Origin of the sequence: Vibrio sinensis, from assembly GCF_003605645.1 — a bacterium.
GTDB classification, from domain to species: domain Bacteria; phylum Pseudomonadota; class Gammaproteobacteria; order Enterobacterales; family Vibrionaceae; genus Vibrio; species Vibrio sinensis.
Window position 1 is genome coordinate 1 of sequence record NZ_QVMU01000016.1, and the last position, 57,671, is coordinate 57,671.

Annotated in this window: 49 protein-coding genes (1 of these 49 running past the window's edge); 27 read left to right on the forward strand and 22 right to left on the reverse strand. The window is 42.2% G+C overall.

What is annotated here, in order from left to right; genetic code table 11:
• Positions 1-138: 138 nt before the first annotated feature.
• Complete coding sequence (locus DZ860_RS24305; protein ID WP_133305446.1) at positions 139-336, forward strand: hypothetical protein; 198 nt, start codon at positions 139-141, stop codon at positions 334-336.
• A gap of 127 nt (positions 337-463) precedes the next feature.
• Here DZ860_RS24305 and DZ860_RS15325 read toward each other — a convergent pair whose 3' ends face one another.
• From DZ860_RS15325 to ebgR, 4 genes are all read right to left on the reverse strand, one after another.
• Positions 464-1,897, reverse strand: coding sequence for an amino acid permease (locus tag DZ860_RS15325; protein WP_120032885.1), 1,434 nt, complete (start codon positions 1,895-1,897; stop codon positions 464-466).
• 82 nt (positions 1,898-1,979) lie between these two features.
• Positions 1,980-2,432 (reverse strand): beta-galactosidase subunit beta, encoded by a 453-nt coding sequence (locus DZ860_RS15330; protein ID WP_120032888.1) that lies wholly within the window; start codon positions 2,430-2,432, stop codon positions 1,980-1,982.
• Between the two features lie 3 nt (positions 2,433-2,435).
• On the reverse strand, positions 2,436-5,534 hold the full coding sequence (gene ebgA / locus DZ860_RS15335; protein ID WP_120032891.1) for a beta-galactosidase subunit alpha: 3,099 nt from the start codon (positions 5,532-5,534) through the stop codon (positions 2,436-2,438).
• Between the two features lie 313 nt (positions 5,535-5,847).
• Complete coding sequence (gene ebgR, locus DZ860_RS15340) at positions 5,848-6,843, reverse strand: transcriptional regulator EbgR (protein WP_120032894.1); 996 nt, start codon at positions 6,841-6,843, stop codon at positions 5,848-5,850.
• A gap of 251 nt (positions 6,844-7,094) precedes the next feature.
• Here ebgR and DZ860_RS15345 point away from each other — a divergent pair, with 251 nt between their 5' ends.
• From DZ860_RS15345 to DZ860_RS15360, 4 genes are all read left to right on the forward strand, one after another.
• The gene (locus DZ860_RS15345; RefSeq protein ID WP_120033108.1) at positions 7,095-7,427 is read left to right on the forward strand and encodes a tRNA-binding protein; all 333 of its coding nucleotides are present in this window, start codon (positions 7,095-7,097) and stop codon (positions 7,425-7,427) included.
• A 190-nt stretch (positions 7,428-7,617) separates the two neighbouring features.
• Positions 7,618-7,971 (forward strand): HNH endonuclease, encoded by a 354-nt coding sequence (locus DZ860_RS24890; RefSeq protein WP_279386836.1) that lies wholly within the window; start codon positions 7,618-7,620, stop codon positions 7,969-7,971.
• A gap of 289 nt (positions 7,972-8,260) precedes the next feature.
• A complete protein-coding gene (locus DZ860_RS15355) occupies positions 8,261-9,811 on the forward strand; it encodes a bifunctional metallophosphatase/5'-nucleotidase (RefSeq protein WP_120032900.1) in 1,551 nt (516 codons plus the stop codon).
• A 17-nt stretch (positions 9,812-9,828) separates the two neighbouring features.
• A complete protein-coding gene (locus DZ860_RS15360; protein ID WP_120032903.1) occupies positions 9,829-11,358 on the forward strand; it encodes a hypothetical protein in 1,530 nt (509 codons plus the stop codon).
• Positions 11,359-11,475: 117 nt separating this feature from the next.
• Here the strand turns inward: DZ860_RS15360 and fdhF are convergent, their stop codons facing one another.
• Positions 11,476-15,798 (reverse strand): formate dehydrogenase subunit alpha, encoded by a 4,323-nt coding sequence (fdhF, locus tag DZ860_RS15365; RefSeq protein ID WP_120032906.1) that lies wholly within the window; start codon positions 15,796-15,798, stop codon positions 11,476-11,478.
• Positions 15,799-16,229: 431 nt separating this feature from the next.
• On the opposite strand from fdhF, the gene DZ860_RS15370 reads away from it, so the two are divergent.
• Positions 16,230-17,765 carry a bifunctional GNAT family N-acetyltransferase/carbon-nitrogen hydrolase family protein gene (locus DZ860_RS15370; RefSeq protein ID WP_120032909.1) on the forward strand — a complete coding sequence of 512 codons (1,536 nt, stop codon included), beginning with the start codon at positions 16,230-16,232 and terminating at the stop codon, positions 17,763-17,765.
• A gap of 159 nt (positions 17,766-17,924) precedes the next feature.
• Here DZ860_RS15370 and DZ860_RS15375 read toward each other — a convergent pair whose 3' ends face one another.
• The 7 genes from DZ860_RS15375 to DZ860_RS15405 form a co-directional block, all read right to left on the reverse strand.
• Complete coding sequence (locus tag DZ860_RS15375) at positions 17,925-18,566, reverse strand: 2-dehydro-3-deoxy-6-phosphogalactonate aldolase (protein ID WP_120032912.1); 642 nt, start codon at positions 18,564-18,566, stop codon at positions 17,925-17,927.
• Positions 18,556-19,455 (reverse strand): 2-dehydro-3-deoxygalactonokinase, encoded by a 900-nt coding sequence (locus DZ860_RS15380; RefSeq protein ID WP_120032914.1) that lies wholly within the window; start codon positions 19,453-19,455, stop codon positions 18,556-18,558. Before DZ860_RS15380 ends, DZ860_RS15375 begins: the two co-directional genes overlap by 11 nt.
• A 387-nt stretch (positions 19,456-19,842) precedes the next feature.
• The gene (locus DZ860_RS15385) at positions 19,843-20,565 is read right to left on the reverse strand and encodes an IclR family transcriptional regulator (protein WP_120032916.1); all 723 of its coding nucleotides are present in this window, start codon (positions 20,563-20,565) and stop codon (positions 19,843-19,845) included.
• 120 nt (positions 20,566-20,685) lie between these two features.
• Positions 20,686-23,910 (reverse strand): mechanosensitive ion channel domain-containing protein, encoded by a 3,225-nt coding sequence (locus tag DZ860_RS15390; RefSeq protein ID WP_120032919.1) that lies wholly within the window; start codon positions 23,908-23,910, stop codon positions 20,686-20,688.
• A gap of 494 nt (positions 23,911-24,404) precedes the next feature.
• On the reverse strand, positions 24,405-25,262 hold the full coding sequence (gene yghU / locus DZ860_RS15395) for a glutathione-dependent disulfide-bond oxidoreductase (RefSeq protein WP_120032922.1): 858 nt from the start codon (positions 25,260-25,262) through the stop codon (positions 24,405-24,407).
• Between the two features lie 273 nt (positions 25,263-25,535).
• Positions 25,536-26,093: a hypothetical protein gene (locus DZ860_RS15400; RefSeq protein ID WP_120032925.1), complete on the reverse strand. Its 558-nt coding sequence runs from the start codon at positions 26,091-26,093 to the stop codon at positions 25,536-25,538.
• Positions 26,086-26,709 carry an iron-containing redox enzyme family protein gene (locus DZ860_RS15405; RefSeq protein ID WP_120032928.1) on the reverse strand — a complete coding sequence of 208 codons (624 nt, stop codon included), beginning with the start codon at positions 26,707-26,709 and terminating at the stop codon, positions 26,086-26,088. Before DZ860_RS15405 ends, DZ860_RS15400 begins: the two co-directional genes overlap by 8 nt.
• A gap of 638 nt (positions 26,710-27,347) precedes the next feature.
• On the opposite strand from DZ860_RS15405, the gene DZ860_RS15410 reads away from it, so the two are divergent.
• The 11 genes from DZ860_RS15410 (at position 27,348) to DZ860_RS15460 (ending at position 36,144) form a co-directional block, all read left to right on the forward strand.
• On the forward strand, positions 27,348-27,719 hold the full coding sequence (locus DZ860_RS15410; RefSeq protein WP_120032931.1) for a rhodanese-like domain-containing protein: 372 nt from the start codon (positions 27,348-27,350) through the stop codon (positions 27,717-27,719).
• 292 nt (positions 27,720-28,011) lie between these two features.
• Positions 28,012-28,575: a copper resistance protein NlpE gene (locus DZ860_RS15415; protein ID WP_120032934.1), complete on the forward strand. Its 564-nt coding sequence runs from the start codon at positions 28,012-28,014 to the stop codon at positions 28,573-28,575.
• Positions 28,576-28,836: 261 nt separating this feature from the next.
• On the forward strand, positions 28,837-30,027 hold the full coding sequence (locus DZ860_RS15420) for an MFS transporter (RefSeq protein ID WP_120032937.1): 1,191 nt from the start codon (positions 28,837-28,839) through the stop codon (positions 30,025-30,027).
• A gap of 431 nt (positions 30,028-30,458) precedes the next feature.
• Entirely contained in the window at positions 30,459-31,805 is a 1,347-nt protein-coding gene (locus DZ860_RS15425; protein ID WP_120032940.1) for a PTS galactitol transporter subunit IIC, read from the forward strand.
• Positions 31,802-32,086, forward strand: coding sequence for a PTS sugar transporter subunit IIB (locus DZ860_RS15430; RefSeq protein ID WP_120032942.1), 285 nt, complete (start codon positions 31,802-31,804; stop codon positions 32,084-32,086). The genes DZ860_RS15425 and DZ860_RS15430 overlap by 4 nt, the downstream gene beginning before the upstream one ends.
• 4 nt (positions 32,087-32,090) lie before the next feature.
• Positions 32,091-32,927 (forward strand): class II fructose-bisphosphate aldolase, encoded by an 837-nt coding sequence (locus DZ860_RS15435; RefSeq protein WP_120032945.1) that lies wholly within the window; start codon positions 32,091-32,093, stop codon positions 32,925-32,927.
• Positions 32,920-33,609, forward strand: coding sequence for a triose-phosphate isomerase (locus DZ860_RS15440; protein ID WP_120032949.1), 690 nt, complete (start codon positions 32,920-32,922; stop codon positions 33,607-33,609). Before DZ860_RS15435 ends, DZ860_RS15440 begins: the two co-directional genes overlap by 8 nt.
• Positions 33,606-34,121, forward strand: a complete 516-nt coding sequence (locus tag DZ860_RS15445; protein WP_120032952.1) for a YjbQ family protein — start codon at positions 33,606-33,608, stop codon at positions 34,119-34,121. Before DZ860_RS15440 ends, DZ860_RS15445 begins: the two co-directional genes overlap by 4 nt.
• 24 nt (positions 34,122-34,145) lie before the next feature.
• Entirely contained in the window at positions 34,146-34,607 is a 462-nt protein-coding gene (locus DZ860_RS15450; RefSeq protein WP_120032954.1) for a PTS sugar transporter subunit IIA, read from the forward strand.
• Entirely contained in the window at positions 34,598-34,858 is a 261-nt protein-coding gene (locus DZ860_RS15455) for an HPr family phosphocarrier protein (RefSeq protein ID WP_120032957.1), read from the forward strand. Before DZ860_RS15450 ends, DZ860_RS15455 begins: the two co-directional genes overlap by 10 nt.
• A 131-nt stretch (positions 34,859-34,989) precedes the next feature.
• Positions 34,990-36,144 (forward strand): hypothetical protein, encoded by a 1,155-nt coding sequence (locus DZ860_RS15460; RefSeq protein ID WP_120032960.1) that lies wholly within the window; start codon positions 34,990-34,992, stop codon positions 36,142-36,144.
• 77 nt (positions 36,145-36,221) lie between these two features.
• On the opposite strand, the gene DZ860_RS15465 is transcribed toward DZ860_RS15460, so the two are convergent.
• Positions 36,222-36,848, reverse strand: coding sequence for a GntR family transcriptional regulator (locus DZ860_RS15465; protein WP_120032963.1), 627 nt, complete (start codon positions 36,846-36,848; stop codon positions 36,222-36,224).
• 301 nt (positions 36,849-37,149) lie between these two features.
• On the opposite strand from DZ860_RS15465, the gene DZ860_RS15470 reads away from it, so the two are divergent.
• From DZ860_RS15470 to tyrS, 3 genes are all read left to right on the forward strand, one after another.
• Entirely contained in the window at positions 37,150-37,929 is a 780-nt protein-coding gene (locus DZ860_RS15470) for a lipid-binding SYLF domain-containing protein (RefSeq protein WP_120032966.1), read from the forward strand.
• A gap of 143 nt (positions 37,930-38,072) precedes the next feature.
• Entirely contained in the window at positions 38,073-38,948 is an 876-nt protein-coding gene (locus DZ860_RS15475) for a LuxR family transcriptional regulator (protein ID WP_120032969.1), read from the forward strand.
• Positions 38,949-39,057: 109 nt separating this feature from the next.
• Positions 39,058-40,314 (forward strand): tyrosine--tRNA ligase, encoded by a 1,257-nt coding sequence (gene tyrS, locus DZ860_RS15480; RefSeq protein ID WP_120032972.1) that lies wholly within the window; start codon positions 39,058-39,060, stop codon positions 40,312-40,314.
• Between the two features lie 72 nt (positions 40,315-40,386).
• Here tyrS and DZ860_RS15485 read toward each other — a convergent pair whose 3' ends face one another.
• The 6 genes from DZ860_RS15485 to DZ860_RS15510 form a co-directional block, all read right to left on the reverse strand.
• Entirely contained in the window at positions 40,387-41,649 is a 1,263-nt protein-coding gene (locus DZ860_RS15485; RefSeq protein WP_120032975.1) for a hypothetical protein, read from the reverse strand.
• Positions 41,650-41,727: 78 nt separating this feature from the next.
• Positions 41,728-42,663: an alpha/beta hydrolase gene (locus tag DZ860_RS15490; RefSeq protein WP_120032978.1), complete on the reverse strand. Its 936-nt coding sequence runs from the start codon at positions 42,661-42,663 to the stop codon at positions 41,728-41,730.
• 10 nt (positions 42,664-42,673) lie between these two features.
• A complete protein-coding gene (locus tag DZ860_RS15495) occupies positions 42,674-43,873 on the reverse strand; it encodes an MFS transporter (RefSeq protein WP_120032981.1) in 1,200 nt (399 codons plus the stop codon).
• Positions 43,874-44,070: 197 nt separating this feature from the next.
• The gene (gene fabV, locus DZ860_RS15500) at positions 44,071-45,279 is read right to left on the reverse strand and encodes an enoyl-ACP reductase FabV (RefSeq protein ID WP_120032984.1); all 1,209 of its coding nucleotides are present in this window, start codon (positions 45,277-45,279) and stop codon (positions 44,071-44,073) included.
• An 18-nt stretch (positions 45,280-45,297) separates the two neighbouring features.
• Entirely contained in the window at positions 45,298-45,717 is a 420-nt protein-coding gene (locus DZ860_RS15505) for a MaoC family dehydratase (RefSeq protein WP_120032987.1), read from the reverse strand.
• 165 nt (positions 45,718-45,882) lie between these two features.
• Positions 45,883-47,475, reverse strand: coding sequence for an acyl CoA:acetate/3-ketoacid CoA transferase (locus tag DZ860_RS15510; protein WP_120032990.1), 1,593 nt, complete (start codon positions 47,473-47,475; stop codon positions 45,883-45,885).
• 362 nt (positions 47,476-47,837) lie between these two features.
• On the opposite strand from DZ860_RS15510, the gene DZ860_RS15515 reads away from it, so the two are divergent.
• Positions 47,838-48,098, forward strand: coding sequence for a DNA polymerase III subunit epsilon (locus DZ860_RS15515; protein WP_120032993.1), 261 nt, complete (start codon positions 47,838-47,840; stop codon positions 48,096-48,098).
• Between the two features lie 192 nt (positions 48,099-48,290).
• On the opposite strand, the gene DZ860_RS15520 is transcribed toward DZ860_RS15515, so the two are convergent.
• From DZ860_RS15520 to DZ860_RS15530, 3 genes are read right to left on the reverse strand one after another with little or no spacing between them, the layout of a single operon-like run.
• On the reverse strand, positions 48,291-48,986 hold the full coding sequence (locus DZ860_RS15520) for an RraA family protein (RefSeq protein ID WP_120032996.1): 696 nt from the start codon (positions 48,984-48,986) through the stop codon (positions 48,291-48,293).
• Positions 48,979-49,365, reverse strand: a complete 387-nt coding sequence (locus tag DZ860_RS15525; protein ID WP_120032999.1) for a RidA family protein — start codon at positions 49,363-49,365, stop codon at positions 48,979-48,981. The genes DZ860_RS15520 and DZ860_RS15525 overlap by 8 nt, the downstream gene beginning before the upstream one ends.
• Positions 49,362-50,504, reverse strand: coding sequence for a hypothetical protein (locus DZ860_RS15530; RefSeq protein WP_165862912.1), 1,143 nt, complete (start codon positions 50,502-50,504; stop codon positions 49,362-49,364). The genes DZ860_RS15525 and DZ860_RS15530 overlap by 4 nt, the downstream gene beginning before the upstream one ends.
• A gap of 112 nt (positions 50,505-50,616) precedes the next feature.
• On the opposite strand from DZ860_RS15530, the gene DZ860_RS15535 reads away from it, so the two are divergent.
• From DZ860_RS15535 to DZ860_RS15560, 6 genes are all read left to right on the forward strand, one after another.
• Positions 50,617-51,372: an IclR family transcriptional regulator gene (locus DZ860_RS15535; protein ID WP_165862913.1), complete on the forward strand. Its 756-nt coding sequence runs from the start codon at positions 50,617-50,619 to the stop codon at positions 51,370-51,372.
• A gap of 174 nt (positions 51,373-51,546) precedes the next feature.
• The gene (locus tag DZ860_RS15540; protein ID WP_165862914.1) at positions 51,547-53,019 is read left to right on the forward strand and encodes a sodium:solute symporter family protein; all 1,473 of its coding nucleotides are present in this window, start codon (positions 51,547-51,549) and stop codon (positions 53,017-53,019) included.
• Positions 53,020-53,485: 466 nt separating this feature from the next.
• A complete protein-coding gene (locus DZ860_RS15545) occupies positions 53,486-54,226 on the forward strand; it encodes a sulfite exporter TauE/SafE family protein (RefSeq protein WP_120033010.1) in 741 nt (246 codons plus the stop codon).
• A gap of 40 nt (positions 54,227-54,266) precedes the next feature.
• Positions 54,267-55,286: a D-cysteine desulfhydrase family protein gene (locus DZ860_RS15550; RefSeq protein ID WP_120033013.1), complete on the forward strand. Its 1,020-nt coding sequence runs from the start codon at positions 54,267-54,269 to the stop codon at positions 55,284-55,286.
• Positions 55,287-55,348: 62 nt separating this feature from the next.
• Entirely contained in the window at positions 55,349-56,791 is a 1,443-nt protein-coding gene (locus DZ860_RS15555; protein ID WP_120033016.1) for a Na+/H+ antiporter NhaC family protein, read from the forward strand.
• Positions 56,792-57,145: 354 nt separating this feature from the next.
• On the forward strand, positions 57,146-57,671 hold the 5' portion of the coding sequence (locus tag DZ860_RS15560) for a LysR substrate-binding domain-containing protein (protein ID WP_120033019.1). The gene runs 356 nt beyond the window's last position; the window shows 526 of its 882 coding nt (coding positions 1-526); the start codon lies at positions 57,146-57,148; the stop codon falls past the right edge of the window.

Here is a 57,671-nt window from a genome sequence, read left to right on the forward strand (position 1 = left end):
TTCACCCTTGGGAAACGAGTATTAAAAAACAAATATCTAGTTATAACAATGTCATCTTGGCGAAGAACTATAAATACCTTCTGCCAAAAAATACAGTTGGCTCAAGAGCTTAGGATTTAAGTTTGTGGGGATCCCTCAGTGCCTGTCCCTTTAAGTGAATCCAGCACAAATAGATTGAGCGGTCAGTTTGTTGCGGTAAAAAATGTGGGCAAAAGTATGGGTAACGAACTACTGACTATTCGGCAACTATTAAGTGTTGGTTTGTCAACGTCTAGTGTAACCGAGCCTTACACATCACCATTGATGTTGGGCAACCTAGCGAACAAGCATAAGTAAAAATTGACACATATAATCAATCAGTTACTAGCATTTACAATAAAAATAAAATGGGGTTTTGGGGGAGATTTGTACTTTCCGTAACATAACTCTATGGTGGTACGGGCTCAGCCCGTACCACTATGAACTAGTTGGATATTGCAGTCGGTGTTGCTTCTTTTACTCGATCTTCTTCGTTTAGTGATTTCTCATACTGGCTATACTTCCACCAAGCAAAACCAAGAAAGATTACAATACCACCAACATTGTAGAAAAGGATTGTCATAATATCAGCTCCCGTTGGGAAAGTTGATGCAAGGAAGCCAACACTAAAGATTGCGATTAACACAGATACCGCTGCGATTCCGACCTTACGTGAGCCCATTTTGAAGTCTCGTTCAAGATGGTCCAATTTTAGACGTAGATTTAGGTAAGCCAGCATGATGAATAGAGGCGGAAGCATTGAAGCTGCTGCTGTCATGTTAATTACTGTATTCATTAGATCTTGTGCTGTATTTGATCCTAACGTTGGGATGACCATCAGTGGGATAACAATCAGGAATTGATACCACGCAGCACGGGCAGGTACTCCATTTTCGTTCAATTCAACAGTCTTCTTACCAAAGATACCTTCTGGAATTTCAGAGAAAAATATTTTTACTGGTGTTGCTGTCCACATTAATAGTGAGCCAAACATCGCAGTGAATGAAACTAAGCCGACAAAGCGGTTCATTATAATTTCAGATAGGCCGAAGTGTGTAGCCAGACCTTCAAATACTTGAACTGAACCGCCTGTATATTTCAGTGTACCACTCGGAACAAAAACGTTAATGAGCACAGAAGCCACACAGTAAAGCACACCGATGAAAATACCCGCTATGATGATTACTTTAACAAAAGATTTTGAGCCACCTTTGACGTCGTTCACGTACACTGCGACCGATTCTGCACCACCAGCAGCCATGAAGATCCAAGTAGTAATACCGAGGAATGCCCAACTAAACTCCGGAATCATTGCCTCTACTGTGATAGGGTCAGCAGGTTGTACACCACCGATTAATGCTGCACCTGCAAGCAGGATGTAAGACATAGTTAAAAGTAGCATAAGAGAAGATGTGACTGACGTAATTGGCCCCAACATCTTAGCACCATTAGTCGATACGTAAGTCGCGAATGCGAACAAGATCATACTTAGCACAGTTGTAGTTAATGGGGTAAAAACATACTCATATCCAAGGAATGCGTACGATGCATACGCAATAACACGAGGCAGCAAAGAGGTGAAAAAGAATAGATTAACGAACCAATAGGTGTAGGCAGAAATAAACGCCCAACGACCACCTAGTGAACTTTTTACCCAAGCGTACACTCCCGCTTCGGAGTCTTTATTCAGAGATACGAACTCTGCGATGATCAAACAAAAAGGAATGAAGTAAAAAATGGTTGCTAAGAAAAACATTGGTGCAGAAGCAAGACCAATCTCAATGTTATTATTAATTACGTTATTAAAGCTAAATACTGCGGCAAATGTTAAGGACAATAACCCGAATTTACCTATGGTATTACGTTTGGATTCAGACATATTCTATCTCCGATGAATCACTTTTGATGTGTAGGGAGGAAAGACTTACAATGATGTGATCGCAGTCTTTCTCTTGATTTTTTTATTTATTTAAGAAGTAGCCATCTTCGATAGTCACTTTGAGCACCACTTTTCTTACCCTGTGATCTCCATGGAAGCGGTACGCTTTATCATTTTCAAAAATTGCAATCTGACCTTCGAAAAGCTCGCGTGTTTCTCCTTGACCAATAAAGTATTCGCGGTCAGTTTCATCACTGTAAGCTTGTTTAGTCTGGAGGTTTTTTTTGTTGGCAAATTCAACTGTTTCACGGCCTTCGAGATAGTAGTGCACATCGAAGTAGCGCCGATTACCGACAAGCGTTTCTGTCTGTTCGGCGATGCCGTCCTCAATCATGTAAGCCAGCGAATCCCCAATGGAATACATCACACCGTCTCTGAGCTTTTCAGTATTACCGATGGCTTCCACGCATCGGTTCCATTTGCGACCATTGCGGTACACCACTTTGAATTGTTCTAAGTTGTCTAACACGATCATGGATTACGCCTCATTTTCTGGTTGAGTGTTGTCTTGGTTAAAAAACGCGTTATTGAAGTTATGACGTGCCATGGCTTGTGCGCTGCAATCACCTCTTTGAAGTGGTATCACCGTTAATCCATAACTGAATTCATCCATGTACACCCGATAAGAGTCGAGCACTTCGCTACCCCATGAGTTTGAACCTAGTCCCATCACCTGATGGTCGAGATTGAGTGTGATATAACCACTCTTTTCAAGTTCAATAGTGTGCTGTGCTTGATGCAGGTTTTGATTGGTGTAGTACCATGCACTGAAATTGATTTCTTGTTGTGGTTTCACTAATAAGCCAGCACCATGTCGGTTAGTCAGTGATACCCAACGTACATTTTGGCGGTTGCCATTGTTTTGTGGGAATGGGTAGTTTTCGAACATGTCGTCAACATTGGTGTGGTAAACATCGATCATGTTGGCCTGACAGCTGTCTTGGTAATTTTCTTCAGGGCCACGACCGTAGTAGCTAACTTGGTTAAAAGCACTGTTGATACCTAAATCCAAACCAATCACAGGAATTACATGAGGGTAGTCACCGTAGCGAACACCGCTGAGTTCGATATTCAAATGGCCTTGCGCATTAATTTGATAGCGGTATGTACAGCGCATACCAAAATCGAACACAGGCGGTGCAACAATACTAGTCGTTGTTATTGAAACCGCATTACTCGTCGCTTGCACATGTAATGTACGAAAATGCTCTTGCATAATTTGCAGGTGCGCTGGATGCCATAAGCCTTCGTACTCTTGCTTGTGGTTATCAATCATCGGCTTGAAGAAGTTCAGCTTCGGTTCTGATTGAATCAACTCTTCACCATTGATTCGCCAAGATGTTAGTTTTCCGTTCACTTTCGAGAATGTGAGTGTGAAGTTGTGGCCTTCAATCACATATTCCATGCGACTTTCATTCACTATCAAAGGTATGGCATTGTGGTTGCTAAATGCAGGCTGAGATGCTGTATTTTGTTTAAGCTGGAACTGATAAACCGCGATATCGTGGTTTGCCTCACTGTAAAGGGTTCGGCTGTCTTTGCGCACAGTGAAGTTAATAAAAGTTTCACGCTCATCAAGCTCAGGAAGATTAATTACTACTTCACGATCGCTGTTTGCATCAAGGGCTTCAACTTTGAATTGTACCGTACGTAAGGTTTCACCCTCTGCGCGGACATCAGCTGTAATAGTGTAATCATCCATCTTGGTGAACCACAGTTTGTTCTTAATAATGAACTTATTTTGCTCACCTTCTACTTTGTCAATTTTTACCGGTGCAATCACTTGTTTGTATTCTTTAAGGCCCGGCCCCGGTGTTTGATCAGAATAGATTAATCCATCCATACAGAAGTTATAGTTGTTCGGGTAATCGCCATAATCGCCACCATATTTGTAAAACTCTTGACCATCCTCGTCTCGAGCCAGAATACCGTGGTCACACCATTCCCACACATAGTGGCCCTGAATGTGATCGTGTTGGTAGAACACGTTTTGATACTCGGTAAGACCACCAGGTCCATTACCCATCGCGTGTGCGTATTCACAAATAATGCGTGGCTTCTCGTGTGGATGTTCACCAAAATAATTCATTAACTGAACACGTGAATACATAGTTGAAATCACATCAACGACTTCTGCATCACGATCTTCTTCATAGTGAACAAGACGCGTGTCATCAATCGCCTTAGTCGCCGCGTACATAGCACGAATGTTGCAGCCATAACCGGATTCATTGCCCAGAGACCACATAATGATTGAAGGGTGGTTCTTTTGCGCATGAACATGTCGTTCGGCACGTTCAACAAAAACACTTTCCCATGCTGGATCATTCGTGATTCGGCTTAAATCGCCAACGTTAGCAAAGCCGTGAGTTTCAACATCTGTTTCTGCCATCACAAACAAACCGTAAATATCACACAGCTCGTAAAAACGGGGATCGTTAGGGTAGTGAGCGGTACGCACGGAGTTGATGTTATGTTGTTTCATCAAAACCAAGTCTCTTTCTACTCGATCCATGCCTACTGCTCGACCTTTGAGGTGGTCATTGTCATGACGATTGACACCATGCAGCATCACGTATTGATTGTTGATGTAGAACAGACCATCACGTATTTTAATGTCGCGGAAACCAACACGCTGCGGGATAACTTCAAGCACATTGCCTTGGCTATCTTTTAGAGTAATGAATAGATAGTAGAGATAAGGATTTTCAGCAGTCCAATGAACTGGATTGACCATATCAATGACTAGATTTGTAGTGTTAGAACTTTGAATAGATAGGGCGTCGCTTTGACCGCTAGCTAGCACATTACCTTTATCTTGTAGCGTGTACTCTAAGGTGTAACCAGCTGCAATCACCGAGCTAAGGTTCTCGATTTCAACTTGGCAGTTTACTGTTGCACTTTTGTAATCGTCAGCAAAATTGGTACGAACAGTGAGATCCTGGATGTGAACTTGTTCTTTTCCGACTAAGTAAACATCACGAAAAATCCCTGCTGTCCACCACATGTCTTGGTCTTCGATGTAAGTGGAGTCAGCCCACTGCATTACACGAACCGATAGTAAGTTTTCACCTTGTTTTACGTAGGTGGAAATGTCGAACTCTGCCGTTAAACGACTACCTTTGCTAAAACCAACGTATTTGCCATTTACGTACACTTCAAAGTAGGTCTCAACGCCATCAAACTTGATAATAGTTTGCTTGCCATCCCATTGCTCACTAAGAGTGAAAATGCGCTGGTATGCCCCAGTAGGATTATCACTTGGCACAAATGGCACATCAATTGGGAATGGGAAGCCTTCGTCGGTATATTGAAGGTCACCATGACCTTCCATTTGCCACATATTTGGAACGGTAATTTGCCCCCACTCAGACATTTTCTGTGAATAAAATTCATCAGGCACCAACATTGGGTTAGTGAAAAAGTTGAAATTCCATTGACCACTAAGCAGCATAAAGCGATCGCTAAGCTCACGTTGGAATGTCTGTGCGGTTTTAACTGAGTCATATGAGAAGAAATAAGCACGTGGTGCCATACGGTTCTCATGTAGATGTAGGAATTTTTCCCAGTTGTTCACGATTACTCTCCCTCGGCTTAAATGTCTTGGTGACTGCCGACGTTCTGTTGAAAAAGACTCGATGAGTTTACCGAGTGGATTTTAGTAAAAGTTTTACTAAAATAAACACCTAAAGCCGGTTAACTTTAACCTAATCACGCTTTGACTTAGTTTTGAGTTAAATGATGTGACCTGGTTAAAAAACTTACGTTCTGATGTAAAAAGAAGCGACTAAGGGTAAGTAAAACTAGTAAAAGTGATAAAAAAATGAGGAATATAGACATAAAAAAAGCACTGACGTGTCAGTGCTTTTTGACAAAATAAAATGTAAGGATCAGTCGAGCGCTTTTGTCGTACCACGTAACTTAAGCTTACTTGGTACATAAACTTGCAGCGGCAATGCGCGACCGTCTCGATATTTCTCTACCAGCAAGTTTACCCCTTGAATCCCCATCATCTCAGAGTGAATACGCACTGTTGAGAGCGGTGGGAAAGTAAAACGTGCTGTTGGAATATCATTTACGCTAATCAAAGCGATATCTTGCGGTATGTTCAAGCCAAATTCGTGAATAGCGCGCAATACGCCGATAGCAATAGAGTCTGACGCGATAAATAAGGCATTAGGAAAGTTTTCTTTTGTCAGCATTGTTTTTGCTAGGTTATAACCGGACAAACTTGAAAAATCACCACGGTAGATATCAATTTTTGATACAACACCTTTCAGACTCCCATATTCCACAAAAGCTTTTTCACGAATGTCTGCGGTATTCGGTTCATCTTGCCCACCGATGAAGCCAATACGTTCGTATCCTTGATCAATAAAGAAGTCAATCACCTGCTTGCTAATACGCACCAGATCGATATCAACACAATCATAAGAGCGTTCTTGATCTGAAAAATCGATGTGACAGATACTGTCAGCTAAGTGCTTGGGTAACTGATTAATAGTTCGCTGATCGATTTTTCCAACTAGCAGCACACCTGTAATCTTTTGTATTTCAATGCAAATTTCACTGTTATAACAATTGGTTAGGGCGATACCCAACTTATCACACTGCGTTTCAATGCCGTGACGAATCGATAAGTAATACGGATCATTCACTTCCGCTTCTTGCTTATAATTATAGAGCGCCAAAAAGTGGTGTCGTCGTTTGGTCTCTTTTGTGGCTTTCTTTGAACTGCTAGTGCGGTATTCCAGCTTTTCAGCAATCTCTAAGATACGGTGTTTCGTGTCATCTTTTACGCTTAGTGTCGGGTCATCATTCAACACGCGTGATACGGTTGCAAGTGAAACGCCCGCTTCGGTAGCGATATCTTTTAATGTTGCCATGTTTATTTCTCGTCGGCATAGCCGACTGTTCCAGCGATAATTCATTCATTGTAAAGAGGTAGTTACGGAAGCACAAACTTTTAGTAAACCTGTTTTCTTCAATAATTTATGCCTACCATTTGTCACCTCACAAGTCAGATTCAAACTCATTATCGACATTTTAACCAAAATTCGATATTTATCCTTGTATTTATTATATTGACTGATATCGTGAAAATTATTTTTAGTAAAAATTTACCGGAGCTTTAATGATGGAAACTATTGCTTACCCAGACTTCGCAAAACTAGAAATGCGCACAGGAAAAATAATTGAGGTTGTTCGTCACGAAAACGCAGATAAGCTGTATATCGTACAGATTGATATCGGCAAGACCACGCTGCAAACAGTCACGAGCCTAGTTCCGTACTACACAGAAGAAGAATTAGTGGGTAAACAAGTCGTGGTTCTATGCAATCTTGCAAAAGCAAAGATGCGAGGTGAAACGTCGGAATGCATGCTGCTTTGTGCGGAAACGGATGACGAATCAGAATGTGTATTGTTGGCACCTGAACGCGTAATGCCGACTGGGATAAGAATTGTTTAGTCTTAAAATACAGTAAACCACTTTCGCAGTAGTAAACTGAAAATTAAATCAATTCATATTTTACCTCCTAACACCTCCTTTCCAATTCGGGTTTAACGCATGGTTAAACCCGAAATACGCCCTCTACTTAGTATAAAAAGCTGTTCATTGTGATGGCTTATTGACATAACCTATTTTTTCGCCAGAGGTTTTGTCTTATCAAAAAAAGAACCGGTCACTCAAGCCCACTGGTACAAGTGAACCTAAGGCGAGCTATCGTTCAACCATTATTTATGAACGTTCGCCACAAGTAAAAGCTTGGGTATTAAACCGAGCAGGTGGGATATGTGAATTTTGCCAACAACAAGCTCCCTTTATGACTTTATCCGGTTCTCCTTACTTAGAAGTTCATCATGTAAGGCGGCTCTCTTTAGGTGGTTCTGATACTGCTTCCAATTGTGTTGCATTGTGCCCAAACTGTCATCGGTCCTTTCATTACAGTATTGAACATGAACTATTGGTTGATAAATTATATCAATTAAACACTGAGCTTATCCGTGAGTGAAATGTATAAAGAACCAAGTTTGAGATAAAGCGATTAACGAAAAAGGACTCTATGAGTCCTTTTTTTATGCGTCAATTCCCTAACCTCACCGATAAAGCGAAAGACGCACAAAAGTTAAAAAGCATTGAATTAGCGAGCAAAACCAACTGATTTGGTAACTTCTTTCAAAGTGACGTAAACGATTGCTTTTGGTGTGATCAGCATCGCATATATTTATGCAACGCTTGATTATAGTCGGCGCCAATTCGGTTCACCTCACTTTACGACCAATTTTTCGGATAGGTTAATAATGAAAAAACATACTCTTGCTCTTTCTCTCAGCATGCTACTTCTGGGGAGCTCATTTTCAGCTTTGGCAGAAATTAAGAACGTAACACTGCTGCACACCAATGATATTGAAAGTGTCTATGAACCTGTTGATGCATTTTGGAACCCGGATATTTCACGAATCGGTGGTATCCCTTATCTAGCTACTTTGATCCATGAAACTCGCGCACAAGAAGAGGTCAGTTTTCTGTTTGATGCTGGCGATATTTTTACCGGTTCACTATCAAAGAAAACACAAGGCAAACTGGCATTCGACCTTTACAGTGCTATGGGTTACGACGTGATAACCCTAGGTAACCATGAATTTGAATATGGCTGGAAAACACTAAAAGAGACCATGCCTCGCGCAGCTTACCCAGTACTGAATGCCAATATCAAGTTCGAACAAAACAATGCACCATTCGCACAACCATACACTATTGTTGAACGTGATGGTGTTCGTATTGGCGTCGTTGGCGTAATGGGGATTGATGCGTTTTATAACACCATGTGGAAAGGTAATCGCAAAGGCTTAACGATTGACGATCCAATCGAAGTCGCACAATTCTGGGTTGATAAAATTCGAGATGAAGTGGACATGGTGGTGGTGTTGACCCATCAAAATAAAACCGCTCCGATGCAAACAGACAAAGAAGCCGATCCTGAAGTTCAACGCGGATTCGATGAAGATTACGCAATGGCTGGAAAACTAAAAGGTGTGGACGTCATCTTTGGTGGTCACTCTGATCATGGTTTATGGGAACCTGTTGTTCATCCAGATACAGGAACCGTCGTTGGCCTGACATTTGGTCAAGGTAAATATTTGGGCTACACCAAATTTGCTGTAGATACTGAAAAACACAGCGTTAAACTGCTAGATGGCAAACTCATTCCAGTAGAGTCCGACAAATTAGAACGTGATACAAAAACCGGTGAATTAATTGATCAGGCACGAGCAAGCTTCCCTGAACTGAGTGAGCAAATCGCAACCATTAACGACACCGCATTTCGTCGTTACTACCGTGAATCGAATATCGGCAACCTTGTCGCAGATATGATGCGTGACACAGGAAAAGCTGACATTGGTATGATCAGCTCAGGTAGCATTCGTGTGGATTTAAATAGCGGCCCTGTGACACTTGAAAATGTCATGAATGTGTTCCCATTCACCGATAAACTAGCAGTTGTATCTATCAGCGGAAAACAAGTAAAAGAGCTGCTTGAATACAGTTACACTCTGCCGTATGGTTTGGCGCAATTCTCTGGCATCGAAGCGAAATACGATAGCCGTAAACCAGAGGGTGAACGCTTATTATCTCTGAACATTAATGGCAAGCCAGCGGAAGATAACAAGCAATACAGTGTTGCGACTTATTCATACGCAGCAAGTGGTGGTGATGGTTACCATGTTTTTGCTAAAGGAACGCCTGTTTCTCAAGGCGATCTTGTGATGCAAGTTTTGATTGACCAATTTAAAGCACAAAAACAGATAACTGTGCCTCCTCTAGGTCGCCAAATTGATATCAGTCGCTAACGAGGAACGTTTAACACGTGTCTTTTCGACAAGAATATAACGGATGCAAAACCTACGGTTGCTCAAACAGCGGCGAGCCTGATTTCGCCCATTATTCTCTATCAAATCGACTCGGTTATCCGGCATGGCACTGCGAATTATGCGGTGCCTATCCTCCAGAACTACTCAATCCCCCCATCCTCTCTTTGGCTGAGCAAATCCAACAACGCCAATTTGAGCCCTACTTCCATTGTGATAACCAAAGATGTGATTGCCAAAGATGTGATTACCAAAGCCATGCTACTTGGCTTCGTTATGGCAAAACAGCAACTGGTAGTCAGCGAGTTCAATGCCGTGAATGTCATAAGGTCAAGGCACTGCCGAATCCTGCTGCTATCACAACGACACTGCAACCTTTACTGGATGCACTTTTAAGTGGAGTTAAACCGAACCATCTACAACGACAACTTGGGCTAAGCAGTAAAATATTCAATCAACGGTTGAAGCAACTTGCGACGCTATTAACCCAGTTCACTCGTCTGCATGAACAGCAGCATTGGCAGGCACCATCCCCAATCACGTTACAGACGCGGAGCCATATCCAATATTGTCGTTCGGGATTACAACGCCAGCAGCGATCTCAAAAACAAAGCCATGCACATGTGTGGACATTAGCGACGGTTGATGCGAGTACAGGGTACGTTTACTTGATTAGTGATAACGCACTCTATCCTATCGATATTGCTGATAAAGAACATCACAGCTCAGCTTCGCACCCGGGTATTCAGGGAACACATTGGCTTGAAAATAGTCGTTATGCTCAAGTTCATCAAGAACCCGATTTCAGTGACGAGCCTGATGTATTGGCTCGTGCTGAGAAAACTTACACTAAGATTCTGGCACGAAGCCAATTTGATCAGCTTGGTTATTGCCTCAGTATTCATGCATCTCTTGGTGAGGGGACATTATTGCGCCCAGTTTATGCTGCCCACGCTCACATGCAAAACCTGCATCAATGGTTACCAAGTCATACTGATATCAATTTGCTACTAGAACATGAAAGCTTTCTACGTGGCGCTGCGATGACGGCGTTTTCTCATTCCATTAATCACGGTACAACATCGCTTTATTACTGGCACCTTTCCTGCGCAAATAGTCAATCAAATGCTCAGAGTGATTTGGGCAGAAGTATGAGTTGGTGGAACGAACGATGGCATCAAATTGAGTTATTGCGCCACAATAAACAATGGCAGGTGGGGATTGGTTTATTGACGCCTCATAAGCCTAAATCAATCAAAGCGATCTACGCCCTATTTCCTAATACTCTCGATGGATGCCATACATTCTGGCAAGGGTTTAACGGCTGGTTAAGCCCTGATGTAGCCACACGAATGAGCATAGGAAAAGTCCACCTTTGGCAGCAGGTTTATCGATACTTGTATAATGCAAAGCTAATGAAAAACAAACGCAATACATTGGTTTACTCACCTATTGATACTTCATCCATCAATAATTTGGTGCAGTGTTTAAATGACTCGATGATTGAATCTAAATCGTCTGCTTTTTAAAACAAACCGTCCCCCATGCACCTAGTTTGTCTAGGTTCAGGGGAACGTCGTTATCTCTCAACTACCTGTCACTGAGTCATCCGCACCGAGTTAACCACTAAAGATCGATAGAAAAAACTAAACATCCATCGTTTCACACACTTCCACGCGCACGGCTGCTACTTTGAACTCTGGAATTTTCGCATGTGGATCGGTTGCCGTTGATGTAAGTCGGTTAACTGGCGATTCAACAAAGTGGAAAGGAATAAATACCAAGCCCTTTTGAATTCGCTTCGTGACAAAAGCATCAATCTCAATGCTACCGCGACGAGTAGAGACTTTTAAACGCTGGCCGTTACTAATACCTAGTGCTTCGGCATCTTCCACGCTGATCATCGCTCTTGGCCCAGCAAGGTTATCTAAGCCTTTCGTTTTGCGCGTCATGGTACCAGTGTGGAACTGCTCCAATACACGACCAGTGGTCAGCACCAACGGATACTCTTCATCCGGTAACTCTGCTGCATAACGGAACGGGATACCCACCATTTGCCCTTTACCACGGGTAAACTGCGTTTGGTGCATAATACGAGTACCCTGTGGATTATTCTTATTGCTTGGCCACTGAACGCCGTTTGGTGGAATATTTTCCCACAGTAAACCAACATATTGTGGAGTCACGCGGGCGATTTCACTGGTGATGTTCGCCACGCTTTGATAGTGCCAGTCACTGCCCATTGCGTTGGCGATTTGTTGAATAATCCACCAATCTTCTTTCGCTTCACCAGGCGCATTAACGACCTTATTCACACGCTGAACACGACGCTCAGTATTAGTGAAGTGACCTGATTTTTCAGCAAACGAACAAGACGGCAATACCACATCGGCGTATTGAGCGGTTTCGGTTAAGAAGATATCTTGCACCACTAAGAAATCCAATGTTTCCAAACCCTCGATCACGTGTGCTTGGTTAGGATCGCTCAGCACTGGGTTTTCACCCATAATGTACAAACCGCGTACGTCACGATGACAAGCCGCATCGATGATTTCAGTCAGAGTTAACCCGTGCTCTTCAGGTAAGTTTGGAGCATTCCACTCAATCGCAAACTTCTGGCGCACCATTGGGTTATACACTTTTTGATAGCCAGGATAACAGTTTGGCAATGCGCCCATATCACACGCACCTTGCACGTTGGATTGGCCACGCAGTGGGTTAATACCACCACCTTCAATCCCAATATTGCCACACAGCAATTGCAGGTTAGCTATCGAACGCACGTTATCATGCCCAGTAGTATGCTGTGTGATACCCATTGAATAGTAAACTGCGGTACGTTTAGCAGTACCAATCATGCGTGCCATCGCAAAGATATCTTGCGCTTTTACCCCTGTGACCAGTTCCACTTTATCCAAGTTATATGCTGGCGACATGACTTCTTGTAGCAAGGTATCAAAACCATCGACACGTTCTTCAATGTACTCTTGATCGTACCAACCATTTTTGATGATTTGTTGCATCACACCATTCAATAGCATCACATCCGTACCAGGGCGATGTGCTAAATAGAGTTCGGCATGATCAACCATATCAACACGTTTAGGGTCGGCAACCACCAAACGCGCACCGTGGTGACGGATTGCTTGTTTGATGTGTGAAGCAATGATTGGGTGGGCTGATGTGGTATCAGAACCGATAATAAAAATCACATCCGAGTGTTGGATACTTGGAATGTCATTCGTCATCGCTCCACTACCAAGCGAAGCCTCTAGCCCAGTCACACTTGATGCGTGACATAAACGCGCACAGTGATCGACGTTGTTTGTGCCTAACTCACGACGAATAAACTTTTGGAACGCATAATTATCTTCATTAGTGGTTTTTGCGGATGAGAAACCAGCCAGCGCATTACTGCCAAAATCTTGTTTAATACCGCTAAACTTAGACGCCACCAGCTGAATCGCTTCTTCCCAACTTGCTGGTTGCAACCAACCGTCTTTACGAATTAATGGTGTGGTTAAGCGTTCTTCGTTGCCAATAAAGTCAAAACCAAAACGACCTTTTACACATAACATGCCTTGGTTAACGGGCGAATCACCACCCTTGACGTAACGAATCGTATTTTTGGTTTCATCGACCATCATGGTCAATTTACAACCCACGCCACAGTATGTGCAGATGGTATCCACCGCTTTCAGATGTTCATCACGACCTTGTGAGCGATCGCGGCTATCGACCATTGCACCCGTAGGGCAAGCTTGTACACACGCGCCACACTGAACGCAGTTTGAGTCTCCCATCAAGGTGAAACTGGCACAGCTTGTGTTGGTGTTTTGAGCTGAACGGGCGCTTTGTGTATCTTTGTTGTTCATGGCAAAACGTGGACGATCATCAGGTCGTAGGGCTGGGCGACCATTTTTGTCACACATAAAACTTAATACGCCATGCACCGCAGTTTCACGACAGGCTTGAATACATTGGCCACAGCTAATACAACGGTTAGCATCAAATTCAATAAATTCAGAGCTGCGATCAACGCTGTATTTATGGCGTGGATCTTTGGCACGCAAATCAAGCCAATCATGATGCCCGATTACTCCAGAATTTGAGACAGTAAGCGATGGTTCAAAATGCTGCTCAGCTTGATACTCAGTAGAGTAATCTCGCAGTGCACAATCGGTATTGGCTTGACAGCCACACTCTAAACAACGCGCCGCTTCACGCATCGCTTCTTCATTATCAAAGCCCAGTTCAACTTCAGCAAAACTCTGTTCGCGCTGTGCTGGTGTTAGCTCTGGCATGATAGAGCGCGATACTTTTAGAATATTCTCAAAATGAAGTGGATCGACTTGAGCCAGTTTTTTCTCTTTGCGCGAATTAAACGCTGGCGTTGGCATGTCTGCCATATCACCATTTAAGAATAGATCGATCGCTTTAGCGGCCACACGGCCATCCCCCACCGCTTCAACCGCAGTAGCAGGGCCACGGCGAAAATCACCAATACTGAATATATTGCCCGTGCCCGTATGCATCGTCAGATCATCGGCGTCAGCAGTATTCCAACGCGTCAGTGGAATCTTTAGGGAGTCATTATCTAAGAAGCTTAAATCGGGCTTTTGTGAAACCGCAGCAATGACAGTATCAAAGGCTTCGGTAAAGAACTCCCCCGTCGCTTTCGGACTACGACGGCCTGAAGCATCGGCTTCGCCCAATGCCATGCGTTCAAGGCGAATCGCGCAGACTCGACCGGCATCATCAGCGATATTTTCCGCTGGATTGGTCAGAAAATGAAATTTGACGCCCTCGTGTTCAGCTTCGACAATCTCGTAATCTTCTGCTGGCATTTCATCTCGGGTACGACGATAAATCAAAGTAGTATCAGCGCCAGCACGACGAGCGGTTCGTGCACAGTCAATCGCGGTATTACCTCCCCCAATGACAGCCACTTTTTGGCCTGTCACATAGTGCTGATCAGTCACATAATCTTTAAGATAATCGACACCCAAGTAGCAACCATCTAAGTCGCTACCTGTGTAGTTCATTTCTACCGCTTGCGAAGCACCAACGGCCAAACAGACCGCATCATAATCAGCGCTTAATTGCGAAAGCGTAAAGTCTTGGCCCAACTTTTTATTGGTTTCAATTTGCATACCGTTGCGACACATCAACTCGATCTCTTTATCGAGGATATCTTTCGGTAAGCGATATTCTGGGATGCCGTAACGAAGCCAACCGCCGGATTTTGGCATCGATTCAAATACCGTAACGTTATAGCCTTCATTCGATAAGTAATAACCTGCGGTTAATCCCCCAGGCCCACCGCCAACAATCGCTATATGACGCTCTTTGTCCGCTTTCTTTACTGGTGTATAGGCTTCGTACGCAGCTAAATCCGCATCAGCAGCGTGACGTTTAAGTTGACGAATCGCAATCGGTTCATCCACCAAAGAGCGACGACATTCACTTTCACAAAACGCAGGACAAACGCGGCCAATCGACAATGGCATAGGCAAAGTGCGCTTAATTACTTCAATCGCTTTTTGATGATCGTTTTGTGCAATATGATAAAGATATGACTGTATATCAACCCCAGCAGGGCAAGCCGTTTTGCATGGCGCTTCGCAATCGGCATAGTGATCTGTCATGATGCGGTTAAGCGCTTGTTTACGGTGAGCACTGAGTTGCTTGGATTGAGTAACCACATTTAAGCCGTGGTACACTTCTAGCTCACACGCGCGTTTTAGTTCGCACGTACGCTTTAGCTCATTTGTTGCCTTTCGTTCAGATGTCTGTTTGGTGGCATCGCTTTCTACTTCAACCACACACAAATCGCACGGTATTTTTTCACCACTTTTGTTCATGCCACATAGTGATGGGATCTCGACCCCACACACTTTAGCCACTTCCAGAAGAGTGCGCCCTTTTTCTACGATTCGATATTTTCCATCAATAACGATTTCTATCATGCAACCCTCGGTGTACCGTAAACAAAGCCAAATTAGCTATAGTATTCCATACATTCTATAAGGATATTTAAGGGAAAAACAAATCCGACCAAGCGGAAAACTATATTAAAAGGTCAATATCGCTGAAAAATAAAGCGAAATGCGCCAAATTCAACCACAACATAATTTGGGTACTTTGTTCATTGCACCTAAGCCATTATGCAAATCATCACATTAAACGGTTAATAACTATCAATTTCCAAGATAAGTAAATTCGCTGATTATTTCAGTTAAATCTCTTTCCCTCTCTTCCTAAATCTCACTCAAATTCGAGATACTCAATAACACTCGATAACTCTCTATTACTGCGCACATAACTGAAAGCAATTCATAGCACGGTACTATAATTCAGCGTATCTTTATGCGTAATACCGTTACATGGATTAGTTTATATGGATACAAATACGCCCAAACTCTCACTACGAACTATCGAACCAAATGACTACACAGAATTAGCTGAACTTATGGATCTCGTTTTCCATGATGTTGGCGGTTCTTGGCCTCGGTTAACCATCATGGATTTGATTCACCAATTTCCTGATGGACAAATTTGTATTGAGGACAATGGCAAAATAGTGGGGGCGGCTCTGACGATAAAAGTGGATTACAACCGCTTTTCTCTTCCCCACCTTTACACAGATATTATTAATGAAAACAATGTCATTCAAAACCAAGTCACTGGTGATGCCATGTATGGTTTGGATGTATTTGTTCACCCAGATTATCGCGGTCTTCGCTTAGGTCGACGCCTATATGATGCAAGAAAAGAGCTGTGTCGTAGCCAAAACTACAAAGCGATTTTAGCTGGCGGTCGTATCCCCAACTATCACCAGCATGCGGATAAACTGACTGTGCCGGAGTACATTGATAAAGTGAAGCGTCGTGAACTGCACGACCCGATTCTCTCTTTTCAGCTGGCAAATGATTTTGATGTAAAACGTATCATGCGCGGCTACCTACCCGAAGATGACGCCTCGCGCGGTAACGCCACCCTATTAGAATGGGATAATTTCTTCTACGAAGAGGATGTTCAATCGGTTCACGATGTCGAAAAAACCTTAGTGCGCATCGGTGTGGTTCAATGGCAAATGCGAGCGATGAATGACCTTGAAGACTGCCTCGAACAGGCGGAGTTCTTTATTTCCTCTTTGGCTAACTACAAAGCGGATTTCGCTCTGTTCCCAGAGTTTTTTAATGCGCCTTTGATGGGGTTACAAAAAGATCAAAACTCGGTGGAAGCGATTCGTTTCCTCGCTAGTTTCAGCGAAGAGATCAAGCAACGCTTCGCGCAGATGGCTGTGACATATAACATCAATATCATCGCGGGCAGTATGCCGGTTCTCGAAGATGACAAGTTATATAACGTCTCTTACTTACTGCAACGTGATGGGCAGATTAATACTCAATACAAGATTCATGTAACACCACATGAAGAGAAAGATTGGGTGATTGATGGTGGCAACAAGGTTGAAGTTTTTGAAACCGATGCGGGTAAAATCGGCATTTTAATCTGCTACGACAGTGAGTTCCCTGAACTTGGCCGCATGATGGCGGAACAAGGGGTACAGATCATTTTTGTTCCTTTCTGGACTGATACCAAAAACGGCTATCAACGCGTTCGTCTTTGTTCACAAGCTCGCGCGATTGAGAACGAATGTTATGTGGCCATTGGTGGTAGTGTTGGTAACTTGCCAAAAATCGATAACGTCGATATTCAATATGCTCAATCAGCCGTGTTCTCGCCATCTGATATCTATTTCCCTCATGACGCAACGCTAAATGAAGCGAATGCGAATACGGAAATGATCATTTTTGCAGATGTCGACCTCACCAAGTTGAAGCAACTCAATACTGAGGGTTCTGTAACGAACTTGCGTCATCGTCGTCTTGATTTATATGGTGGTTTTACCCTCCCTAAAAATCCATAACGATACGAATCGAACTAAAATGGTTGTTATCTAAATCATTACCCAAATAGTAAAGGCAGTTCCAAGAACTGCCTTTTTCATATCATCGAGTCTTCTGTAACCTTGTTTTTTATTCGGTCGTTGATGTTCGGTTCTTGATATTCGGCTCTTTATGTAACGTTACGCCGGATGACACTCATTCCACGCGCTAACAAACGCTTTTGCATTGGTACGGATCTGTTCATCAGACATGCCCGCAGTGTAAAGTGATGCACCAAGGCCAAAACCATTCGCGCCTAAATCTAAATATGGCTTCATACTCTCCGACGTTGGGTTAATACCTCCAACAGGGAAACAGATGGCTTCTGGTGGCAACACAGACTTCAACGCTTTAAAACCATCTAATCCCAACACTGAAACTGGGAATAATTTTAGACCAGTGGCGCCAGCTGCGAGTGCTGCAAACGCCTCTGTTGGAGTGACGACGCCAGGGAAAGAAATACAACCCGCTTCACAAGCCATCTTAACCACTTGCTCATTGAAGTTTGGCGTCACGATCAGATTAGCACCGGTATCAATGACTGCTTGCGCCAATTGTGGCGTAGTGACGGTACCAGCTCCAATGACATAATCACGACCAAACTCTTCAACTAACACACGAATACTTTCTAGAGCATTTGGGCTATTTAGTGGTACTTCAATCATGGTGAACCCTTGTTCAATTAAGATCTGGGTGACACGAATAACATCTTGAGTTTCAACACCACGAATAATGGCAACGAGTGGAAGATGCTTATCTAAGTTGAACGTATTATTTGTCATGGCTCATTACCTTTTTAATTTCTAACATGCCAATGAGGAAAACCTCATCACCATTAACTTGTTCGCTGGTTAGCGACAAAGACTCACACGCTTGTTGGTAGCGTTGGCATAAACCCGTTCCGCCCACGAGATATAAGTGAGGATGAGTAACATGCTTCAACTCTTGACCAATCAATAAGCCAGATAGGTAATCATGGATATGCTCAGGGGCAAGATGACCAAACAAGCGATGTGTACGAGCTGCAAATAACGCACTGGTCAAATCGCTACCACCACTTTCGTTAATGCCTTTTTGATACGCTTCTAATGATTCTGTTTGTTCTGGTAATGCACGGCCTAGAATCGTGTGAGTAGAAATAACTGAGAACAACTCACCTGTCATAAAGGTTTGAAAACTCTTCAACATGCCATCACTCATGACCGCATGTTTACTGTGTGTTCCCGGAAGCGCCGCCGAAAAATCAGCTTGCTTAATTTGAGTTTGCAGACCAAATAGCTGGACTTCTTCACCACGCATCACATCATAACGGCCCGGCTGAACTTGATAACAAACGCCCGGAATAATCACCGCTGGTGCGCCCCAAGGTAATGTGAACTGATGTGCACCATGAGCTAGCATCGGTAAGCTCACCGGAGCTTCCACATACGGGACATCAATCCAACCTTGAGCAGAGCCGACCATGCCAGCCATGTAGATAGGCAGATGTTGGTATTCACCCAGCCAATCTTGCAAAATGGATTCAAGAACGGAGGCGAATTCGCCCCCCTCCACTTGGAGTAAACCGAGATTTCTCTCGGTTTTACCGACTAGAGTGCCATCTTCTTGCATCGCAAATGCTCGAAAATTGCTGGTGCCCCAATCGATAACTAGCCAATCAACATTATTCATCGTTATAAATTTCTCCTGAGACTCCGTTCACTTTGTATTGATTGATATCACGATCGCAGAGTGGGTTTTATTACTAACATCAATAATATTAATTACAATACTGGCAAGTAGAACCCGTCAGAATATAAAAACACTCTTATGAAATTAATATATATTGGTATTCGGCGTATTTTAACAATACGCACATATTCAATTTACACTTAAACTGTCAGCAGCACTGACAATAATACCATCAAAAACATATAGTTATTCAATAGTGGAATGAACTTCCACTTTCCACCAACCTGCACTTGCAAGTTTCTTTGGCATCGGGTCTATAGCAACATGCGGCCGTCTTTATCTATAACTAGATTATTAACCTTGCATTAACCATATATAATCAAGCAATTAATTCAGTTGTTCAGATATTTTCTTACAGTAATCCGTAATTGTTTCTATTAATTCCTGCATCCTTGAATCCGGCATATATTCTTTTATGCTCGTGACGGATATAGCAGCAATAATATTATTATATTTATTTCGAATTGGTACAGCGACGCATCGAACTAAATCATCGTTGTCTTCCAAATCAAAACTAAAGTCGTTTTTCGCATATTCCTGCATACGCGCCATCATGACATCAACATCTAAATCGGTTTGCGAAGTAATTAAACGTCGCCATTCCATCTTCGGCATATCCAGCATCAAGGCTTTGCCAACACCAGTTGCTGCGAGAGGTAAACGGTCGCCGACTTGCGAACGCATCTGAACCTGTCGCTGACCCGGAATTTTATCAAGATAGAAGATCGCATCTTCATCTTTGATTCCTAAGTGCACGGTATCTAAAGTTAAATCGGCAAGCTCTCGTAAGTAAGGTTTAGCGATTTCTTTAAGCGGCATATCTTGCTGAGCTCGAATACCGAGTTGAATCATTTTAGTACCCAGTACTAAACCGATACCTTTCACTTCACGTACGTAACGAGCTTCAATCAAACCTTGCAAAATTCGATGGACCGTTGACTTAGGTAACGCTAAGTAATCGCAAATATCTTTTAACTGACGATGACCCGCTGCAATTGCATCAATCACTGCAAATGCTTTCGCTAGGGCTTGGTTACCTTGTGTGCTCATAGTCCACCTCTTGTTGACGATGGGAAATATACCTGCGCTTTACAATTGATAATGTGATAACTATCAACATTCCACATTGTGAAATACGAATCCCACAATGTGGGATTTATCAATTATTCACTAAGCACCACTTGGGCGTGGCGGCCAATCTCGGACATGCACATCCATTTGTGGAAACGCAATTTCAATTCCATGCTCTCGAAACAGGCGGTCGATGTTTTTATTGATGATATGAACTGTCGATAAACGCAACTCTATCGCGGTAATGTGGACTCTCAATTCAAAATCTAAACTACTCGCGCCAAATGAGAGAAACACGACAGAGGGAACAGGATCGCTCAATACTAACGGGTGATCTTCAGCAATTTGATACAGCAAAGCCTCCACCCTCTCAACATCTGATCCATACGCAACTCCAATCGGAATCACGATGCGAGTAATGGGGTCGGTCAACGACCAATTGATCAATTTTTCAGTAATGAACGTTTTATTGGGTACTACGATTTCTTTGTTGTCCCAATCAATAATAGTGGTCGCTCGTGTTTGAATCTTACTTACTGTGCCGGAAAGCTCATTGATGGTGACAATGTCGCCAATCCTAATCGGGCGTTCAAACAACAGAATCAGCCCCGATATAAAGTTGGCGAAAATCTCTTGTAAACCAAACCCCAATCCGACACCAAATGCCGCCACTAACCACTGTAATTTCGACCATTGAAAACCAAGTATCGAAAATGCCCCCATTAACCCCCCCATCAAAATCAGATAGCGCAATAAGGTTGTCACGGCATATCCTGTTCCCGGTGCCAATTCTAAACGGCGTAAGATCAACAGCTCTAAAATTCCGGGTAAATTTCGCACTCCGACAAACGTCACCAGCAACGTCGTCAACGCATACACCAAAGATTGCAAAGTAATGTCGACCAAATGTACTCCGCTTGCGAGTGTTTCACTCACTTGCCAAACCACAATTTTATCTAACCAACTAGTCATCTCTAGTGCACTTGACCATAAGGTTAAGACGGCAACAACCAAGCCAATCAGCGACAGCCCCCTGAGCAAAGTTAGTGATTGCTCGCTAACCTGTTCACTACCGAGGCTCTTTTCCTCAACATCAGGGATCGTTTCTCTAAGCTCTGTTATTTCCGGCATTTCTTCTGCTTGATCTTGCTGCGCAATTAACTCTTCCCGCTTTGCAACGAGACGTTGATAGTTCAGTTGACGATGTTCCAACTTTAACCAACGCTCACCCATTTGATAAGTAAGCAGCACAGCCAATACCACATAGATGGTCAGTTGTTGATAGATTAGTAAAATCCAAGACGCTATGTACAAGCCCATGACAGCCATCCCAATGATGGTGATAAACGAGCCAATTATTACCAAACGAAATAGATTGAGCGACAGGCCTTGATTCAGTGGCCGAGGTAAGGTTGAGGGCAAGCGATCTTTTTTCAAAAGCGAAACATAAACCATCAACATTGCACTCATGAGCAATAAAAACAGTACTCTCGATATTTCTGCTTCGCTGGTACCGGAAATCAATTCTGCGGCAAAAATCGCCGACAAAATAATGAGAAATGGCCAACGAATACGTCGGCTCTCACGATGCAAATACTCACAAATATGATCGGGCCAATTAAGATGCAAAGCTAAAACACCATGACGAAAACTCAAAGCATAAATCAACTCGACGACGAACAAACCAGAAGAACTCGTCAGTATCAGAGAGGTCACTTCGTTAGAGGTTGGAACGGGCCAAAACCAATACACAACCCAAGCCGTTACGCCATACCAAACCGGTAAAATTATCGCTCGTAGTATCGCTAAAATGAACAATAAAACCGTATAGTGAAAACGATCTTTAAGTGGATGGCCAAATACCTTTTGAAATTCATCTTTGCGTCGTGAAGCTCGCTGATTAAGCTTCACACTGACATAGCTCAGTAGACTGGTATAGGTAAAAACCACAACCAAAAAATAGATCAGTTGAGTTTGTGAAATATGCGCAAGCATCCCTTTTTGTGGCGCATCTGAGCCGAACCAAACTTCACTATTGAAGTGAGTTAAGTGCTGCCATAATGGCACGTTACTTCGGGTCCAGAGCTGCTGCTCTTTTAGAAATATTCGCGCTTTCTCCACTTCTTGAGCATATTGGTTTTGCGCTAATTTTAACTGGCTCAACGCAGAAATAAGCTTTTCATAATCTTGCGCGAGCTGCGTTAAGATTTTATCGATCAATGTAGTGAGTTTATCCGGTTTTTGAACCGATGACTGAGCTTTCAGCAACGCACTTGCCAATTCTGAGTCATTCACCTTCTGACCAATTTCATATTTTCTGATGTGCGCCTTTGCGATGTCATCAGGTATATTTTGACTAGTGACTTTTGAGGGTAACCGTTGCAGTTGCGCTCGAATAGAGGCACCAAAAGCGGTGCTATCCCGTAACCAAGCTAGGTTATCTTTGATCAACCGCTGCTCATCAACCAAGCTACGCTGTTCAGATTCAATTTGTTGATATGAAATCCGCGCTTGATCAATTTCAACCAGTACTTGTTCTAGTTCCAATGCATAAGTTTTGAGCTGTTCGATTTGTTGCTGTTTAGCGCTATCAGTCTCTTCCGTATTTGCGCTAATTAATCTGGCTTCTTCTATCAAGCTCCTGACAGATGCTTGCTCAACTTGTGTGAGCTTTTCTTGCAGCTCAATGATTTTAGGTCCAGCGATTTGGATTTTGCGTTCTAGTAGCTGCTGTTCTAATCGAAGCAATTCCGTACGTTCATCTAAGCTTTGAAACTGGGCAGAAATCACTTGGCGCTGTAATTTCAACGTCGACAAATTGGTGGCTTCGAGCCACTGTTCAACCTGAGAACCTTGTTCACTTTTACTGATAGACGCTTGCTCAATTTCACCATCCGTTTTCGCTAATAGTTTTGGCAACGAGCTTTTATCTGATAGTAATTGCTTACTTTTTTCACCATTGGTTTGGTATGTTGAACGCCATTCTGTGACGCCAGCTTGCAGCGCAGCAATAGATTGAGACAAGTCATTGTACTTGCTCTGCTGCTTGATATTGAAAATATCTAACTGTTCGACGTCATCTATTTTCTTTAGTAATCGCGCTCTTTGAACAGGAAACTGCGTGATAATACTTCGATATTCATCTCTCTGCGAAACCTGTTTTTCATCACCAAGGATGCGCGACAATATAGTCTCATACTGACTAATTAAGGTTTCATTTTTTGGAGATTCATTGTTGAGGCGAGAAATTTCACTATCTAAAAACTTGGCACTCGGCAGTGATTCTCCTTGAACGGGAAAGGCAAACAGCATCACTAAAGCCATAAAGATAAGCCCGTGTAGGCAGCGATTATAAGTTTGACTTATGGCTTTATCGACGATTCTCCTTGTCTCTCTAACGGAGCCTGTCCCTCTAATTTCTCTAATTTCAATCCTAATTGTTCTAATAGCGATCTTAGTTTCATTCGTTGACGTTATGATGTTAGTTGTCGCTTTAGCTGTGGCGATTTGATGCACGTCCCTGCCCCGCTTTCACTCATCTATCCCTAGGTTAAGTGTATACGTCAAATTACCAGTCAACATTCTGTAACTAATATCGGTGTCCGTCTGTGCGCAATGGTGATTAATAATGAGCGAGATAATTCAGCAATGATTGTGGCTGGAAGAGGCAAGAAAAAGGGGAAAATAAAAGAAGAAAAGCACAGAAAACTGCATGAATGAAACAGATAGATTAGGAGATAGAGATAGAGATAGAGGAAATGCCCTTATGATGTTGGTGGCATATAAAGGGCACCGGCATAATAGAAATACAGCCTAAATTAAGGCTTGAGGCTCAATACTTGGTCAATATCTTCTGCGCTATGGCGCTCTAGAACTTGCTCCCACTCTTCGCCAAATGGACGGTTAACGATACGGCCTCGTTGAACAGCTGAACGAGCGGCGACTGATTTTGCCCAACGCATGAGATTTGGATAACTTTCTACATCTAAAAACTCAGCGGCATCGTACAACTTTCCTAACATCAAATTGCCATACCATGGCCAGATAGCGATATCTGCAATGCTATATTCTTCACCAGCAATATAGGTGTTATTGGCCAATTGCTTATCAAGTACATCGAGTTGACGCTTTGCTTCCATCGAAAAACGATTGATTGGGTATTCAAATTTTTCCGGTGCGTAAGCATAAAAATGGCCGAAACCACCGCCGAGATAAGGAGCCGAACCCTGCAACCAGAACAACCAGTTAAGCACTCGCGTACGAGCCATAATCTCTTGAGGTAGGAAATGACCAAACTTTTCGGCCAAATAAAGCAATATCGCGCCAGATTCAAACACATTAATTGGCGTGTCATCTGAAAAATCCACTAACGCTGGGATTTTCGAATTCGGATTAACCCCAACAAAACCTGAAGAGAATTGATCTGAGTCGCCAATTCTGATCAAGTGGGCATCATACTCTGCTTCTACGACACCTTGAGCAAGAAGCTCTTCCAACATGATGGTGATTTTTTGTCCGTTCGGTGTGCCCATCGAATAAAGTTGAATGGGATGGTTACCGATTGGCAATTCACGTTCAAACCGTGCACCTGAATCAGGTCGGTTAATACTCGCCCACTGGCCGCCATTTTCATCTTCCATCGTCCATACTTTCGGAGGTACATATTCGTTCGCCATCGTCTTTCCTTCTCGTTTGGGACTACAACTTTATTTATCGGATATATAAACCGGTCAATACTCAACTATCTTTCAATTTATTCTCAACTGCAAGTCAACCAAACTTTTGAATATACCAAAAGCCCCTTGGAGTCCGGCTCGCCGGACACAATTTCACATCAAACAACTTCAATATAGATAACGAAAAAAGCTTGGGAGCGACTCCAAGCTTTGTCATTTGATCCTTCAATTATTCCTGTTTATCGAAACTCATGAGGGTACGTCCTTTTCGTGTTAACTTGCCGCATCAAAATGAAAGAGTTCGGCAACCTCTTCTCCAAGCTCATTCACGGAGAATTGTTCCACATCACAAACAAAAGCATTCACTTTTCCAGAATCTTTAACCCAGCGTTGAGCAACAAACTGAGGTAAGTGTTCTGGTTCCGTCAAATTAAAGTCGTGTTCAAGATCGAATAACTGTTCAGAAAATGTATTACCCGAGAAATAAAAACCGAATAAATTCCCACCAAGCTTCCTAGCTTCAATTTTTATAATATCCCTTAATATTTCTATAATATTTACTGTTTTCATTCGACATACACAAGCTTCACCATAAACATCCTGACAAGCACGCTGTTCATTGTAAAATGATGTTAAACAAAAAAGACCAACAAGTTTGTTATTATTCAGAACCAGTCTGAGGCTACCATTTAGAGAATTTTCAACCAGCCACTTTTCACCTCTATCGAGTAATAGTTTTTTCTTTGATGAAAGTGATAACAATCTTTCTGCGGTTTTTTTGTTTTCATCTGACAATAATAAATAATCTAACACCAATGTATAACTATTCATAATCGGCCTCTATTGATAATAATAACTGTCGATATGAATATAAGCCTTGGTGGAAATTTTTTATTACTTGTTCTTTTTTTTCACAAGGTAAAGAATCAATTAAATCACACGCCAATTTAACATGGTGAACATCCTCTTCAGCATGAACTCGCATAAACTTGTTCGGCGAAGATTTTACGTTTCCACCAGAGACCCTTTCTACAATGCTTGGAGCGCGATGTAATGCCAAGAGTTCCAATGCAATAATGTAACCCAATAGCAAATGAGACCCCGCATGATGAGGGTAATAATACTGGGATTGCCACATTAAACGACACGAAGAACGTTCATTGAAATCATCAATACTAAACCCTAACCGCTTCAAATCAGCCAACGCTAATTTTTCATGATTCTGCTCCTCTTTAACATGGTTAGCAAAGTAATTAAACAATGCCGAATCGGAAACAGATGTATGCATCAACGCACTACCAATAAGCCGAACCGAGTGAGATGTGTAGAAATAAGTCTGTGCAATATAATCCGCATACTTATTTTTATTTTCCCACTCAAATGCATCTATTAAATCAAATGTCGTTTGAAGCTCTCTTTCTAATTTACCTAACAATGTTACTGACATATTTACCTCCGTTTAATTACATCTAAAACTTACCTCAAATTCTAAATTGATTTTTATATATATTTGCATTTGTGACCATGCGTATAAAACAGACAAATAATAACAAAAATTAACCCGCCAATTATTAACATAAAATAGAAATAAACACACAGAGATACACAAAACAAATAGCATGCTTAATAATTAAAAACAACAACACATGGAATAGCATTCTGTTTATGAATTTTTTTACACGAGCAACGGAATTTGAAATTTCCAAAATATAGTCTAGCAACCATAATATATACAAAACAAATATACTTATAAACAATGCCATTGAGATTGTTTATAAGGCGATATGTTGATATACGGACAATTGATTCGCTATCTCACATTTCAACTCAAACAACCTATACACAAATAACTTGAAGGTGCTGGCAGACGATAGTGAACAAAGCCTCAAAACATAAATGCACTATATGGCGAGGCTTGTGAGTACCATCAACTCCGAAACAACTTTAACTCGGACGGGGAGAACCCCTTTATTTTGCCTACTAACCCCACACAATCATTCACCTAGTCCCTCAAGAAAGAAAACAAGGTATATAATTGATTTAATAACAGAATAAATGAAAACATCGATAATGAAGGACGGATCTATGCTTAAGTGCATTTCTAAAACAATAACAACAAACTCAACTGCATTACTTGCTGCGCTACTTCTTTTCATCTCTTGTTCAACTTTTGCTTCAGAACGAGCAGACAAAGGTTGGCAATTGATTTCAGAGGGCGCTCTTGTCATTGATGTAAGAACTCCTCAGGAGTTTTCTGCGGGACATCTTGATGATGCTCTCAACTACCCTCTTTCTGAGCTCGATCGCCATGTGGCCGATCTTGATAAATCTCAACTCATCGTTGTTTACTGCCGTAGCGGCGCTCGATCAGGACGAGCTTATGAGTATCTTCTATCTCAGGGATTTACTCGTATTCACAATGCGGGTGGCTTAGAAGAAATGTTGGCGGCGGAATAACTCTCACGGTGAAATTGAATACTGTTAACGAACAAGCATGCTGACCAAAATAGGTAGAATTGTAAAAATTAAGCTCAGTAAGGAAGCAAATTTGCAATATGACATGCTGAAAATCATGAGCTCGTGAGCCGTTAAAAAAGCGTAAACTAATACTAACTTACAGCGAGCTTACTGTTCTCATTGAATTTCCTGACAATCGCGGATCATTAATCTGCGCTTTTCTTGACGCAAGATCGATGAACAGGTCTAAGATTAGGTGATAGCCCGTTATTCATTTAAAGAGGATTTAATAATGAATAAAACCATTTTAGTACTGACCAGTGCCGTGTTTATGTTAGCCGGCTGCCAAGATGAAAAACCAGCAGAGACTCAAGTCGCACCAGATGCTCCCCAAGCTGTCCAATCTCAAGCCGTGACGACTATTACTGAGACAGAAACGATTGATATCGCACCAGCAGAAGATACACAAGCGGTAAGTTCGGCAGCAACAAGTGAACCTGTCGCTAGAACAGACGAAGAATTGGTACACAGTGCTCGTAATTCACTGGATTGGGAAGGAACTTATGTTGGCACAATTCCTTGCGCTTCGTGCACAGGCATCGCAACATCACTGACTTTAAATCCAGATGGTACTTATACATACGAACAAAATTACTTAGGCCAAACTGAAGAAGCGAACTATAAATCAGAGGGCGAATATACCTGGAATGCGAAAGGTGATGCCGTGATGTTGTCAGCAAAAGATGATTCACAGCAGTTCTTCGTTGGTGAGAATGTATTAATGATGCTCGATGTTGATGGTAACCGAGTTCAAGGTGCCTTAGCTGACAACTACAATCTAGTACAACAAGAGTAACCAGCCCATAAGTTATTGATTTAAAAATAGATACTTACTGAATTATCGCCTATTGGTAACGCAAAATTGTTTGGTTATATGTAAATTAAGCAAATGTGTTAATAGTTTAGTAAGCACTGTGACACCTGTCACATTTAGCAATTCAAAAGCCACGCAAAATATTCGAGAGGAAGCTCACATCGTTGGGCTTCCTCTTTTTTCGTTCAACCTAATAACTCAACCAATACTCATTCACTTAAGTGATAATTACTCGGGCCATCCATGCGACTTCGTATTGATTACAAAACCATATTACTCGCTTGTCTTATTATTAGCGTTGGTCAACTCAGCATGGGGTTGGTGTTACCATCATTACCTTGGATTGCTAAAGACTTCGCAATCTCACTTGATCAGGCTCAGCTCTTAGTCAGTATCTATCTTCTTGGATTTGGCCCCTCTCAATTTATTTATGGGCCTGTCTCTGATGCGCTAGGCAGAAAAAAAGTATTGCTGCTGGGTTTATTAGTCGCCCTCGCAGGGTTAGTGATGATTATTTTCAATAGCCACAGCTTTCAAGGCATGGTGCTAGGTCGATTTCTACAAGGGGTTGGAACTGGATGTTGCGCGGTATTAGCCAGAGCATCAACTCGTGACCGATTTAACGGGCCTGAATTACCTGTCGCGATGTCTTATATTGCGATGGCAGCATCAATTACTCCTTTGTTTGCTCCCGTTATTGGCGGCTTTATCAACTTTCATTTTGGGTGGCTACAAGTTTTTATTTCACTATTTTGCTACGTCACCTTAGCCTTTGTGATCATCACCATACAATTCCAAGAAACCGTCACACAAAAATCCACGGTCCCATCGCCTAAGATAATCGCTAAACAATATTTACAGTTGCTCCAATCACGCTATTTTATTAGTTTTGCCAGCATCAGTTGGCTGAACTTTAGCCTTATGATTACAGCGGTTTCAGTTATGCCATTTATCATGCAAAATCAAATCGGAATGGCGTCAAATGAATACGCAATGTGGGCGGTGATTCCAGCCATCGGCATGTTGTTAGGAACGACTCTGTGTAATCGGATTCGACCTATTATCGGTTCCAAAGCTATGCTTCTATGGACGCCCGCTCTCCATCTATGTGCAGCAATATGGCTATTCGTTTGTCCAGTAGAGCCGCTTTACTTAATGTTAGGCCAGTTTCTAATGATCTTAGGCAATGGTATCGCGCTACCGTGTGCTCAAGCTATGGTGATGCAGCCCTATAACCGTCAAGCCGGAGCGGCAGCAGCAATGTCAGGTGGCGGACAGATGATTGTCTCTTCCTTAGTGAGTATGGCGTTGACGCAACTTGGCCTTAACCAAGCGTGGCAGCTCTCATTCGTGATTGTTCTGTTTGCAGCAATCACCTTTGCCAATATTTTACGTGGTTTTTCATCCACACCTCAGCCGTTAGATAACAACTAATTTTCCATTTAACGGCGAATTAAACACCAAATAAAACAAGTACCAAGTAACTCGTTATCATCTAAGACATCCAGTAGGCCTAAAGTTGATAGGCCTACTCGGCTAGGCTAGAAATAAGAACTCTCTCGAAGCCTTAACTTAAAGCCCTAACTTAAAGAAAAGTCTCCTCCTAAACACGAGGAAAGAGACCCATTTTCCATATCACTTTTCTACTTAGCTATAACCACACTAAAAATGCTGGTTTTTTGATCGAATTCATACTTATTGATCGTTTTTTACACAATAAATACTGAGTGAGACAATTGTCACTAATTTATTTTGAACGGACTCTTATGATGTATACGAAGTGTATACATAGGAAAAACATTGTGTGTTCATTCCTTAACATACGCCGAAATCGCTGTATCTAAATGACAAATAGGAAGAAAACAATGCTTGATCTCATTCAGAGTTTTTTAGATTTAGGTTCGATAGTCGTCTTACCCATACTGATATTTGTTTTTGCTGTCGCTCTTGGAACTCCAGTTTCTAAGGCGATCAAATCGGGGCTAACTGTCGGCATCGGTTTTATCGGATTAAACTTAGTTATCGGCCTGCTAGGTAGTAGTCTTGGCCCTGCTGCTCAACAAATGGTTGAGCACCTTGGCTTGCAACTCAATATTGTCGATGTTGGTTGGCCTGCGGCTGCGGCTATATCCTACGGCACTGCACTAGGTGGTCTTTCAATTCCGATTGCTATTGCTGTTAATATTGTCTTAATTTTCTTTGGATTGACTCGAACCATGAACGTCGATCTTTGGAATATTTGGCATGCTGCTTTTATCTCCTCCCTTATTTATGTAATAACCCAAGACTTCGCAATCAGCCTTGCTGCGACAGTCTCTTACATACTGATGATTCTATTTTTTGGCGATATATTGGGCAGCGTAATTAATCGTTATTACAAATTCCCTAACATTACGTTTCCACACGGCACTGCTATTCCAGGTTTCATTTTCGCTCTACCTTTCAACTGGATTTTTGATCGTATTCCAGTGGTCAAAGACTGGAAAGGCGATCCAAAAACGATTCAAGAAAAACTGGGGATTTTTGGTGACTCAACCGTTATGGGCGTTCTCATTGGTCTAGGTATTGGCTTACTCGCGCAATACGAAATTAAAGAACTATTACAACTTTCCGTTACAACCGGCGCTGTGATGATGCTAATGCCAAAAATGGTGGCATTACTGATGGAAGGCTTAACACCTATTTCTCAAGCCGCGAATAAGTTTGTTAAAAAGCGCTTCCCTGATCGAGAGCTTTATATCGGTATGGATGCGGCTCTTTCTGTAGGTGACCCTGCAGTATTGTCATCATCTTTACTATTGGTACCTATCACGATTGCCTTAGCTGTAATTTTACCTTTCAACAATACCTTACCGTTTGGAGACCTAGCGACCATTCCATTCTTGGTGTGTTTAATGGCTGCAGTGTTCAATGGCAACATCATTAGAACGGTTATTGCTGGCACATTCTATATGGCCACTATTCTCTATATCACCACTTGGGCTGCTCCCTTTATTACTGAAGCTGCTATTGCATCCAACTTTGACCTACAAGGCAACGGCACCATCACCGCTATGGCCGAAGGTGGATTATGGACAACATGGTTATACCTTGCTGCTGCACAACTGCTGAGTTGGACAGGCATTATCGGCATCGGTGGTGGGTGCTTAGCTGGTTTGTTTTACGTTAATAAAATTAAAAATAAAAAAGAGATTAAGGAGCAACACGCATGAAACAACTAATGGTTATGTGTGGTACAGGAATCGCGACCTCAACACTAGTTACAACCACAGTAAAAGAGTGGTTAGAAGATAATGACATGAGCAATCTTGTGCAAATGTATCAAGGAAAAATAGCCGATGAAATTAGTCGCCTTGATGACTTTGACATCATTATTTCCACCACAGCAGTACCCGATGAATTTCTTGATCGATCGCTCATGAGTCTACCGCTCTTGCAAGGTATGGGGACAGAGGAATTCTATGCAAAACTGGAACAGATGATTAAGGAATAAACGGATGCTTGTGACAACAAAACAAATGTTGACTAAAGCCCACAAAGGGGGCTTCGCGGTCCCCTCTGCGAACTTTATTGACTACGATACCGCCAAAACTTACGTCAGTTTAGCTGAGCGTATAAATAAACCATTAATACTATCGTTTGCGGAAGCTCACCAAGAATATTTGGCACTCAAGGAGGCCGCTTACATTGCTCACTATTTAGCGAATGAAGCAAACGTCGATGTCGCTTTGCATTTAGATCATGGCACACAGCCCGATGTAGTAATGGAAGCAATTAGGCTCGGGTTTACCTCGGTAATGATTGATGCTTCAGTAGAATCACTCGATAGAAATATCCAAATAACTCAAAAAATTGTTTCTCATGCACATAAGCATGGTGTGCCTGTAGAAGCTGAAATTGGCCACGTAGGCGCAGGGGAAAATTTCGAATCACATCTACAACACGATTCAATCTATACCGATGTTAATGAGGCAATTCGATTTGCCGCAGAAACGAACGTTGATTTCTTAGCTGTATCCATAGGTACCGCCCATGGTGTTTATGCGGGTGTACCTCAACTCAACTTTGAACGTCTTAAAGAACTTCATTCAGCCATTGATATACCGCTGGTTTTACATGGTGGTTCGTCAACCGGAGATGAGAACCTAGCAAGATGTGTCGCTAATGGCATTGCCAAAATCAATATTTTTACTGATTTTGTCACTGCCGGCGTCAATGCGATAAATGGTCATCAATTCGCTGATTATTTTGCCGCCAAACGAGCAATTCAAGCATCAATAGCCGAAGTTCTGGAACATTACTACACCGTATTTGGGACCGCCGATCATGAATAAAATTCGCGCACCATTTTTTACTGTAAACCCTAAATCTTATCTATATGGTGATGAGCTGCTTAAGGTCGCTAAAGCGGCGGATCAATTGGCTGAGCAATATGATATTGATATCTTTTTCACCGCACAGCACGTTGATTTGTTTCGCATCAAGTCCGCTACCAAAAATTTAATTGTGACGGCACAGCACATGGATGCGATATCTCCGGGAAGAGGGATGGGACGGATTTTGCCCGATGCATTAGCCGCAGCTGGTACTCAAGCGGTATTTTTGAACCATGCAGAAAACCCATTAACGTCTCACCAACTGACCAAAGCGGTTCAAAAAGCAAAACAACTAGGGCTCTATTCCATTGTTTGTGCCGATACTCTCGAAGAGGCAACATTCATTGCAACACTGCATCCTGACATTATGGTCTGTGAACCGACCGAATTGATTGGTACAGGACAAACCTCTGACGAAAACTACATTACTGCAACGCAGTACGCTATCAATGCGATTTCACCCAATACCTTGGTGCTTCAAGCCGCAGGGATTTCAACCGCCAAGGACGTGGAGTACGTCATTCAAAATGGTGCTCATGGCACTGGGGCCACCAGCGGTATTTTCGCCGCCCCTGATCCTATTATTGCGATGACAGAAATGATTGAAGCACTAGTCAAATCTCGGAGCCTAATTTCATGAAAGTTGTACATGATTCACTCACAATATCGACTGTCGCAGGACGAGTCTCTTATCACAACATCACCGAACAAGTAAAAGAGATTGTTACACGTAGTGGAATACAAAATGGTATGTGTCTTATCCAAACAGCACATACAACCTGTTCAGTCATCTTTGAAGAATATGTTCATGATAGAGATTTTAATGGTGATGAATTTTTGCAGGTCGATCTCAACCGTATCTTAGACAAGATCATTCCGAGAGAGTTATCTGAAAATACCAACTATCGATATCCGGGGCCAAAACATCTCGATTTTTTAATGTCTCTTGATGATCCTAACTATCCAACAGAACCAGGAACAATATTAAACGGAGATGCTCATATTCGAGCCAGTTTCTTTGGCCCTAGTGAGACATTAATTCTTCAAGAAGGGCATATAAATATCGGCAGCGTCGGTTACCTCTATTTCATCGATTTCGATCAAAACAGAGAACGTAACCGAAAATGTGGCATCACTGTTATGGGCATATAACATTCTTGTATAGGTATCAGTTAGATGATTAATCCAAGTTTACTCAACCCTGAGTGCATACTTTTAGGCCTTTCAATTAAAGACCAAGAAGAGGTATTGCAACACCTAGGTAGTGTTCTATTTCAGCATGGGTGTGTGAAAGACAGTTACGTGACTGCGCTTATCGAGCGTGAACGTCTATACCCTACTGGTTTAGGTCAAATTGCTATTCCACATACCGATCGTGAACACACAATCAAAGATGCAATTGCCATCGCAATACTCGATGAACCCGTCTTATTTAAGATGATGGGAAGTGATACGGAATTCTGCTCCGTGTCGGTGATATTCATGCTGGCGATTTCAACCAATGACCAACAAATCGACATGCTTCAAACATTAATGGGCTTTGTTCAAGATAACGCTAAACTCGCCGCATTAAAGGGATGTACGACCAAACAACAAGTTTATGAATTGCTTACGCAAGAGGAATCCGTATGCATTTAAAAGAAATCACTATCCGAGATGAGGCTGGACTTCATGCTCGCCCTGCAGCATCGATAGTCAAATTAGCGAACAAATTCACATCAAATATTATTATCGAATTTGGAGAAAAAGTTGCGAATGCTAAATCCATCATGGCATTAATGAAATTAGGGGTGAAAGGCAATACTGCCGTCATCATAAAAGCCGAAGGTGATGATGAACAGGAGGCCGTCGATATTATTTCTACGGCTATTAACAATAATTTTAAGTAACGATGACCCATATTGCTTCAATAATGAGTTTCAGATAAATATGATTGCTCAGTCTTGCTCTATTTTAACCAGATTGAGTAATCATCATTTCTCTCGACTCATAGGGTTAACTCTCATTCAGAGGACATGGCATGAAAAATAAATGGCGAGAGAAGTCGGTAGAAATAACAAAAATACCATTCCCAATCATTCCTCAACCTCAAATTATCAAAGATATTATTATCTCGATGGATGAAAACTTCTCTCGTTCATTTGAGAGTTTTGTTAAGAAACACCCTCTATCTGATTCTGTAACTCTAAATCATAATGTACATAGCTTTAATGAAATTCGACGCCATTGTGTCGGCGAACTTTTCAATATCATTGAATACCCATTCAAAGAAAGCGTACCGGCGCTTAAGCAATCAACATCCATACGTGAAGTGATTGAACAATCCTACAATGGTGAATACATCATCGAGTTTTTTAGAGAACGAAAACCCATAACTCTCGACAATGTGACAATCGAGCTCAATGCATGGATAACGGAATCAGGTAACATCCATGACTTAAAACGATACGGAGTCGAACAGATCCATTTTTCGACCTCATCGATCTCAATGAGTTCCAAAGCTCTCGAGTTAGATGAGCAACTTCTTGTCCATTATTTTCAATCTATTTTCGCCTTATTACCGGGTAAAACCATCACGATTCAAACGTTAGATCCTAGTCATCACATCCTTTTTTATAAACAATTGCGAACGATCTTATGTGCCAGTGCTGAGTATGATGTCGCACTCTCAATACCTAGTTTGCATAAGGGAACAAATGACATTTTATCGATTATTGAACAAGTCAAAGCTGACCTAACTAATGAGTCTATTGTATTTAATGACACAGCTAAAATGGGTAGCACAATTAACGTATCAATAAATGATGCGGAACTAATTTCTTATTGTAATCATACCGATTTCGTACACCTTGACTTAAGCTCGATATCTACAGAGAAAGCGGATTATCCACAAACTAAGGATACCCTGACATTTATTCGACATCTAAGGTCTATTTATAACAAACCAATCAAGATAATTATTAAAGATGAAAAACACATGTCGCTAATTCCACTTATGCTTGGTTTGGGATTAACATCTTTTGATGTTCCACCAAATTCCATAACGAAAGCAAAAGCAATTATTAGACATGTGAACATGACCGAATTGATGAATGCCATAGATATCACGTTGGAGGCTGGGTGTGACGATGATATTGATCTAATGGTGAGTTCTACATTACTACCCAATGGGTAAACTAAAAACAGCCAAGGGGTCCTGACTGCTTTATACCCAAGTAACTTATTGCCGAAATAACTTGGGTATAAAACACCCTACAATTCACCAAACAATCGGTAGTAACTTGCGGCCAAATAAAATCTAAGGTTATGGATTGATTTGTCTTTATTTTCATCAACAATCGTTGTCAATAAGGACAAAATCTCCTCCGCGGATTTTCTTTTAACTTGATCGATATATTCAACTTTTATCAGGTTAATCTTATTATGGAGAACACCGATACTCTCAACTAACAATTTATTGTTTGCTTTCTTGAAGAGTTCTTCATAAAGGTTTGCCAGTGTATGTTTACCACTGTCAAAGTCACCAGAATCAATAAAGGCCTGACATTCTTCACGTAGTGTCGCGACTAGTTTAAGGTCTATTTCTCCCCAAGCCAATTCAAGTAGTAATGTTTCAAGATTCATTCGAACTTGGAAAATCTCTCTCGCTTGATCGACCGTGATTTTGCAAACTACCTTGCTACCATTATCTAAGACTTCAACCCACCCTTCAACAATGAGACGTGCAATCGCTTCTCTTACCGGGGTTCGACTGACTCCCAATAACTGAGTGATATCATTCTCAACAACCGCATTTTTTAATTCACCTGATTGTATTTTTTCAACAATCGCCTCATAAACTCGTTGGCTCGACTTTATTCGACCTCCTGATGTTGTCACCTTTAACCTCCTTGGTTAGTTACTTGGTGCGATGATGCATACAAGCGTACTTTCATTTTCTGTGAATTTTCATAGCCAAGCAATGGGTTTTTACTACATGTTCGATAAATATATATCCCGTTGTTATAAAAGGAAAAAATAACATATGAATTGGATGATCCTTTGATGGTTTCAGTATAAAACCAATATCCGCTAAAAATGAACGTGACTTACTCCAAAACTCTCTGGTGAATTCCGTTTGTATCACCCGTTTTTCACCTAAAATAACACTAAGATACGCAACCTAATAACGATGTGGATTATGAAACCTCTTCTAGTTTTAGCGCTCTCTGTAAGTTGTATTGCAGCACCGGTTTCTGCAGATTGGAAAGCGTTCTCAACCGATTTATCCGACTTAACCGATTCGGTATCTGATGGTGCAAAAGATGCGTGGAAAAACACCAAGCAATTCTCTCAGCAAGCTTGGCAAGATATTTCCAATTGGTCAGAAGGTGCACTTGAAACCGCCGGAGAATGGACCGATGAAAGTGCTGAAAAAAGCAAACAATGGCTAGATAGCGCCGATAAAAAAGTAGAGGAACTGCTTGAGGGTGATACTCCAGAAGAGGCGCGACAAGCGATTGATCTTATGGCAGAAACCGCTCTGCTAAGGCTCTTTAACGAAAAACCTCAAACCAAAGTGCAATTCGATAGAGCTTATGGTTATGCGGTGTTCGATTCTCGCAAGTTTTCTTTGATGTTCCATACCAACTCAGGTTCTGGCGTGGCCATTGAAAAAGGCAATGATAAGCACACTTACATGAGAATGTTTGGAGCTGGTCTCGCACTAGGTATTGGAGGGAAGTTTTACCAACAAGTGGTTTTTTTCGAAAACAAAAACACGTTTGATGAATTCGTTACACAAGGATGGGAAGCGGCCAGTGAAGCATCTCTTCTCGCAGGGGAAGAGGGTGAAGAGCTAGGGGCTCATTTCAATAGCGGTGTGGCTGTTTATCAACTCAACGCAAAAGGGCTATTAGTTGATGCCAATATCTCTGGTTCAAAATATTGGGTAAATAAAGAGCTCACCGATTCACAGTAGTGAATCACTTGATAATTGGGATTTGCTCCAAATCTATACGATAACAAGCCATATGATAACAAGTGAGAGGCAACAATTGGTTTTCCTCTCACTTTGGGTTGGGTTATGCTGCGTGCTAACCCACAGCCAATTCATAATTCGACATGCCACATACGAATATGCAGAACACCTTAAATTCAGCACTCTCTGACGTCATATCAGCTCTGCATTCCCCGCGTTTTACTTCAACTTTGGTCACGCTAATCAGTAAACTGGTTGATTACGACTGCGCGGTAGTTTTGGGGTATCGTCAACATAAGCATCCGATTTACCTCTACGATTCCATTGATGATCAGCGTGACCTTCTATTTCAACGCTATCTAACCAATTCATTTCAAAATGATCCGTTTTACCTGATGCTCAATCAGCAGCAACAACAAGGGGTCTTTACGCTTACGGACATAGCCAAACAGGGAATTGATTACCAGCAATACCAGACTGATTTCTATCAAAAAACGGGCTGGCAAGATGAATTAAGCATACTGATTGAAATAGAGCCTACTCGCTGGATCGTGCTCTATTTGGGCTATTTACAATCAGATAAACGCTTCAAACCCCAGCAAGTTGAGACACTCAAGAGCTATTTTTCAGTGATTAGTTCGTTATGTCAGACTCATTGGCAACAAGGTGGATTCACACTCGCTTCACCAGTTATGGGCACAACGGAAGCGACTGATACCACAAAAAACTGTAATAACGATACTCAACAAGCAAGTGATCACATTCGTATCGCGATAGAACAGGCATTATTATCCTTTGGGGAAAGTCTACTCACTAAGCGCGAACAACAAGTGACCGCCCTACTCGCACAAGGTTTTGATACCAAGGAAATAGCTGAGCAACTGGGTGTCACGCAAGGTACGGTAAAGAATCATCGCAAGCGTATCTACGCGCAGCTGAACGTCAACTCGTTAAGTGAGCTATTCCAATTATTCCTTAATCATTTGATCACTCACACGCCATCAATACCTACCAAATAGATGAGTAAAGTGAGAATAAAATGCCCACAACTATCCCTTTAGGGATATAGCCCTCACTGTCATTGCCCTTTACTCTCATTCGAAAATCACTCCATCATGAGAAAAAGGTATGCACTCTCCAATTATCCAAGATTTAACCCAACGCGGATTAATCGCTCAGGCCAGCGATCTTGAGCAAATCAACACGCTGTTAGAACAATCACAAACCGTTTACTGCGGTTTCGATCCGACAGCAGGAAGCTTGCATATCGGCCATCTAGTGCCATTAATCATGCTAAAGCGTTTTCAAGATGCAGGGCACAGCGCCATTGCACTTATCGGCGGCGCGACGGGGATGATTGGCGATCCAAGCTTTAAAGCAACGGAGCGTAATCTTAATTCTGGCGATACGGTTCTTGGTTGGGTTGCAGATTTAACCGCGCAGATCAATCAGCTGATGAATCCACACCTTAATCAGGCGTTAAATGTGGTGAACAATGCCGACTGGATTGGGAAAATCAACGTTATTGACTTTTTCCGTGATGTGGGCAAACACTTTTCAGTCAATACGATGATCAACCGAGAGTCGGTGAAACAACGCTTGCAACGCCCTGATCAAGGTATTTCATTTACTGAATTCAGTTATTCACTGCTTCAATCTTACGATTTTGCTGAGCTAAACCGACAGTTCGATTGCCGTTTGCAAATTGGTGGTAACGATCAATGGGGCAATATCGTCAGCGGTATTGATCTCACTCGTCGTCAAAATAATCAGCAAGTGTTTGGTTTAACTTTACCACTTATCACCAAATCCGATGGGACTAAGTTTGGTAAAACCGAGGGAGGCGCTGTCTGGCTCGATCCTCTAAAAACGTCACCTTACGCATTTTACCAATTTTGGTTAGGTGCGGAAGACGCTGACGTTTATCATTTCCTACGCTACTACACGTTTTTAAGCTGCGAAGAGATCGATAGCATCGAAGCACAAGACAAATCCAGCAATGGAAAGCCACAAGCGCAGCAAATTCTCGCACAGCAAATGACACAATTTGTTCATGGTGAAAACGGTTTGGCTTCAGCACAACGTATCACCCAAGCGCTATTTAATGGCCAAGTTCAGAATCTAAGCCTTAGTGAATTACAACAACTTGAACTCGACGGCTTGCCTTGTATTTCAACTCAACAAACAGATATCGTTGAGATGCTGCTAGAAACTGGGCTCGCCAACTCTAAGCGTATTGCTCGTGAGTTAATTACAAACCGTTCAATTTCAATTAATGGTGAAAAGCTGTTAAGTGAGGAAGATGGGCTTGGGTTTGCTTTATTTGATCAGTTCTACCTAATTCAGCGGGGTAAAAAACACTTTAGCCTTGTGAAACGAGGGTAAATAAGAAAAGGTGAAGCATACCACTTCACCTTTTTATTCTTATGTATAACAGTATGTTAAGCGTGCATAAGATTAGTCATAACGAATGTTGATTTGTCCCATTACCGCAAAGTCATCAATATCTTCGTCAGCCCAGCTCATTTGTACCGTAAAGTCTGTGTATTCGCTCCATTGATAACGAGTACTCAAATCCACAAAGGTCGATTGCAAATCAGTTTGGCTACCGAGATTATTTTCAATATCCATCACGCCACCGGCCAATTTGATATTCAAATCAGATGAATATTGCCAATCTAATCGAGCGGCGTAAATAGAACCGTCATTGCCCTCATGACCTAAACCACCAAAGAATTGACGAGAAATTGGGCTCGGGTCGTTACGGTCGTTATTATTAATCAGCCCTGAATAGGTATCAAAACCACGGCCGACTAAGCCGCCATCAACAAAACCAACACCTTGCGCCTGAATTTTTAAGCTCTCTGTTAGCTGATAATTTGCTTCAACAAAACCAGCAAAGCCATCACTGCCCCACGTGGTGTGGTAACCAAGTTGATTGGTTGAATCAGATAAGATCACGTTGGCTGCACCGCGTAATGAAAAATCATCGATCTGAACGGTGAAATAAGGCGAAATATTGTGGAAATAATCGATACCGTAGCCCGCTTGAGGCATATCGATATCTGGATCACCGATGTTTTGATCACCCCCCTCAAAGTACGCCCACAGCATACCCCAATCTAACACACCGTGTTTACCGACAGCGGCTAATGCATACATGTGGACGTCTTTATAGACATCAAAATCTGACTCGTATTCGCTTTCTGCAAAACGTAAATCATAGATACCTAGCAAACTTACTGAATCACTCTCACCATATCCGTAAGACTGCATCGCGAGTAAGCGGTCGCGACGGTCATTGCTGATGTTAAATCCATACGCCCAATCCGCACGTTGACGGCCAGCACGAAGTAGTAGACCGTCGTCTGCGTACTGTACAAAACCTAGGTCAACCGAGAGGCCGTCAACATTGGCGTCATCGGTAAAGTTATTCCCTGCACCACCGCTATGACGGCGGTCACCTGCCCAATCGTAATACGCTTGAAGACGCGTATTGATGGACCAGCCATCGTTTAGCATTAAGTTTGCCTTAACGCGGAATCGGCTGGTATAGCCATTCTCGCTACTGCCATCGTTTGGTTCAATCGCATGAGCACGTACATAAGCATCCATGCCCCAATCCAGTTTTATGTCATCATTCAGTTCAACTACTGAAGAATAGCCAGCAGTAGACGTGAAAAGCCCCGCTACCGCTAATAACAACGTGTGCGTTTTCATTGATGTATATCCAAATTAGTTGATTGCCGGAGCAACCCCTCGCCATAGGCGATCAGGGCTACTCAGTCATCAGAAAGGTTATTTATTGAGAAATTCAGAAATGGCTTGATAGACAGCGTCGCACTCTTCTTTCACCAAGTCTTCCATGTTTAAGAATGTATGAATCATGTCATCAAAGTGGATGTGTTCGACTTGAGCGCCCGCTGCGATAGCTTTTTCACAATACTGTTTACCCTCGTCCATCAATGGACAGAACTCAGCAGTGAACAGTAAGGTTTTCGGTAAACCATCTGTGATTGCTTGATGCAACGGAGAAGCCTCTTTTCTATCTTCACCATTTTGGAAATAGTTATCGAAATACCAAGCGATTTTGCCTTTCTGTAGCAAGTAACCAGTCGCATTCAGATCCATCGACTCCGTATTCATAGTGTAATCAAGGCTTGGGTAAACCATCACCTGTTTCTCAATTGTCACTTTCTCATCAAATTGAGCTTTACCGCTCACGCTAGCCACTAAAGCGCCACCACCTGAGTCACCTGCAATCGATAGACGAGGAAGATAGTTCACTTCACGTCCATCTAATGTTGCCCATAAATTTTGCACAACGGTATAAGCATCATTCACGCCAGCTGGGTATGGGCATTCAGGAGCAAGGCGGTAATCCACTGCTACCACGATATGACGTGTAGCCAATGCCAACTTACGACAGATTGGATCATATACCGTCACGCTGCCAGCCATATGACCACCGCCATGATAATAAACTAATACAGGTAGTGCAGTTTCCGGTTCTGGGTGATAAATACGTACTGGAACGTTATATTCATCGCCAGAAACCAAATCATCTTGTACCCATGCGACAGCAGGAATATCAGTGACGAAGCCTTTGGTTAAATTGGCCAACCCTTCACGCGCATTGGTAGCGGTTGGTTTGAATCCACCAGCCACAATCGCTGCAACTTGTACGTTAAAATTGTCTAACCACGTTTGTAATTTTGGACTAACTTGACGCATACATAGCTCCTTATGCATTTTTAACAGTTGCAGAGACAACTTCTGGTTTTTTACCTGTCTCAGGTAAGAAGAAGCTCGCTAGGAAGAATGTTGATGAACACATCACAGCAAACACAGCGGCATAGAAAATATTACCCGTTGTATCAGTAAGAACACCGGCGAAATACATTAATGCGGTTTCGATCATGTATGAAATAGACCAGAACATACCAAATACAACCGTAATACGCGCTGGTGTCATGTTTGGTAATTCTTGAGGTAGCGTAACCAAAGCCGTCATAGGAACAAACATAAAGAAGCCGGCCATAAATGCTGCACCATAAGCGATTGAAGCGCTTGATGTAGTGATCATGATTGCAGCAAAAGCCGTCATAGCTAGGCCACAGTAACGAATGACTGGCACACGTAGAGGGTAACGCTTAGCCGTGATAATCCCAGCAATGGTGCCTACCATACCTGCTCCAATCATAATAGAAGAAAGGTATTTCGCTTCAGCAGCAAAGCTTGGAACTAATGGGAACAGAGCAAAAACAGAGATGTAACAGAATAGTAAGCCCGAGTAAGCAATTGGAAGCCACCAGTTAACCGACTCTTTCGCACCATCTTTTAGTGTGTAAGTTACTTGCTGACCGTTGCTAGCACCACTTGAAAGAGAGAAATCATCGCTGACTAACCACCAGACAACCAAAATAGCTAAGCTAACTGCAGAGATAGCGAAGATAACATTTTGCCAGCTGCCAAGACTTGATAGAAGTGAACCAGTAAATAGAATCGCCAGTAGGTTACCCATGTTGAACGCCGCTGCGTTAATACCATTGATAATAGGGCGTTCTTCTGCGTTGAAGTAATTAATAACAATTGGGTTAAAGTAAACAATCGCAAATGCACCACCAAAGCCCATCACTAAACGTGAGAAGACGTACAATGGGTAGTTAGAAGCAAATGCACCAACAGCACCAGCAACAATCAGTAGCGAAGCCACTGCGAACGCTTTTTTCGGCCCCATCTTCATCAACAGCCATGCCGCTGATAAGTTACCGATGATCTTCGCGATGGTGATTGCGTTGGTCATCCAAGTGGCGGCAGCCATACCTTCAATGTTGTAAAACGCCATGATGTCTTTCGTCATCATAGAGCCCGCAACCCAAGACATAGCGAAGAGAGCGTAGGTTAGAAATATCGTTATCTCGATAAGATGTTTTTTGTTCATATCATGTACCTTGTAGGGTGATACTTAAGTTATTTTTCAACTTAATAATACCGAAATAAAACCATCGCATTATCCTGATTTCGCAATAATGAATTGTGTGACGACGGTAACAATTGGTAATTAAGATCAATATTATCAGATAGATAAAATAAAACCCTGCGAAATGCAGGGCTTTTCTCATTGAAAGACAATCCAGATTAAGGGGCTAATGCCACTAACTCATCCATATCAACTTCGGCAGCATAATCGACACCATCAAAACCAAATCCATTCAGTTGCATAAAGTCTAACTTATAGCCTTCATAGTCCCCAATCTGTTGGAAGTTCTCTTCGGTAATTTGCACCATTAACTTTGAGACTTTGTCTTGTGTTTCAGGCTCAAGTTCCCAATCATCAATACGAATCAAACGAGCGAGATCCACAGGTACTCCCGCGCTTTGATGCTGACCATACAAACGTTCAGCAAACAACCGCTGCATCTGTTCAATGCACCCCTCGTGAGTTCCTTGCTCTTTCATCACCTTAAATAGAGATAAAATATACGGTGAAAATGCAGGGATAAAGACACTCGCTTTCGTGACCAAGGCTTTACAAACCGATACGTAGGCTTCTCCACCTAATCCTTTCATCTGTTCATTAAGTTTATCGGCGGTAGCATGCAGGTGCGCTTTTGCTCGACCTAATGTGCCATGGTGATAAATAGGGTATGTGGATTCAGGCCCAACGTACGAATACGCCACGGTTTTACACCCTTGATCTAAGACGTCCGCTTGAGAAAGTATGTCAATCCAACTTTGCCAATCTTCACCACCCATCACTTTCTCTGTGGCATCCACTTCTTCCTCGGTTGCCGTTTCAATCGTCATCTGCACCATTTTATCTTGTTCGATATTAATGGTTGGCCCAGTCACGGGAGCGCCCGTGGTTTTAATAGATGATCGCCATAGTTCACCGGTTTCTGGATTCGGTCTCACACCCGTTGCCAAGCTGTAGACAACCAAATCAACCTTGCCACCAAACTCGCTGCGTATGTACTCAATGACTTGCTCGCGCATTTGTGGTGAAAATGCATCACCAACAAAGTTCTTAGCAATCATGCCTGATTTTTCAGCTTCTTGGCGGAAATAGATATTGTTGTACCAACCTGCGGTACCGACACCTTTTTCACTTGGTCCTCGTTCAAATGAAACACCAATCGTATCTGCGTTAGATCCGCCAAAAGCAAGCGCAATACGAGATGCTAAGCCAAATCCTGATGATGCACCCAGCACCAACACTTTTTTCGGACCGTTGACGACAGGCTCGGCATTACGTACATAAGCGATTTGATTCAACACTGCCATTTGGCAACCCATAGGGTGGGCAGTTCTAGCAACAACGCCTTGAATTTCTGGTTTAATAATCATCAAATATTCCTTACTAATTTATGAATGCTTTGGAGGCATAACTGTTGCGACACCGTGGATCACCACTTTCTCGTTCTGATTAATACTGCGCGTCGCCAGCTTTACAATGTTCTTATCTTTATTGATTTCAATCACTTCGACTTCTGCGCGGATGGTGTCACCAATATAAACCGGAGCGGTAAACTTCAGCTCTTGCCCTAAATAGATGGTTCCAGGCCCTGGTAATTGCATACCCAAAACGGCGGACGTCAGTCCTGAAACCAGAATGCCATGTGCTACTCGACTTCCAAAAATACTGTTTTCTCCGGCAATTTGACTCACATGAACGGGATTAATATCACCGCTAATGCCACAAAACATTTGAATGTCGGATTCGCTAATGGTCTTTTCAAAATGTGCTCTCTGACCAAGAGTGAGCTGTTCGATGGTGTAACTCATTATGTTCTATCTCTTGAAAAAATTTTGCTATGCGCTCTACTGGCATAGCAAAGCTTTTTCTTCCCTCCGACTAACCATGTGACTAACCATGCTATCGGAGGGAGTTTATTGATTATCTTGCTGACATTACGCGCTTATCCTCAGAAGAGTCGTGATAACTCTAGATTAAGCCGCGTTATCAATAACGGATTCTGTAGCATTTAAAGGCGACAGTGTTAAACCCATCGGAGCGTCGCAGAAAATACGTGCATCCATTAATGCCAAATTTGGGCTAATCACTGGTACGAAATCCATCTTCGCTAAGACATCTTTTTGCAAATCTACACCCGGTGCGATTTCAATCAGCTCTAAGGTTTGCTCCCCTAGCTTGAATACCGCTCGTTCGGTGATATACAGCACAGGCTTGTGATTACGACGGGCAACATCAGCGGAGAAAGTAATCTGCTGCACTTCACTAATCAGTTTGTTGATATGACCATCATTTACGATAGTGAGCTCACCGTTACCGGTTTCGACCTCCAACTTACCAGCCGTAAAAGTACCGCAGAAAAATACCTGTTTCGCGTTTTGCGTAATATTGATAAAGCCACCGCAACCCGCAATCTTAGTGCCAAACTTCGACACATTAAGGTTGCCGTGCTGATCGCACTCAGCAAGCCCTAAGAATGCTTGGTCAATACCACCACCATCATAAAAATCAAACATTTGGTCTTGAGTAATCACCGCCTCAGGAAATGCCGATGCACCGAAGCTAAGCCCACCCGCAGGTGTACCACCAATAGCACCCGGCTCAACCGTCGCAATCATTTGATCGGTAATACCCTCTTCATCCGTCACTTGAGCAATCACTTCTGGTACGCCAATACCATAATTCAAGATGGCACCTTGTTTGAGCTCCATAGCCGCTCGACGTGCGATGATTTTCTTCGCATCCAAACGACGCTCTTGTCCACTTTTTTGCTCTGCAACACCTCGACCGCAATAGGCTGGATTCATTTGCTCGGCAAATGTTTGCATGTGTGATTCGTCATCAGCCACAACAACTGCGTTAACGAATATTCCGGGAATACGAACTTGTTGTGGATCGAGCTCACCGGCTTTAACAAGACGTTTCACTTGCACAATGACTTTGCCACCCATGTTCGTCACTAACTGAGCCGCAGCCAGGTTTTCTAGGAACAAACATTCATCTTCCATGGTGATGTTGCCATTTTCATCTGCTGTAGTACCACGCAGCAGCGCGACATTGGGTTCTATACGCTTATAAAATAGAAACTCTTCACCCTCGATTTCAATGACTGAAACGCGATCAGCCGTGGTGACTTGGTTAATTTTTCCGCCGCCTAAACGTGGGTCAACAAAAGTACCTAGGCCAACATGAGAAAGTGTCCCCGGTTTACCGGCAGCTGAATCACGCAACAGCTGAGCAATAATGCCCTGTGGGAAGTTATAGCCTTGAATTTGGTTATCATTCGCCAGTTTTTGCAAACGAGGAATCAGCCCCCAATGACCACCATAAGCCAAGCTCACCATACCAGGATGCGCTAAATGGTTATTGGCTTTGTCGACGCCATCTCCTTGACCTGCGGTAAAATAAAGTTCAAGTTCATTTGGATAACCGGTGGCAACAAAACGTTCTCCAATCGCTTTTTCGATGGCTTCTGGTACGACTGCACCAATAAACCCACCTAAAATGACTTTGTCACCATTTTCAATCATCGCAGCCGCTTGCTGGGCTGATAACACTGTTGTTCTCATCAAATTCTTCCTTCTGGAAAATTATTGTTCCCGGCAGGCAGACTCACTACTCGGCTAATGTTAAAAGTGTATGTGGTTCGGATTAATGAAAAAATAGACAATAAAAGGAAAGATAATTGCGTAAATGGGACAATAAATAGCGTGCAGAATAATCCACTCATCAAGCTCATCACGAGATATCGCGTTACAGAAATTGACACCTTAACGCTCGCCACTAAATGAGAGCCGAAGTAGATAGAATGGGGGTTGCGGCGGCTTATGTGCTAAGATAGCCGTCATCAGCGATATGAATGTGCACCCAACTCATTTGTTTGACTGAGGGTCATGAACCCGAACACGATTAACTAATGAGGAATCTAGATATGAGTAAATTAACAGCTGAACAGCGTAAAGCTCGCGACGACGAACGTTTTTCACAACGTGTCAGTGAGCGTAGAGAGAAAGGCGAAGATGTTATTGCTTATGCTCTAACAACAAAAAAAGCCGTTAAATTTCTGACTAAATCAGAAAAACGCGCTCTGAATGAAAGAAAAGCCGCTTTACAAGAAGAGAAGAAAATCAAAGAACAACAAGAACTAGAACAAATTGAAGCTACGTTTATCAATCAAGATAGCGCGGAATAAAACAATACCTAGGTAACTTCAAGATACCCAAGTAGCCGAAATAACTTAAGTAACCTAGTGACTTTAAGAAACTAGAGATAACGACAAGTTATCCTACTTACGTTTGGGAATATGCTTGGGATAATACTTGGAAAGATACATAAGAATAACCTCTGCCTCATACGAGGCAGAGGTTTAATATCAATCATCGCTTTACATGATGCCAAATTTTTCAAACGCATCCACGGTAGACATACCGCCTTGAAGCGCTTCTAACACTTCATTTTCACCCAAGGCTTTTTCAAAAGCGCCTTGGAATACTTCGACTTCCACTTCACGAGGAATGACCAAAATACCGTCACGGTCGCCAAAGATAATATCGCCGTTGCGCACTAGCACACCATCGACTTCAATTGGCACACGCCAATCAATCACTTTGCCGCGAACACCTTGGTCTTGAGCATAACCACCAAAGGACGCAACCGGGAAATTCAATCGTTCAATTTCATTGGTATCACGATGGAAGCCATGTAATACCGCACCCGCAGCACCGCACTTCATCGCTCGAGTCGACATTAAACCGCCCCAAAGCGCATATCTATGTGAACTGCCAGAACAGATATAAACTTCGTTTTCCTGTAAGTCATCAAGGGCTTCAAACATCATACCAAAAGGCTTGTTGCTAATTTCAGTATGCCCTTGGTGCTCGCCAAAGAAATCCGCTTCTAGTACTGGCATTGCACGACCGATAATAACCATATCACTAGTGATCGGCTTTAAGCCTGGTGCAAGAAATTGATGATGGTAGCCAATTTTATCCAGAATATCGCCAACTAGAGCAACGAACAATTTCTCTTTTGCTAGTTGGAATAATTCATTGTCACTCGACCAAGTCACTAAATTATTCATCTTTAATCGCTCTCATAGTGATTTCGACTTTAAAATTATTCAGAAGTTGCACGCCCAAAGCGGTACGTGCTGGGTATGGCGCTGTAAAGTAATCTCGGTAAACAACGTTAAAGCGATCCCACTCAGACAAATCAGCAAGATAAACAGTTACTTCGACCACATTATCTAAAGTGCAATTCGCTTCTTTTAGCTGCTTAATACAATGTTCCATTGTGATGCGGGTTTGTTCTTCTATCGTATCCCCGATAGTGTTACCTTCCATATCTAGGGATGCTTGGCCAGAAAGAAAAACTAAGTTCGTCCCTTTAACTTCTAATACAGGACTGTAAGGCCCAGCAGTTTTATGCTGTGTCGCCGTTTTTGGCATCATTCGGATCATTTGTTACCTCGTTCGATAAGTTTTTCTATTTCTTTAAATTTATTAACCACGATGTAGATTTCATCTTCTTTTAACGTCATCGGATTAACGAATACTTGATTGTCGTGCTCTGAATTACACATCACCCTTGGATGGCCTTGCATCAACAATTTCAACACTTGCTCTGATGTCACATCTGATGGGAAACGTACTGATGCGCGTGCCATTGGTTGACCCGCTTCATTTGGGTAAGTGCGTTCAACTCGAAATAGCTCTGTTGTTGCCAATTCATCAGCAAGAATTCTAATCTGCTGTTCAGCCCATTGATCCCTTGCGTCATGATCCGTTTCTAACGCTTCTTTAAGCGCCCAGTACAACCCGACAATCTCTTCGCGACCGGTTTTCAACATTCGCCCATAACCGTAGTTTGGAAAGCCTGTCGTTTGAACGTATTGCAATAGATCTTGCTTACCAAGAACCAATCCACTCGCTTGCGGGCCTTTTAGATCTTTACCACCAGAAACCACAATCGCATCTGCTCCGTTATGGGTATAATCCCAAAGCGTACTGATTGGTGGAATTTGAGCTGCGCAATCAACAACAAGTGGAATACCATGTGCATTAGCTACTTTTGCAGTAGCTTCAAAAGATAAGCCACCCTTTGCAACCCAACCGCCTTGATCACCAGCGAAGAAGAAAATGGCTACAGTTTTTTCATTAATTGCCATTTCAAGGTCTTGCTCAGTAAGCGGCAAGATAATGTTCGGATAACCAATTTCCTTTACGGTTGCACCATATTGAGAAATGGCCTGGCCATAAGGGTTGCGATGCGCAGCGAAAATGATAATTTCACTGTCTGCGATTTCTTGCTTATCTAGGTAGTAAGCTGGTTTGCCTTTTTTCTTAGCAATTGCAGCACCAGTACAAAGATACAAACCTGACGCAGCACCATTACAGATGAAAGCGGCCTCGTTTTGAGTCATATCGGCAATTTTTTCATGCACGACACGTTGCAACTCTCGGATTTCAACATGTTGGCTAGCGGCTTCCGCTATTTTTTGTAGCGTCGTTTCACTCATTCGAGAGCCACCAATCACGGTGTAGGTTCCCGCCGCGTTCACGATGGGATTGATACCCAAGTGATCATAGATGTGTGACATAACTTCACCTTTCATATTTAAAACTAGATTTTATATTTGGAAACTTAAAAGTTATCGACATACATAGCAAGTGGCTTGTAATCTATTTATGATCAAAATCACGAGAATCTTTATGAACGAAACAGTCTATAAGTCAGAGGCGCTTGAAAAAGGGTTAGACATCATTGAGTTATTAGCTACCCATAGAGGTGGTCTGAACAAATCAGAAATTGCCAACAAGCTAGGAAAAACGACTTCTCAAGTCTTTCGTACCATCGCTGTATTGGAAAATAGACAGTACATCGCATCAGTGACTGGCCTCTATTTCCTAACACATAAGCTGAATCAGCTTATCGTGAGTGAATCTTCCATAACACGACTTGTTGAATCATCTCGTATGGCTATGGCTACCTTTTCAAGTGAAACGCAACAGCCTTGTCACCTAGCGGTATATAACAATGGTGCATTAGTGGTGGTTCACCAAATCGATCCACCGACACTAATCGGTGTGAACATTAGAATTGGCGCGGTTGTTGATATCGCGACATCAGGCTCAGGCCTATGTCTTATGGCCTTTTCCAATGAAGAAAATAGAGAACGAATTCACAATGAAGCCAACTTAAATTCACAGTTCTTTGAAGAAAATGCCAATGCAATTCAGCGCACGCAAGCCAGCGGCATTGTCTCTGAACCAAGTAAAGATATAGTGGCAGTGACTAACTTATCTTGTCCTATTTATGATGAAAATGATGAACTTCTTGCGATATTAACCAGCCCATTCTTAGAGTTGTATGAAAGCTCATGGCAGAACTCCCATATTGGACTGGACAAAATCAAATCCCAACTTAAAAACGCTGCAAAACAAGTTTCTTCTCGCCTCAAACTGTAGTTTCCCCCTCTCGATTTACCCAATGTAAGGCATGCTATAAGTGTGCCTTTCTTCAAATTCCCCTAACGCCCATTGAGAACTAGATCAAAATCTGGCCTTCTTTTACTTGTGAAACACACTTTCATATATGAATAATAGTTTTATCAATGAAAAACAAACTCAATGGAGCTCTCAATGGATAACAAAACTTTACTGCTGCTTTGCTTTGCAGCATACATAGTTTTAATGTTTGTGATCAGTCATATCACGGCAGGTAAAAACAAAAATAAAACAGGGGAAGATTTCAACTTAGCAGGCCGAAGCGTGCCTTTACTCCTCATTGTAGGTTCTGCGGTTGCAACACAAGTCGGTACTGGTTCAAGTATGGGTGCTACAGGTTTTGCCTATACCAACGGCTGGGCTGCAGTACTGTACGGTCTTGGTATGGCTATCGGTATTTCTCTTTGTGGTAAGTTATTCGCTCATACTCGTACATGGGAAGTGAACACCATGTCTGAAGAGATCGGTGTTTACTACGAGGGCAACAAATGGGTAATGAACCTTGTGACTATCGGTATGTACCTTGCTTCTGTAGGCTGGCTAGGTGCTCACATCGTCGGCGGTGGTATGTACTTAGCATGGCTAACAGAAATTGATGTCACCATGGCTCGATTGATCGTTGGTGTGATTGTTGCGCTGTTCGTTTTAAAAGATGGCTATGGTGGCGTAACTTGGATTGCTTCAGCACAAGCTGTGATTCTTTTCGTCGGTTTCGTTATTCTTGCTATCGCTTCATTTAATACCGTTGGTGGATTTGAAGGTTTGAAAGCAGCGGCACCAGAGGGCGCATACTCTTTCCTAGGTTTGGAGAAATTAAATCCTATTCACGCCATTTCAATTGTCTTTGCAGAAATTATGGCAATCCTTGCGGTTCCATCATTCCGTCAACGTATTTATTCATCTTCTGATGAAAATAGTCTGAAAAAAGGCTTCTACATCACGGGTGTTATCAGCTTAACTTTCTGCTTTATCCCACCAATTCTAGGGATGACAGCTTATGCTCATAACCCAAATTTAAGCCAAGTTAACTACGCATTCCCATACCTAGCAATGACGGTACTACCATTATGGCTTGGTGCTGTAGCTCTAATTTCTGGCCTAAGTGCAACCATGTCTTCAGCGGCAGGTGACGCAAGTGCTGCGATGAACATCATGGCAAATGACGTATACAAACTAGTTTATGGTCACGCACCAAGAGAAGATCGCGTAGTTTCACTCTCTAAAATCGCAGTATCCATTTCAATTCTTGCTGCTTTGATCGGTACGCTAACGGCTGAAGATATACTTAGCTACATTACTAGCATGGTCGGGCTATTGATTACTGGTCAAGCGATTGCTGGTGTCATGGGTCGACTATGGCCACGTGCTACTTGGCAAGGTGCGATTGCTGCGATTGCGGGCGGTGTGGTTGGTTCTCTTGTGTTCCAATATGTTCCTGCAATGAATGAGCTATTTGGCTACGCTGTTTTCCCATCAATGATCTTTGCAACGGCTGGCGGCATTATCGTTAGCTTAGTAACACCAGCGAAGACAATGTCTGAAGAAGACGCATTGAAAATGATTAAAGCGCAACGCAATTCTCAAGAATTGGAAAGCCAAACCGCTTAATTCCTCTTTAAAGGAGCACGTGTTAACACTGTATTTAGCCGTGCTCTCCCTCTATCTATACAACTAGAAACCAAGAATAGGCTTTTTCCTCTGTTCTTGGTTTTTTGCAATTTCTAGATTCAACGCCACTATCTGAATGACGAAGGAAGAGATCCCTTACTGCTCTCCCATTTACTCCTAGCTTTAAATACTGAGTACTCATCATTCAACTTATTACACAACTCAACGACCTCGTTACTTTATAGACCTCCATCACAGTTCCATCTATTAATTGTGTCTAACAAACAAGCCTTAAAAAATCAATTTCCCACTGTAACCCCTGTATTACCAATCATTCTCCCCATCATTTTCGCATTAAAATGATTTGCTATTACATTTTGTTATACTGAGCCTGATAATTGGCATTTGTTATTATGCTTGGCGTTATTAATAATAAGCAAAGTTAATAAGCAAACGGTGATTTTTTATGGACATGATGGCTTTATTTTTTATTACTTTTTTTGCAGCCACTCTTCAAGCAGCAACTGGATTTGGATTTGGAATAATTGCTGTAACAGCCTTTTTAATTATATTCCAGTCAACTTCAGCGGTACAAATAGTAATAATAATCACATTTGCTATGTCTATCGCTCACTGGTTTAAAATAAGATCAAACGTTCCAGTCGATTTAGTGAAAAAACTCATGATTGGCTGCGTTATTGGTTATCCAATCGGCAGCGCATTATTTTATATGGCAGATATCAACACATTAAAAATAGCGGTCGCAACATTAATATTATTGATGACAGCACAAAATGGTTTTGAGCGTTACCGCGCTAGAAATGCAGTAAGCCAACGCTTTTTACCAATGAATAAACGATACTGCGCAAGTGTTGGTACCTTGTCTGGAGCAATGGCAAGCGCAATGGCGATGCCAGGCCCAGTAGTCGTTGGGTACCTAACTCAGTGTGAACTGGATAAGAATGCGATTCGAGCTGCGGTTATTACCACATCAACCGTTTCATACGCCGTATCACTGGTTCTACAAATGTATTTATTCGGTGTTGAAGAACAAACATGGGAATATTCTCTTATGTTATTACCAGCTACTTTTGCAGGCTTATTCTTTGGCGAATACATTTCAAAATTTATCAATCCAAAACTATTTAAGAATATAACATTACTGGTACTGCTTATTAGTGGTGTAAATATTCTTGTAACTCTTTAAATAATAAATTATTAAACTTACCTTACACGGAACTTAAATTATGTTAACAGCAAAATACACAAAAGCCCAACTTGCACATTTACCTACACCACTTGAGCTAATGCCTAATTTAACTAAAAAATTTAAAGGCCCAAATATTTATATTAAACGTGATGACGCGACTGGTCTTGCATTTGGTGGTAATAAAGTTCGTCAACTTGAATATTATGTTGGTCGAGCAATGGACTTAAATGCTGATGCTTTATTAACGACAGGTGCCGTTCAATCGAACCACGTTCGCCAAACAGTTGCAGCAGCTCGTAAAATGGGCTGGCACGTTGAAGTTCAGCTTGAACACCGTGTTGACACCCACAGCAAAGAGTACCAAGAAAGCGGTAACCCTTATCTAAACCGCTTAATGGGTGCAAAAATCCATACTTACGATGTGGGTGAAGATGAACAAGGCGCAGACAAAGCAATGTATGACCGCGCCGCTCAATTGAAAGATGAAGGTTATAATCCTTTTGTTATTCCACTAAGTGCTACAGACCAAACACCTTGGGGTTCCTTAGGCTATGTAGAGTGTGTTGAAGAGCTTTATCTTCAATCTCAAGCAACTGGTTTAAAAATTGATGCCATTGTTCTTGGTTCAGGTTCTGCCAATACTCACGCTGGCGTGATGGCTGGTGTGATTGCATTAGGTCTTGATATTCCAGTCTATGGCTTCTGTGTTCGTCGTGATCAAGATGCACAAACAGAACGCGTAGAAGTAAAAACACGTAAAGTGTTGAAAATGCTTGATGTAGATGAAAATAAACTTAAGCCTGGCATGGTTAAATGTTCTGACTGGGTGTTGGCTCCGGGTTATGGTGTACCTAGTGCAAAAGTGGTTGAAGCTATCCATACCACAGCATTCGAAGAAGGCATTCTGCTTGACCCTACTTATACGGGTAAAGCGATGTGTGGCTTAATCGGTATGATTGAAAATGGAGAACTGACAGAGTCACAAAACGTTGTGTTTATTCATACAGGTGGTACCCCATCTTTGTTTGGTTACCCTGAATTAGTCGAAGGCAAATAGTCGCAGATTCAAACAACTAATGGGAAGTCTCTCGGCTTCCCCTTTAATTAAAGGATTAAAGTATGTCTGAACAAGCACAACAACCACAACAGCCAAAACTTGAGTTTTATGTCGGTCAAATTGGCGGAATCATACCTCTATTTTTAATGATCAGTATGATGCTACTTTTAACAGCTAATGGTATGGGTGGTCCTAAAGGTGCATGGGCACCAGGCTTTTTCGCCATCTTAGTAGGTTTAATTTTAGTAAAAAACAAAGGCGATTATTGTCGTTCAATTCTTGATGGTATCGCGAACAAAACCGGTGTAGTTGTTATCACTGCATGGATTTTTGCTGCCGTCTTAGGCGCACTCATGAAAGCCGGCGGCTTAGTTGATGGAATACTATGGTTTGGTCTATCAACGGGTATTCAAGGTAGTGCTTTCCTCGTTATCGTATTTGCTTCTAACGCTCTATTTGCATCAGGGACTGGTTCATCTAATGGTGCCAACTTAGCACTAGCCCCAATTTTATTCCCTGCAGCGGTTGCTCTGGGTGCGGATCCTGTATGGGCGGCACTAGCGCTACTTTCTGGAGCAGTATTTGGTGATAACGTTGCACCTATTTCAGATGTAACCATCGTAGGTTGTACTACACAAGGTGCAGATTTAGGCCAAACAGTAAAACAGCGTTTCCCTCTAGCAATGACGGCAGGCATCATCGCACTAACTGCACTGGTGGTATTTGGTGGTAGTGGTGAAAGCATCCAAGCAGCAAGCACTGTTGATTTAGATTCTCTAAAACCAACTAACTTGTTCATGCTACTTGCGGTTGCTGCAGTTGTGATTACGGCACTGAAAGGTCGCCACCTTATCGAAGCTCTAAGCTACGGTATCATCACAGCGATGGTTGTCGGTGTGGCATTAGGACAAATCAACATTTCTGATCTATTCCACATTCCAAGCGTTCGTGGCGAAAGTAACGGGATTATCGAATCCGCAATGGGTGGTGTAACTGGCGCAGTAATGTTTGTTCTCGTATTACTTGGCATTATCCGCATCTTTATGGACTCTGGTCTGATGGATACGATTTTGCAAATGATCGTGAGAAACTTAGGTAAGAGCAGAATCAAGAGTGAATTAACTATTTTCTTCTCAACCGCAGCTTCATCACTATTAGTTAGCTCTAACGCTCCATCACAGCTACTTGTTGGTCCTACGATTGTAAAACCAATTGGAGAGCAACAAGATATTACCCCTGAACGTCGCAGCAACCTTATGTCCGCAGCGGTATGTTCGATCTTCTATATGATGCCATGGTGTTTAGCGGTTATGGTTTGGTACTCTGCAATTGAAACAGCAGCAATCAACTCAAATATCCCAGTACCATCAGCAGCAATCAGCTTTATCGCCCCATACCCATGGGCACTGTTCTTGGTATTTATGTTCTCTATCTTTACTGGTTGGAAACGTGGTGACAAACCAGCTAAAGAAGAAACCAAAATTGTACAACCGACAGCTGCTTAATAGTTAAATACATTTATTGGTGATCATTCTAAAGATGATCACCATTTTCTAAAAATGAACCGAAGAGCGCACTCCCCTGTTCACAATTTTGAAACGGACAAAATCTAAAAAACCAACACTTCTCCCCACTTCAAAAACAACAAACCCACACCTTCTCAGCAAATGCAATAACTGCCATATAATCAATGCCTTATGCGACCCAATCTGTTTTGTGATTTTGTGATACTCCTACGATTTTACAGCATATTATTTCGTAATTTAGAACCTTGCTCTTAGTTATCATTTTGTCATTTACTTAAAATACGCCGATTGAAATCGCTTGGTTTTTTGAGGTGTCGTATCGCTAGCAATAAAATGATAAAAGTTCGTCAGGTTGAAGCATTTAAATATTTCATGATCACAGGATCAGTAACGAGTGCCGCCGAACTTCTTCACATCACTCAACCGGCCACTAGTCGACTATTATCCGATCTTGAATATCAACTAGGCTTTAGCTTATTTAATCGTACAAAGAATAAAATGACGCCCACTCCTGAGGCTCACATTTTCTTTCGAGAAGTTCAGAATCTATTTATTGGTTTAGATACCTTGATGAAAGTCGCTGACTCTATTTCTCGAAATAACACGGGTCGGCTAAGAATTGGTTTTTTACACGTCATGGAAGATTTAATCACAGATGTTGTGATTGATTTCTTAGCCCAGCACCCGAATGTAAGTCTTGAATTAGAACCTGGCGGACGTGCATCCTTAGAAGAGATGGTAAAATCCAGTAAGTTGGATATGGCGATCATTGCTGATCCTATCCTTGATGATCCCGGTCTTGAAATACAAACAATGGGTGTCCATGAAGCCAAAGTCGCCATGCACATCAATAACCCCC

Coding starts and splice junctions, on each gene's coding strand:
- ebgR (WP_120032894.1), bottom strand. CDS start 6,843: ATGGCAACATTAAAAGATATCGCTACCGAAGCGGGCGTTTCACTTGCA.
- DZ860_RS15515 (WP_120032993.1), top strand. CDS start 47,838: ATGAGTAAATTAACAGCTGAACAGCGTAAAGCTCGCGACGACGAACGT.
- DZ860_RS15455 (WP_120032957.1), top strand. CDS start 34,598: ATGCATTTAAAAGAAATCACTATCCGAGATGAGGCTGGACTTCATGCT.
- DZ860_RS15375 (WP_120032912.1), bottom strand. CDS start 18,566: ATGACAAATAATACGTTCAACTTAGATAAGCATCTTCCACTCGTTGCC.
- DZ860_RS15520 (WP_120032996.1), bottom strand. CDS start 48,986: ATGAATAATTTAGTGACTTGGTCGAGTGACAATGAATTATTCCAACTA.
- DZ860_RS15390 (WP_120032919.1), bottom strand. CDS start 23,910: ATGGCTTTAGTGATGCTGTTTGCCTTTCCCGTTCAAGGAGAATCACTG.
- DZ860_RS15325 (WP_120032885.1), bottom strand. CDS start 1,897: ATGTCTGAATCCAAACGTAATACCATAGGTAAATTCGGGTTATTGTCC.
- DZ860_RS15505 (WP_120032987.1), bottom strand. CDS start 45,717: ATGAGTTACACCATCGAACAGCTCACTCTTGGTCAGAGAGCACATTTT.
- DZ860_RS15405 (WP_120032928.1), bottom strand. CDS start 26,709: ATGTCAGTAACATTGTTAGGTAAATTAGAAAGAGAGCTTCAAACGACA.
- DZ860_RS15410 (WP_120032931.1), top strand. CDS start 27,348: ATGCTTAAGTGCATTTCTAAAACAATAACAACAAACTCAACTGCATTA.
- DZ860_RS15470 (WP_120032966.1), top strand. CDS start 37,150: ATGAAACCTCTTCTAGTTTTAGCGCTCTCTGTAAGTTGTATTGCAGCA.
- fabV (WP_120032984.1), bottom strand. CDS start 45,279: ATGATTATTAAACCAGAAATTCAAGGCGTTGTTGCTAGAACTGCCCAC.
- DZ860_RS15380 (WP_120032914.1), bottom strand. CDS start 19,455: ATGAATAATGTTGATTGGCTAGTTATCGATTGGGGCACCAGCAATTTT.
- DZ860_RS15345 (WP_120033108.1), top strand. CDS start 7,095: ATGGAAACTATTGCTTACCCAGACTTCGCAAAACTAGAAATGCGCACA.
- DZ860_RS15415 (WP_120032934.1), top strand. CDS start 28,012: ATGAATAAAACCATTTTAGTACTGACCAGTGCCGTGTTTATGTTAGCC.
- DZ860_RS15355 (WP_120032900.1), top strand. CDS start 8,261: ATGAAAAAACATACTCTTGCTCTTTCTCTCAGCATGCTACTTCTGGGG.
- yghU (WP_120032922.1), bottom strand. CDS start 25,262: ATGGCGAACGAATATGTACCTCCGAAAGTATGGACGATGGAAGATGAA.
- DZ860_RS15485 (WP_120032975.1), bottom strand. CDS start 41,649: ATGAAAACGCACACGTTGTTATTAGCGGTAGCGGGGCTTTTCACGTCT.
- DZ860_RS15450 (WP_120032954.1), top strand. CDS start 34,146: ATGATTAATCCAAGTTTACTCAACCCTGAGTGCATACTTTTAGGCCTT.
- DZ860_RS15445 (WP_120032952.1), top strand. CDS start 33,606: ATGAAAGTTGTACATGATTCACTCACAATATCGACTGTCGCAGGACGA.
- DZ860_RS15440 (WP_120032949.1), top strand. CDS start 32,920: ATGAATAAAATTCGCGCACCATTTTTTACTGTAAACCCTAAATCTTAT.
- DZ860_RS15475 (WP_120032969.1), top strand. CDS start 38,073: ATGCCACATACGAATATGCAGAACACCTTAAATTCAGCACTCTCTGAC.
- DZ860_RS15385 (WP_120032916.1), bottom strand. CDS start 20,565: ATGAGCACACAAGGTAACCAAGCCCTAGCGAAAGCATTTGCAGTGATT.
- DZ860_RS15430 (WP_120032942.1), top strand. CDS start 31,802: ATGAAACAACTAATGGTTATGTGTGGTACAGGAATCGCGACCTCAACA.
- DZ860_RS15420 (WP_120032937.1), top strand. CDS start 28,837: ATGCGACTTCGTATTGATTACAAAACCATATTACTCGCTTGTCTTATT.
- DZ860_RS15370 (WP_120032909.1), top strand. CDS start 16,230: ATGGATACAAATACGCCCAAACTCTCACTACGAACTATCGAACCAAAT.
- DZ860_RS15495 (WP_120032981.1), bottom strand. CDS start 43,873: ATGAACAAAAAACATCTTATCGAGATAACGATATTTCTAACCTACGCT.
- DZ860_RS15510 (WP_120032990.1), bottom strand. CDS start 47,475: ATGAGAACAACAGTGTTATCAGCCCAGCAAGCGGCTGCGATGATTGAA.
- tyrS (WP_120032972.1), top strand. CDS start 39,058: ATGCACTCTCCAATTATCCAAGATTTAACCCAACGCGGATTAATCGCT.
- fdhF (WP_120032906.1), bottom strand. CDS start 15,798: ATGATAGAAATCGTTATTGATGGAAAATATCGAATCGTAGAAAAAGGG.
- DZ860_RS15490 (WP_120032978.1), bottom strand. CDS start 42,663: ATGCGTCAAGTTAGTCCAAAATTACAAACGTGGTTAGACAATTTTAAC.
- DZ860_RS15425 (WP_120032940.1), top strand. CDS start 30,459: ATGCTTGATCTCATTCAGAGTTTTTTAGATTTAGGTTCGATAGTCGTC.
- DZ860_RS15525 (WP_120032999.1), bottom strand. CDS start 49,365: ATGATCCGAATGATGCCAAAAACGGCGACACAGCATAAAACTGCTGGG.
- DZ860_RS15555 (WP_120033016.1), top strand. CDS start 55,349: ATGTCTGAACAAGCACAACAACCACAACAGCCAAAACTTGAGTTTTAT.
- DZ860_RS15530 (WP_165862912.1), bottom strand. CDS start 50,504: ATGTCACACATCTATGATCACTTGGGTATCAATCCCATCGTGAACGCG.
- DZ860_RS15400 (WP_120032925.1), bottom strand. CDS start 26,093: ATGAATAGTTATACATTGGTGTTAGATTATTTATTATTGTCAGATGAA.
- DZ860_RS15330 (WP_120032888.1), bottom strand. CDS start 2,432: ATGATCGTGTTAGACAACTTAGAACAATTCAAAGTGGTGTACCGCAAT.
- DZ860_RS15435 (WP_120032945.1), top strand. CDS start 32,091: ATGCTTGTGACAACAAAACAAATGTTGACTAAAGCCCACAAAGGGGGC.
- DZ860_RS15550 (WP_120033013.1), top strand. CDS start 54,267: ATGTTAACAGCAAAATACACAAAAGCCCAACTTGCACATTTACCTACA.
- DZ860_RS15460 (WP_120032960.1), top strand. CDS start 34,990: ATGAAAAATAAATGGCGAGAGAAGTCGGTAGAAATAACAAAAATACCA.
- DZ860_RS15540 (WP_165862914.1), top strand. CDS start 51,547: ATGGATAACAAAACTTTACTGCTGCTTTGCTTTGCAGCATACATAGTT.
- DZ860_RS15545 (WP_120033010.1), top strand. CDS start 53,486: ATGGACATGATGGCTTTATTTTTTATTACTTTTTTTGCAGCCACTCTT.
- DZ860_RS15535 (WP_165862913.1), top strand. CDS start 50,617: ATGAACGAAACAGTCTATAAGTCAGAGGCGCTTGAAAAAGGGTTAGAC.